Source organism: Bradyrhizobium sp. SZCCHNPS1003 (genome assembly GCF_032381555.1).
GTDB lineage: Bacteria > Pseudomonadota > Alphaproteobacteria > Rhizobiales > Xanthobacteraceae > Bradyrhizobium.
Window position 1 is genome coordinate 54,571 of record NZ_JAUHIU010000020.1, and the last position, 57,671, is coordinate 112,241.

44 protein-coding genes (1 of these 44 running past the window's edge) are annotated in these 57,671 nt (G+C 66.6%); 20 read left to right on the top strand and 24 right to left on the bottom strand.

Annotated elements, in window-relative coordinates; translation table 11 throughout:
- From QX126_RS27820 to QX126_RS27840, 5 genes are all read right to left on the bottom strand, one after another.
- Positions 1 to 940 carry the 5' portion of an acetyl-CoA hydrolase/transferase family protein gene (locus QX126_RS27820; RefSeq protein WP_315739854.1) on the bottom strand. 551 nt of this gene lie to the left of the window's left edge, so only the first 940 of its 1,491 coding nucleotides appear in the window; its start codon is at positions 938 to 940; its stop codon lies beyond the left edge, outside the window.
- A gap of 108 nt (positions 941 to 1,048) precedes the next feature.
- Positions 1,049 to 1,552 carry a CYTH domain-containing protein gene (locus tag QX126_RS27825; protein WP_315777559.1) on the bottom strand — a complete coding sequence of 168 codons (504 nt, stop codon included), beginning with the start codon at positions 1,550 to 1,552 and terminating at the stop codon, positions 1,049 to 1,051.
- Positions 1,553 to 1,671: 119 nt separating this feature from the next.
- The gene (locus QX126_RS27830) at positions 1,672 to 2,256 is read right to left on the bottom strand and encodes a DUF1254 domain-containing protein (protein ID WP_315739852.1); all 585 of its coding nucleotides are present in this window, start codon (positions 2,254 to 2,256) and stop codon (positions 1,672 to 1,674) included.
- Positions 2,253 to 2,834, bottom strand: a complete 582-nt coding sequence (locus tag QX126_RS27835; RefSeq protein WP_315777560.1) for a DUF1214 domain-containing protein — start codon at positions 2,832 to 2,834, stop codon at positions 2,253 to 2,255. The genes QX126_RS27830 and QX126_RS27835 overlap by 4 nt, the downstream gene beginning before the upstream one ends.
- 14 nt (positions 2,835 to 2,848) lie before the next feature.
- On the bottom strand, positions 2,849 to 5,131 hold the full coding sequence (locus tag QX126_RS27840; RefSeq protein WP_315756480.1) for a PBP1A family penicillin-binding protein: 2,283 nt from the start codon (positions 5,129 to 5,131) through the stop codon (positions 2,849 to 2,851).
- A 341-nt stretch (positions 5,132 to 5,472) separates the two neighbouring features.
- Here QX126_RS27840 and QX126_RS27845 point away from each other — a divergent pair, with 341 nt between their 5' ends.
- Both QX126_RS27845 and QX126_RS27850 read left to right on the top strand, forming a co-directional pair.
- Complete coding sequence (locus QX126_RS27845) at positions 5,473 to 5,985, top strand: YcgN family cysteine cluster protein (protein WP_315785148.1); 513 nt, start codon at positions 5,473 to 5,475, stop codon at positions 5,983 to 5,985.
- Between the two features lie 169 nt (positions 5,986 to 6,154).
- Complete coding sequence (locus tag QX126_RS27850; protein ID WP_315785151.1) at positions 6,155 to 7,738, top strand: MDR family MFS transporter; 1,584 nt, start codon at positions 6,155 to 6,157, stop codon at positions 7,736 to 7,738.
- Positions 7,739 to 7,926: 188 nt separating this feature from the next.
- Here QX126_RS27850 and QX126_RS27855 read toward each other — a convergent pair whose 3' ends face one another.
- From QX126_RS27855 to QX126_RS27870, 4 genes are all read right to left on the bottom strand, one after another.
- Positions 7,927 to 9,660, bottom strand: a complete 1,734-nt coding sequence (locus QX126_RS27855) for a cell envelope biogenesis protein TolA (RefSeq protein WP_315785154.1) — start codon at positions 9,658 to 9,660, stop codon at positions 7,927 to 7,929.
- A 12-nt stretch (positions 9,661 to 9,672) separates the two neighbouring features.
- On the bottom strand, positions 9,673 to 11,790 hold the full coding sequence (locus QX126_RS27860) for an OmpA family protein (protein WP_315785156.1): 2,118 nt from the start codon (positions 11,788 to 11,790) through the stop codon (positions 9,673 to 9,675).
- Between the two features lie 258 nt (positions 11,791 to 12,048).
- Positions 12,049 to 13,641, bottom strand: coding sequence for an MBL fold metallo-hydrolase (locus QX126_RS27865; protein WP_315739845.1), 1,593 nt, complete (start codon positions 13,639 to 13,641; stop codon positions 12,049 to 12,051).
- A gap of 46 nt (positions 13,642 to 13,687) precedes the next feature.
- Complete coding sequence (locus QX126_RS27870) at positions 13,688 to 15,220, bottom strand: thymidine phosphorylase family protein (RefSeq protein WP_315770449.1); 1,533 nt, start codon at positions 15,218 to 15,220, stop codon at positions 13,688 to 13,690.
- 383 nt (positions 15,221 to 15,603) lie between these two features.
- Between QX126_RS27870 and QX126_RS27875 the strand changes: the two genes are divergently transcribed.
- Positions 15,604 to 15,768, top strand: coding sequence for a Flp family type IVb pilin (locus QX126_RS27875; RefSeq protein WP_315716136.1), 165 nt, complete (start codon positions 15,604 to 15,606; stop codon positions 15,766 to 15,768).
- A gap of 212 nt (positions 15,769 to 15,980) precedes the next feature.
- Here QX126_RS27875 and QX126_RS27880 read toward each other — a convergent pair whose 3' ends face one another.
- From QX126_RS27880 to QX126_RS27890, 3 genes are all read right to left on the bottom strand, one after another.
- A complete protein-coding gene (locus QX126_RS27880; RefSeq protein WP_315756474.1) occupies positions 15,981 to 17,477 on the bottom strand; it encodes a porin in 1,497 nt (498 codons plus the stop codon).
- A gap of 403 nt (positions 17,478 to 17,880) precedes the next feature.
- Positions 17,881 to 18,882: a LysR family transcriptional regulator gene (locus QX126_RS27885; protein WP_315785247.1), complete on the bottom strand. Its 1,002-nt coding sequence runs from the start codon at positions 18,880 to 18,882 to the stop codon at positions 17,881 to 17,883.
- 474 nt (positions 18,883 to 19,356) lie between these two features.
- The gene (locus tag QX126_RS27890; protein WP_315739842.1) at positions 19,357 to 20,331 is read right to left on the bottom strand and encodes a Ku protein; all 975 of its coding nucleotides are present in this window, start codon (positions 20,329 to 20,331) and stop codon (positions 19,357 to 19,359) included.
- Positions 20,332 to 20,588: 257 nt separating this feature from the next.
- Here QX126_RS27890 and QX126_RS27895 point away from each other — a divergent pair, with 257 nt between their 5' ends.
- The 14 genes from QX126_RS27895 to QX126_RS27960 all read left to right on the top strand — a co-directional run bounded on the left by QX126_RS27895 (position 20,589) and on the right by QX126_RS27960 (position 39,319).
- On the top strand, positions 20,589 to 20,741 hold the full coding sequence (locus QX126_RS27895) for a hypothetical protein (protein WP_315785160.1): 153 nt from the start codon (positions 20,589 to 20,591) through the stop codon (positions 20,739 to 20,741).
- A 291-nt stretch (positions 20,742 to 21,032) separates the two neighbouring features.
- Positions 21,033 to 21,707 carry a response regulator transcription factor gene (locus tag QX126_RS27900; protein WP_006614547.1) on the top strand — a complete coding sequence of 225 codons (675 nt, stop codon included), beginning with the start codon at positions 21,033 to 21,035 and terminating at the stop codon, positions 21,705 to 21,707.
- Between the two features lie 62 nt (positions 21,708 to 21,769).
- Positions 21,770 to 23,146 (top strand): sensor histidine kinase, encoded by a 1,377-nt coding sequence (locus QX126_RS27905; protein ID WP_315777569.1) that lies wholly within the window; start codon positions 21,770 to 21,772, stop codon positions 23,144 to 23,146.
- Between the two features lie 110 nt (positions 23,147 to 23,256).
- The gene (locus tag QX126_RS27910; protein ID WP_315785163.1) at positions 23,257 to 24,723 is read left to right on the top strand and encodes a hypothetical protein; all 1,467 of its coding nucleotides are present in this window, start codon (positions 23,257 to 23,259) and stop codon (positions 24,721 to 24,723) included.
- A gap of 107 nt (positions 24,724 to 24,830) precedes the next feature.
- Positions 24,831 to 25,100, top strand: a complete 270-nt coding sequence (locus QX126_RS27915; protein ID WP_315785165.1) for a hypothetical protein — start codon at positions 24,831 to 24,833, stop codon at positions 25,098 to 25,100.
- A gap of 138 nt (positions 25,101 to 25,238) precedes the next feature.
- Entirely contained in the window at positions 25,239 to 26,342 is a 1,104-nt protein-coding gene (gene ccmI / locus QX126_RS27920; RefSeq protein WP_315785168.1) for a c-type cytochrome biogenesis protein CcmI, read from the top strand.
- 31 nt (positions 26,343 to 26,373) lie between these two features.
- Positions 26,374 to 26,910 carry a cytochrome c maturation protein CcmE gene (ccmE, locus tag QX126_RS27925; RefSeq protein WP_315739836.1) on the top strand — a complete coding sequence of 179 codons (537 nt, stop codon included), beginning with the start codon at positions 26,374 to 26,376 and terminating at the stop codon, positions 26,908 to 26,910.
- On the top strand, positions 26,907 to 28,886 hold the full coding sequence (locus QX126_RS27930) for a heme lyase CcmF/NrfE family subunit (protein ID WP_315785171.1): 1,980 nt from the start codon (positions 26,907 to 26,909) through the stop codon (positions 28,884 to 28,886). Before ccmE ends, QX126_RS27930 begins: the two co-directional genes overlap by 4 nt.
- Before the next feature lie 5 nt (positions 28,887 to 28,891).
- Positions 28,892 to 29,380 (top strand): cytochrome c-type biogenesis protein, encoded by a 489-nt coding sequence (locus QX126_RS27935; protein WP_315785174.1) that lies wholly within the window; start codon positions 28,892 to 28,894, stop codon positions 29,378 to 29,380.
- Between the two features lie 326 nt (positions 29,381 to 29,706).
- Positions 29,707 to 31,050 (top strand): methyl-accepting chemotaxis protein, encoded by a 1,344-nt coding sequence (locus QX126_RS27940; protein WP_315785176.1) that lies wholly within the window; start codon positions 29,707 to 29,709, stop codon positions 31,048 to 31,050.
- A gap of 1,347 nt (positions 31,051 to 32,397) precedes the next feature.
- Positions 32,398 to 33,981, top strand: coding sequence for a Do family serine endopeptidase (locus QX126_RS27945; protein WP_315785178.1), 1,584 nt, complete (start codon positions 32,398 to 32,400; stop codon positions 33,979 to 33,981).
- Between the two features lie 259 nt (positions 33,982 to 34,240).
- The gene (locus QX126_RS27950; protein WP_315739932.1) at positions 34,241 to 34,921 is read left to right on the top strand and encodes a response regulator transcription factor; all 681 of its coding nucleotides are present in this window, start codon (positions 34,241 to 34,243) and stop codon (positions 34,919 to 34,921) included.
- A complete protein-coding gene (locus tag QX126_RS27955) occupies positions 34,905 to 36,365 on the top strand; it encodes a sensor histidine kinase (RefSeq protein WP_315716154.1) in 1,461 nt (486 codons plus the stop codon). Before QX126_RS27950 ends, QX126_RS27955 begins: the two co-directional genes overlap by 17 nt.
- Complete coding sequence (locus tag QX126_RS27960) at positions 36,362 to 39,319, top strand: bifunctional [glutamine synthetase] adenylyltransferase/[glutamine synthetase]-adenylyl-L-tyrosine phosphorylase (protein WP_315785180.1); 2,958 nt, start codon at positions 36,362 to 36,364, stop codon at positions 39,317 to 39,319. Before QX126_RS27955 ends, QX126_RS27960 begins: the two co-directional genes overlap by 4 nt.
- 33 nt (positions 39,320 to 39,352) lie before the next feature.
- Here the strand turns inward: QX126_RS27960 and QX126_RS27965 are convergent, their stop codons facing one another.
- From QX126_RS27965 to QX126_RS27985, 5 genes are read right to left on the bottom strand one after another with little or no spacing between them, the layout of a single operon-like run.
- On the bottom strand, positions 39,353 to 39,595 hold the full coding sequence (locus QX126_RS27965; RefSeq protein WP_315777578.1) for a formate dehydrogenase subunit delta: 243 nt from the start codon (positions 39,593 to 39,595) through the stop codon (positions 39,353 to 39,355).
- Positions 39,585 to 40,433, bottom strand: coding sequence for a formate dehydrogenase accessory sulfurtransferase FdhD (gene fdhD, locus QX126_RS27970; protein ID WP_315785182.1), 849 nt, complete (start codon positions 40,431 to 40,433; stop codon positions 39,585 to 39,587). Before fdhD ends, QX126_RS27965 begins: the two co-directional genes overlap by 11 nt.
- 1 nt (position 40,434) lies before the next feature.
- Entirely contained in the window at positions 40,435 to 43,314 is a 2,880-nt protein-coding gene (fdhF, locus tag QX126_RS27975) for a formate dehydrogenase subunit alpha (protein WP_315785184.1), read from the bottom strand.
- A gap of 23 nt (positions 43,315 to 43,337) precedes the next feature.
- A complete protein-coding gene (locus QX126_RS27980) occupies positions 43,338 to 44,894 on the bottom strand; it encodes an NADH-quinone oxidoreductase subunit NuoF (RefSeq protein WP_315785187.1) in 1,557 nt (518 codons plus the stop codon).
- Entirely contained in the window at positions 44,891 to 45,367 is a 477-nt protein-coding gene (locus tag QX126_RS27985) for a formate dehydrogenase subunit gamma (RefSeq protein ID WP_315739931.1), read from the bottom strand. Before QX126_RS27985 ends, QX126_RS27980 begins: the two co-directional genes overlap by 4 nt.
- Before the next feature lie 261 nt (positions 45,368 to 45,628).
- Between QX126_RS27985 and QX126_RS27990 the strand changes: the two genes are divergently transcribed.
- Positions 45,629 to 46,522, top strand: coding sequence for a LysR family transcriptional regulator (locus QX126_RS27990; RefSeq protein ID WP_315785190.1), 894 nt, complete (start codon positions 45,629 to 45,631; stop codon positions 46,520 to 46,522).
- Between the two features lie 173 nt (positions 46,523 to 46,695).
- Here the strand turns inward: QX126_RS27990 and QX126_RS27995 are convergent, their stop codons facing one another.
- Positions 46,696 to 47,019: an antibiotic biosynthesis monooxygenase gene (locus QX126_RS27995; protein WP_315720983.1), complete on the bottom strand. Its 324-nt coding sequence runs from the start codon at positions 47,017 to 47,019 to the stop codon at positions 46,696 to 46,698.
- A gap of 180 nt (positions 47,020 to 47,199) precedes the next feature.
- Here QX126_RS27995 and QX126_RS28000 point away from each other — a divergent pair, with 180 nt between their 5' ends.
- Complete coding sequence (locus QX126_RS28000) at positions 47,200 to 47,754, top strand: DUF4240 domain-containing protein (RefSeq protein ID WP_315785194.1); 555 nt, start codon at positions 47,200 to 47,202, stop codon at positions 47,752 to 47,754.
- Between the two features lie 1,136 nt (positions 47,755 to 48,890).
- Here the strand turns inward: QX126_RS28000 and QX126_RS28005 are convergent.
- A complete protein-coding gene (locus QX126_RS28005; RefSeq protein ID WP_315785197.1) occupies positions 48,891 to 51,215 on the bottom strand; it encodes a PAS domain-containing sensor histidine kinase in 2,325 nt (774 codons plus the stop codon).
- Positions 51,216 to 51,422: 207 nt separating this feature from the next.
- Positions 51,423 to 52,736, bottom strand: a complete 1,314-nt coding sequence (locus tag QX126_RS28010) for a cation diffusion facilitator family transporter (RefSeq protein WP_315785200.1) — start codon at positions 52,734 to 52,736, stop codon at positions 51,423 to 51,425.
- Between QX126_RS28010 and QX126_RS28015 the strand changes: the two genes are divergently transcribed.
- On the top strand, positions 52,717 to 52,845 hold the full coding sequence (locus tag QX126_RS28015) for a hypothetical protein (protein WP_315739817.1): 129 nt from the start codon (positions 52,717 to 52,719) through the stop codon (positions 52,843 to 52,845). The genes QX126_RS28010 and QX126_RS28015 overlap by 20 nt on opposite strands.
- A gap of 74 nt (positions 52,846 to 52,919) precedes the next feature.
- On the opposite strand, the gene QX126_RS28020 is transcribed toward QX126_RS28015, so the two are convergent.
- The 4 genes from QX126_RS28020 to oxlT (QX126_RS28035) all read right to left on the bottom strand — a co-directional run bounded on the left by QX126_RS28020 (position 52,920) and on the right by oxlT (QX126_RS28035) (position 57,510).
- Entirely contained in the window at positions 52,920 to 53,888 is a 969-nt protein-coding gene (locus tag QX126_RS28020; RefSeq protein ID WP_315785203.1) for a zinc-binding dehydrogenase, read from the bottom strand.
- Positions 53,889 to 54,026: 138 nt separating this feature from the next.
- Positions 54,027 to 54,446 carry a CBS domain-containing protein gene (locus QX126_RS28025; protein WP_172114347.1) on the bottom strand — a complete coding sequence of 140 codons (420 nt, stop codon included), beginning with the start codon at positions 54,444 to 54,446 and terminating at the stop codon, positions 54,027 to 54,029.
- A 221-nt stretch (positions 54,447 to 54,667) separates the two neighbouring features.
- On the bottom strand, positions 54,668 to 55,981 hold the full coding sequence (gene oxlT, locus QX126_RS28030; RefSeq protein WP_315739815.1) for an oxalate/formate MFS antiporter: 1,314 nt from the start codon (positions 55,979 to 55,981) through the stop codon (positions 54,668 to 54,670).
- Positions 55,982 to 56,223: 242 nt separating this feature from the next.
- Complete coding sequence (gene oxlT, locus QX126_RS28035; RefSeq protein ID WP_315739814.1) at positions 56,224 to 57,510, bottom strand: oxalate/formate MFS antiporter; 1,287 nt, start codon at positions 57,508 to 57,510, stop codon at positions 56,224 to 56,226.
- Between the last annotated feature and the right edge of the window lie 161 nt (positions 57,511 to 57,671).

The window sequence follows — 57,671 nt, forward strand, 5'->3', positions numbered from 1 at the left end:
CGGAAGCGAGATCCATCCGGCCCGAGCGGATCAAATTCAGCATGCCGTCCTGCAGCACCTCGGTGTAGGCGGTGAGATGCGGGAACGGCCCGTCGTCGAGCCCGGCCATGACGGCGTTCGCGACATTGCCGACGCCGGATTGCAGCGGCAGCAGATTGCGCGGGAGGCGGCCCTGCTTCACCTCGTGTGCGAAGAACTCCAGGATGTGCCCGGCGATCGCGCCGGAGACATCGTCGGGCGCGGCAAAGCTCGTGTTGCGGTCCGGCGCGTGGGTCTCGACGACCGCGATGACCTTGTCCGGATTGCAGCGATAGGTGGTCTCGCCGATGCGGTCGCCGGGCGCCACGATCGGGATCGGCTTGCGATGTGGCGGCAGGCGCGTGCCGTAATAGATGTCGTGCATGCCGAGCAGCGCCGGGTTCATCCACGAATTGACTTCGATGATGACGCGGTCCGCCAGATCGAGCCAGGTCTTGTTGTTGCCGATCGAGGTAGATGGGATCAGCCGCCCGTCTGGCAGGATGCCGGCGCATTCGATCACGGCGACGTCGAGATGGCCGAGAAAACCAAACCACACGAACTGTGCAACATGGCTGAGATGCAGATCGATATAGTCGATGCTGCCGGCGTTGATGCGCTGTCGTGTCGCCGGATCGGACTGATAGGGCAGGCGCAGGTCGATGCCATCAGCCCGGGCGAGCGCGCCGTCGAGCTCGGGCGCGGTGCTTGCCCCGGTCCACACGCCGATGCGGAACGGCTCGCCGCGCGCATGTGCGGCTTCGATCCGGCGCGCCAGCGCGAGCGGCACCGCTTTCGGGTAGCCCGACCCGGTGAAGCCGCTCATGCCGACATGGTTGCCGGGCTCGACCAGCGCGGCAGCCTCGTCCGCCGACATGATCTTGGCGCGCAGCGCCTGTGACATCACCTGCGATGAACTCATCGTGCAAACTCCATGCGCGATCGTCCAGACCGCCAAGTCCGCGCTGTTTAAGGTGGGCCCTCCACGGGTGATTTGACAGGGGTCAAGCCGCAACGGCCCGGGCGTGCATCACAGCCCTGCAAGGCGCGCGCGTCGCAGCTCCCGGACCTTCGCGGCGCGCGAGCGCTCCGTCAGCATGTTGGCCTTGCTGTAGCGCGGATCGCCGGTGACCTCGTCTCCGACCCAGTCCGGCAGGGTCACGACGGTCGTTTCGGTCGGCAGCTCGATCTCGGCGATCACGACGCCCTCGAGCGCGTCGTGGTAGACGTCGACCTCCCAGACGCCGCTTTCCGCGGGCACGTAGTGACGCGTCTTTTCGAGGATGCGCCCATTGCAATGCGCGAACAGCACCGCGGCGTGGTCCGCTGGAATATCGTACTCGAATTCATCTCGGGTCAGGCCGCGGCGGCCGCTCTTCACGCACAGCGTCGTCCGGTTGCCATAGCAGCGAACGCGGACCTTGAGGCCGTCCTGACGTGCGACGAGCCCGTCGCGCAGGCGTTCACTGTGCGTCGCCTGATCCCGCCAAGCATCGGACTTGACGAGAAACTTCCGTTCGATTTCGAGAGCCATGACCTGATGTTGAGCGAAGCGCCGCCGTCTTGATACGTCATAGCAGCGGCGCGCGACAACGACTATGCCACCAAGGATGAAGAGAGTGTTGTCGAATTCATCCAGGACGTCGTATTGACTTATCGTTTGCCGCGCGGCTTCTCGGCCTTGGCTGGTGCCTCGGTCTGTACGCCGCAGCTTGCCGCTGCAAGGGAGGCCTGCGCCTGCGGCATGAGACCCGGCTCGGCGGCAAGGGCCTTCAGCACGATCAACCCGGTCGTCGTCGGCGAATCGATGATCAGCCGGTCGGCGGCCGTGATCTCCTCGTCCTCGGGCAGGTCTTCATGCTGCGCCTCGGTCATCAGGTTGAGCTCGATCACGCGCTTGCCGGCGGAGCGGTCGTTGATGGCGTAGTAGGCGATCTCGTTGCGCGTATAGAACGACACCGACGTATAGGCCTGGCTCACCGGAACCGTGAGCTTCAGCGGTCCGTCGGACAGATCGTAGCGGCAGATCGCCATGGCGAAAGCCGGGTCCATGAACGGCATCGGCGAATTGCCGGGATCGGCGAGCGGCAAGGGCGTCACGGCGTTCAGCTTGGTCATCGGCGTCAGCCGGGAATAGGCGTCCTGGGTCGAGATCCGCGGCAACGCCAGCACGCTGACGAGATGGACCACGCCGCCGAGCAGCACGCCGACGACGACCGTGAACAGCAGCCGGATCATGATGGGCAGCCCACTGTCGTGATCGACGGCATCGGCGCGTCGCGCTGCGTGCGGGTTGCGACACCGACCGGCGTGTCGTAGAGCCGCAGCATCAGCGCGTAGCGCTCGATGCCGCCGGTCGGCAGCCAGTTGCCGGAGCGCGAGCGCGCGGCGACGCGAATCTCGAAGGAGCCATCGGCACCTCGCACCAGCTCCTGGCTGGTGAAGCCGTAGCGCTGCAGCGTGTTGGCGACGAGGTGGCCCTTGCGGTCGTAGAGCGTGAGCGTCCAGAAGCGGGCGGGGGGCGTGACGCCGCTGACGAGGATGTCGCAGCGACCGTCGAGCGGCTTCTTCTTGTCGTCTCTGGTGGCGGTGAAGGCCACGCCGTCGCCGGTGCCGATCGGCAGCTCGCCGTTGCGGGTGATGGTCGCGCGCGCATAGGGGTCGACATCGGCCGTGCCCGTCTTCGGACGCGCCGTCCACGCGCCGATCGTCAAGGTGCCGAATTCGGTGCCGCGGGTCGTCGTCATCCAGGTCGCGCCGATGCCGACGCCGGTGGCGATCAGGAGCGTAAGCAGGGTGATGAAGAGCAGCCGCACGGGGATCGCTGACGTCAGTTCTTGCGCAGGGCAGGAGTGGTCACGCCGTCGGCCGTTGCCGCGACGTAGTTTTCAGGAAAGGCCAGCGCGCTCGACGACACCGGCTTGGCGGGTTTGCGCGGATCGACGGGCGCCGCCTTCTCGGCCACGCGCGCGGCGTCGTCGAGCATCTTCTCGACCTGGACCAAGACGTCGGCGCCGCGACGGGTCAGGACCGGCGGTGGGCCGGGCTTGATCTCCAGCGTTTTCGGCTGGCCGGCCTGCGCCATCGCGGCGGACGCGGGCTGCGGTGGCAGCTTCTCGCCCATGCCGACTCCGGGCAGCTCCTTGACCTCGATGCCCTGATGCGCGGCGACCATGATGTCGTGCCACGTCTGTGCCGGCAGCGAGCCGCCGGTCATACGGTTGGTCGGCGAATAGTCGTCATTGCCGTACCAGACCGCGCAGGTGAAGTTGCCGGTGTAGCCGACGAACCAGGCGTCCCGATAGGCATTGGTGGTGCCGGTCTTGCCGGCGGTCGGAATGCCGTCGAGTGCGGCGCGGCGTGCGGTGCCTTCGCTGACGACGTGGCTCATCATGCCCGCCATGTCGGCAGCAACCGAGGCCGGGATCGCCTGCTTCGGCTTCGGGCCGTCGCGGTCCCAGCGCCAGACCAGGTCGCCGCCGCCGGTGCGGACCTCGAGCACGGAATGCGGCGTCACCGCCTTGCCCTTGTTCGGGAAGGTCGCATAGGCGACCGCGTGCTCGAGCACCGTGACCTCGTCGGAGCCGATCGGCATCGACGGCGTGTCGGGCAGCGGCGCCTTGAGGCCGAAGCGCCGGGCGACCTCGATGATCTTGGCGCGGCCGGCCTTTGGTCCCTCCCTGCCGCCAAGCGCGATCGACAGCTTCACAGGCACGACGTTGATCGAGCGCGTGATCGCCTGCGTCAGCGTCACCGAGCCGGAATAAGAATGGCCATAATTCTGCGGGCACCAATTGCCGATGCAGACCGGACCGTCGACCACGATCGACGTCGGCTTGAAGCCGTTCAGCAGTGCGGTGGTGTAGACATACGGCTTGAACGACGATCCCGGCTGCCGGTAGGCGTCCACGGCGCGATTGAACTGGCTGGCGCCGTAGTCGCGGCCGCCGACCATGGCGCGGATGCCGCCGTCGAGGTCGGAGACGACAGTTGCCGCCTGGGTTGCGTGATAGTCGCGGCCGAACTGGCGCAACTGGTTCTCGATCGCCTCGTCGGCCGCATGCTGCACGGTCATGTCGATCGAGGTCCGCACCACGAAGACGCGCTCGGTGTAGGATTTCGGGAACGTGTCGACCAGCTTGCGCATCTCGTCGAAGGCGTAGTCGAGGAAGTAGTTCGGCGAGCTCTCATCGCGGCGGTCGACCGCGAAGGCCGGGTTGCGGCGGGCGCCGAACACCTGGCCTTCGGTCATGAAGCCGGCGTCGACCAGATTGTCGAGCACGACGTTGGCGCGGGCGCGGGCGGCGGGCAGGTTGATGTGGGGGGCGAACTTGGTCGGCGCCTTGAACAGGCCGGCCAGCATCGCGGCTTCGGCGAGGTTGATGTCGCGCACCGACTTGTTGAAATAGAAGTGTGCCGCGCCGTCGACGCCGAAGGTGCCGCCGCCCATATAGGCGCGGTCGAGATAGAGCTTGAGGATCTCGTTCTTTGTCAGCCGGGTTTCCAGCCAGATCGCCAGGAACGCCTCGTTGACCTTGCGCTCGATGGTGCGCTCGTTGGACAGGAACAGGTTCTTGGCGAGCTGCTGGCTGATCGAGGAGCCGCCCTGGCGGACGCCGCCGGCCTGGGCGTTGGTGACGAGGGCGCGCGCCGTGCCGGCGATGTCGATGCCGAAATGATCGTAGAAGCGGCGGTCCTCGGTGGCGAGCGTCGCCTTGATCAGATTGTCCGGAAAGTCCTCCAGCGGGATCGAGTCGTTGTGCTTGATGCCGCGGCTGCCGATCGGGTTGCCGTAGCGGTCGAGGAAGGTGACGGCGAGGTCGGACTTCTTCAGCCAGTCCTCGTCGGCTGTTTCCCGGAAGGCGGGGATCGCGAGCGCCAGCATCAGCACCAGGCCGCCCAGCCCGATGGTGGCAGCCTCCGAGAACGGCTCGACGAACACCCAGCGCTTCCAGCCGCCGACATAGAAGCGGTCCATGAACGCCGAATAGCGTTCATACAGCTCGCGGGTGCCGCGCAGGGAGGAGAACAGCGCCGAATCGAAGCGGGCGTCGAGATCCAGGCGGAAATTGTTGATCCGCTTCTTCCAATCGTCTGGAATGATCTGCCGCACGGGAACCCTGGTCGTTTCGAAAGCGTGTCAGCTGGCTTCGAAAGCACTCAGCAAGTGGGGCTGGGGGCCATCGAAGGGTCTTGCGCGATTGTTGCGGCAAACCCATGGCACTGCACAGTCAGCCGCCCGAACCCGAGCACCTGACCCCAAGCCGCGTTGCCGGCGCCGCGCCGGAGTGACTTAACCATCTATCTAGCCGAGCGGAGGTCACAAACCAATGGTTCCGCTCACAATTTGATGCACAAAGCTAACGTGCCGCCGTAATCGGCAAAGCCCCTTGCGCGGCTCGGGGCCGAGCACCTAGATGGCGGCCACGCCACGCCCTCCTTGAGAATCGCCCGATGACCGCACCGCTCAAACGTCCCTCGGGCCAGGAGGGAATGTTCTGGAAAACCAAGATCTTGGAAGAGATGTCCGAGGCAGAATGGGAAAGCCTGTGCGATGGCTGCGGGCGCTGCTGTCTGGAGAAGCTGGAAGACGAGGATACCGGCGGCATCTACTTCACCCACATCTCGTGCAAGCTCTTGGATGCCGGGCTATGTGCCTGCAAGGACTACCCGAATCGTTCCGAACAGGTGTCGGATTGCGTTCGCCTGACGCCTGAGAACGTCCGCACCCTGACCTGGCTGCCACCGAGCTGCGGCTACCGCCTCGTGGCTGAGGGGCGCGATCTCTACTGGTGGCATCCCCTGATCTCGGGCGATCCTCAGACGGTGCATGAAGCCGGCGTCTCGGTGCGCGGCCGGGTCGAAGGGACCGAGGACGACGTTCCGGACGACCAGCTCGAGGACCACATCGTGCAATGGCCGGTGCTGCTGCCGAAGCGGGCCAAGCTGAAGCGACGGCCGAAATAGGCTCGATCACCTCGCGTTCGCAGCAAATCACGATGATGCGACCGTTCTCGTGCTGTCGGGATGCACCCATGCGCCCGGCCGGCTGCCGCGGGGGAAATTTATGCCTTAAGTAGTTCGCCAGTCAGCGAATCCGCGCGGCGTTGGTCGCGCCCGGCATAGCATTCATCCCATGAACAAGTTCGATCGGCAGAGCCTTTGTCCTGCCGCGTCCCAATCCCTGCCCGAAGAGATCGCCGCCGAGCTGCCGGCCATTCCGCCGCAGGTGCAGGCGATCGAGGATGCGCCGCCGCTCGCGCCGCCCGTGCCGCTGACCCAGGCCGAGGTGCGGACCATCCTGATGAGCCTGCTGCTGACGATGTTCCTGGCCGCGCTCGACCAGACCATCGTGGCGACCGCGCTGCCGACCATCGGCCGCGAGTTCCAGGACGTCACCAATCTCTCCTGGGTGATCACCGCCTACCTGCTGGCGTCGACCGCGGTGGCGCCGGTGTTCGGAACGCTCTGCGACATCTATGGCCGGCGCTCCATGATCATCACCGCGCTCAGCCTGTTCGTGGTCGGCTCGGTCGTCTGCGCGCTGGCGCCGAACATGCCGGTCCTGATCCTCGCCCGCAGCCTGCAGGGGCTCGGTGGCGGCGGCATCATGCCGGTGGTCCAGACCGTGATTTCCGACGTCGTCAGCCCGCGCGAGCGCGGCCAGTACCAGGCCTATTTCAGCGGCGTCTGGCTGTTGGCCGGCCTGCTCGGGCCGGTGATCGGCGGCTTCTTCGCCGACCATCTGCACTGGTCGATGATCTTCTGGATCAACGTCCCGCTCGCGATCGCGGCGCTCGCATTGCTGCTGCCCAAGATGGGCCGGCTGCCGGTCTATCACCGGCTGCGCAAGGTCGACTGGGCCGGCGGCCTGCTGCTGATGGCCTCGGCCGTCGTGTTCATGCTGGTGCTGACCTGGGGTGGCCACAAGCTGGCCTGGCTGTCGCCGACCTTGCTGGCGATGATCGGCAGCGCGGTGGCGCTGGGCTTGGCCTTCGTCTGGCACGCCAGACGGGCCGATGAGCCGTTCCTGCCGCTGTCGCTGATGGGCGGCACGGTGGTACCCTACGGCATGCTGGCAAGCGGCTGCGCACTTGGCGCGCTGATCGGGCTCACGGTCCATCTGCCGCTCTACTACGAGCTGGTCTATCATTTGACGCCGAGCCAGGCCGGCCTCGGCCTGATTCCGATCGCGGCGATCTCGACCTTCGGCGCCGCGATTGCCGGCCGCACCATGGCCCGGGTCAAGCACTACAAGCGCGTGGCCATCGTGGGCACGATCATCGGCACCATCGCCGCCGCGGTCATGACGGTGACGACGCCCTCGCTCTGGGTGCTGATGGCGCTGCTGTCGATCTACGGCATCGGGCTCGGCACCGCATTCCCGATCTCGGTGGTGTCGTTGCAGAACGCGGTGGACCGCTCCCAGATCGGCACCATCACCGGCGCCATGAACTTCTTCCGCTCGATGATGTCCTCGTTCACGGTCGCGGCCTTCAGCGCCATCCTGCTGATGGCGCTGGGCGCCGACATTTCGCTGGCGGAGGGCGCCCATGGCGCGGTCAGCGGCATCGCGGAAGCCGACATGATCCATGCCTTCCGCTTCGTCTATGCCGCGGCCACCGCGATGCTGGCCTGCGCCTCCGTCTGCATGATGCTGATGGAGGAGCGGCCGCTGGCCGGCCCGTCGCGCAACGAGGCGGTGGAGATGGCGGAGTAGGAAAGACAGGTAGGGTGGGCAAAGGCGCCGGGCACAGCCGTTGTTCCAAGGCACCCTGTCGCGCGCCGTGCCCACCGTCGTCAAGCACAGCCCGCGGCGAGATGGCGGGCACGGCGTCACCACGATGGGACGTGAGGAGAGAGCACAGCATCGCCTTTGCCCACCCTACGGTTCGTCAGTTGGGGCTGCTACTCGCGCGGCTGAGGGATCTCGATGTTGTCCTGCCCGCGCGAGCCGTCGTCGAGCGATGACTTCACCAGACCAGCCTCGACGCGTTTCGCAAATTCGGTCGATCGGCCGCTCGCCAGCTCCCTGGCTTGGCTGATCCATCGCTCGCGCTCGATCCGTCCTGCGAACGCCAGATACGAGCCGACCCATTTGGCGTGCTCGGCGGTCCAGGCTGCGATCTGCTCGAAATGCCAGATGCCGAGGCCGTGCAGCCGGGCCTCGTTCTGCTTGCCGATGCCCTTGATGAGCTTGAGATCGTCGGCTTGCCCGCCGCGCGGCGCCGCCAGCCCGAGCGGCCGGCTGCCGCCATGGGCGTCCTCGTTCTCGACGGGCGGCATCAGCGCCGGCAGGTGGGCCAGGAGGTAGCTGGCCTCGTCCTCGCTCAGCGGCGCGTCGGCCTGATCATCGATCGTGATCGCGCCGGACTTCACCGCAGTCGAATGCGCGGTGTCGAGGCCCGCGGCGAGCAGCTTGGCCTGCGCGATCCAATGCTCGCGCTCGATCCGGCCGGGGAAGGCCATGTGATGGCCGACCCAGCTCGCATGGTCAGGCGACCACGCCGCGATCTGGCTGAAATGGTGGATGCCGATGTCGTTGAGGACGCGCTCGTTCTTGGGTCCGATGCCCTTGATCAGCTTGAGATCATCGGCGGCACCGTTGGGTGCGGGCAGGGCCGGCGGCCTGCCGTCGGCCGAGGCCGGGATCTCCGGTGCCGATGATGCGGCAACCTCGGCTGCAAGCCGTTCCGCCTCGGCGTCTGCGGCGAGGTCATCGGCTTCCGCGCGTGCGGCCGCGTCGGCGGCCAGGCGATCGGCCTCGGCCTTGGCGGTCGCTTCGGCCGCGAGACGCTGAGCCTCCGCCTCGGCTTTCGCGACGGCCTCCGCCGCAAGACGGTCCGCTTCGGCTTTCGCCGCTGCCTCAGCGGCCAAGCGTTCAGCTTCGGCCTTTTCAGCCGCTTCTGCCGCAACACGATCGGCCTCTGCTTTCGCGGCTGCTTCCGCAGCGAGGCGGTCGGCTCCGGCTTTCGCGGCGGCCTCCGCAGCAAGGCGCTCGGACTCGGCGTTCGCCGCCGCCTCGGCAGCGAGACGTTCGGCTTCGGCCTTCGCCGCGGCCTCGGCCGCCAGACGATCAGCCTCGGCCTTTGCCGCGGCTTCCGCGGCGAGCCGCTCAGCCTCGGCCTTTGCGGCCGTTTCGGCGGCTAGACGCTCGGCCTCCGCCCTTGCAGCGGTTTCGGCCGCAACACGATCGGCTTCGGCTTTTGCGGCGGCTTCAGTGGCGAGGCGATCGGCCTCGACGCTGGCTGCGGCTTGCGCAGCCGGGGATGGGCTGTCCGCCCAAGGACTTGCCGCCGCCGTTGCGCCGGCGAACGCGACGCTGTGTCCAGGACCGCCCGGAGACATCGCACTGGTGTCACCCAGCCCGACATAGTCCTTGAGCTGTCCGCCGATCAGGCAGCCGAGCAGATAGGCGCCGACCATCAGCAGGCCGACCTCGAGCCACAGGCCGGCACGTCCGGGCAGCACGCTCAGCAGCGCCATCACGATCCCGATGACGAGGGCGAGCGTCGCCGGCAGCAGCCAGCTTCTCAGCCAATCCGGCCGCGGCGCGTCCGACCAGGTGCGCCAGCCGACAAAGCCGCCGATGCCGACGGCGAGGATGATCCAGAACGGAAATGTCGCAAGGTCGTACATCATGATGTCAGCGCCTCACTTGACGACGAATTCGATGCGGCGGTTCTGCGCGCGGCCTTCGGCCGTGTCGTTGGAGGCGACCGGCTTGGTCTGGCCGTAGCCTTCCGAGGTCATGCGCGAGGTGTCGATGCCGGCGTCGCCGATATAGCCGACCACCGCGGCCGCCCGGCGCTTGGAGAGGTCCATGTTGTTATCTTCGTCGCCGACATTGTCGGTGTGGCCTTCGATCGCGATCTCGGCATCCTTGCAGCGCTGCGCAACCTCGATCAGGTGATCGAGCAGCGCCAGCGACTCGCGGCTGAGCTCGGCGCTGCCGGTGCTGAAGCGGACGCGGCCCTTGGCGAGCAGCCCGTTGAACGCCGGCTGGCACTCCGTGACCGCGAGTGGCGGGCTTTCCGGCTTGAGGCCGATCTTGACGTCGTCGAGCTTGAAGCCGCTGCCGACCGCATCGGCGAGCTCCTTGCGGACCTGCTCTGCCGACTTGTCGTAGATGGCGAGCCCGTCGACCGTGATCGCCGCGTCCTTCGCCGTCAGCGCACCCGACCACAGCCGCGCCAGCGCCGGGAACGTCGCCTTCAGCGACTGCACGTAATCCTTTGGCGCGCCGTCGCCGATCTTCAGGCCGTCCTCGACCGTCTCGGTGATGAACGTCGACGTGGCGGCGTCGACGAGATCGCGGCGGGCGGCATCATCAGGCACATAGCCGCTCAGCCTGACGCGGCCGTCCTGCTTCTGCAGTCCGAACGCGTAAGGCGAGACCGGGCCGTCGCGGACGTCGATGGACGCGAGCGCAAACGGCGCGGGCAGGGCGCCGGCCAGTTGCTCGCGCACGGCTGCGCCGGTGACGTTGGCGAGTCCGACGCCCCTGAGCGAGACCTGGGTGTCGTTGATCTCGGCGCGCCCCTCCGACAGCCTGGCGAGCTGCTGCAGCAGGCTCGCGCTCGCTTTGGCAAGGTCGCCATCCGGGGCGCCGCGGGCGATGTCGATCTGGCTCTTGATCGGCTTGCCGTCGAACTGTCCGCTGGCGGAGCCCAGCATCGCATCGCGGGTCGCTCCGCTCGGCGCGAGACCTGTGAGGCTCAAGCCGGTGCCGTCGAACTCCGCCGACCAGCGATAGGGCTTGATCTCCGGCGGCAGAATGTCGGCCTTCGCCAAGGTCAGCCCGGTCGGCAGCTTGCCGACACCGGCCATCGATTCATCGTAGGCGGCGGTCGAGGGCGCCTCGCCCGAAATCGTGTAGGTGGCGTCGGAGATGACGACGCGGCCCGTGCTCAGCCTGGCGAGCTCCGTCAGCGCATAGGACGTGTAGGCACCAAAATCGCCAGCAGGCGCGCCACGCGCGATCTGCATGTGATGCATCACCGACGCGCCGGGCCAGGCCTTGATCGCGGCGGCCTCGAGCACGCGCCTGATGTCGTCATTCGGAACGACGCCGGACATCACCAGCGTGTTGCCCTCGCGAACCGCGCTCCAGATGAACGGTTTTGCCTCCGGCGGCAGGATCGCGACCTTGTCGAGCACGGCGCCGCCCGGCAACTGCCGCGTCGCGGCGATGGCGGCCTCATAGGCGTCCGACGATGCGGCGGCACCTGCGATCGAATAGGCCTTGTCCGCGAGCGCGAACGCGCCGCCGTTGAGCTTGGCGGCCTGGACCGATCCGTGGCTCGCGATGGCCGCGAAGTCGGCCGGAGCTCCCAGCGCATAGCCGAGGCGATCGACCACCTCACCGCCGGACGAACGGACGGCATTGAGCACGGCATTTCGAACGGCGGGCGTCGGCACCGCGCCTTCGAGCACGAGCTGGCCGCCGTTTCGCGTGGCGCGGAAGGCATACGGCTTCGGTGTCGGCAGCTTGTCGTAGGTGCCGTCGACGAGCCGAACGCCGTTGACCGACGCGGCGTCCTCCAGTTTCGTCGACTGATCGGGACTGAACTCCGGCCCTTCGATGCGAACGTCACGCCCCGCGACAGAGACCTTGAGAGCCGCGGCTGTGTCGGGGACGGCGGCGGCAACGGCGGCACGTGCCCGCGGTGCGATATCGTCCTCGACCCCCGCCGTCTTGAAGCTCATGGCCGCGAGCCACAGCACGGCAACAGCGATCAGTCCCGCCCACCATTTCGATGGTTGATGCATGTGAGAGCCCCTCGTTTCCCCACCTGCGCCCGGTTCACCCGGATCGTTCCGTTGTCATGAACCACGTGCCGAGCCTATCAGAACAGCTCTCGGAGACCAGCCGTCGGCACGTTGTGTGTTTCAATATGCACAAGCTGCGAGAGCGTCGCCGTCTGTGAGCTTCGCACCGCACCCGATCGTCCTCAAGGTGCGATCAAAGTGTGACCGTTCGACGACGAACATCGCAGGCGCGCAGCCTTCGCGGCTACGCCGCTCGCATCACTCCTCCAGCGCCCGGCGCAGGCGGCGGATGATGACGCCGCGGGCGCGATCGTCGGCGGCCTGCTCGATCCGCTCGTGGATGTCGAGCAGCAGACCCGACATGTCGTTGTGCCAGTCCAGCCGGGTGACCGCCTCCGGCGCCAGCCGCCGTCGGCGCGCGACGTCGAGCGGCGTCGGCACTGCGCTCGTCAGCTCATAGACGTCGTCGAGCAGGGGCGAGAACACTTTCGCCGCCGGCACGATCCGCTCGGCGACGCGCGTCGCCAGCGCCGCGATCGCAGCGTCCTCGCCGTGGGACAGGAAGAGGCCGCGCGCGATCGGGCGGCGGGCCGCGATCCAGCGCGCGATCTCGGCGCCGTCGGCGTGGCCGGAATAGTCGTCGATCATGCGGATGCGCGCCGCGACCTTGATCTCCTCGCCCTGGATGCGCACCGCCTTGACGCCGTCCTGCAGGAAGCGCCCAAGCGTGCCGTTGGCCTGGTAGCCGACCAGCAGCACGGTGGCGCGGCTGTTCCACAGCCAGCGCTTGAGATGATGGCGGATGCGACCGGCATCGCACATGCCGCTGGCGGCGATGATGATGTGGAAGCCGGTCAGCTTGGCGATCGCCTTGCTTTCATCGACGGTCTCGGTGAAGCGCAGATGCGACGACGACAACAGACGGCCGACATCGCTGCCGCCGTCGAGGCTCTCGGTGTGCGCGCGAAACACCTCGGTGGCGTGGATCGCCAGCGGCGAATCCAGGAACATCGGCGCGGCCGGAATCTCGCCACGCTCCATCAGGCCGACCAGATCGACGATCAGCTCCTGCGTCCGTTCCACCGCGAAGGCAGGGATCAATAGCGCGCCCTGGGCCGCCGCCGCGTCGCGCACCTCGCCGGCCAGACGGCCGCGGCGCAGCTCCGGCGTGGTCGGCTCACGGATGCGGTCGCCATAGGTCGCCTCCGAGATCACGTAGTCGAAGCCCTCGGGCGCTTTCGGGTCCGGCTGCAGCAGCTTGGCGTCGGGCCCGACATCGCCGGAGGCGAGCAGCCGCAGCGGTGCGCCGTCGGCGCCTTGTCCTGCGAATTCGATCTCGATCGAGGCCGAGCCCAGCAGATGCCCGGCATTCCAGTAGCGGGCGCGGACGCCGGGAATGATATCGGTCCAGGTCTCGTAGGGGACGGCTTGGAAGTATTGCAGCGCGGCGATGGCGTCGTCCTGGGTGTAGATCGGGCTGACCTCGCCGCGGCCGCGCGCGGTGTTGCGGCGGTTCAGCGCCAGCACCTCCTGCTCCTGGATGTTGCCGGCATCAGGCAGCATCCAGGAGCAGAGATCGATGGTGCCGCGCGTCGCGAAGATCTTGCCGTCGAAGCCCATGCGCACCAGTTTCGGCAGCAGGCCGCTATGGTCGATATGCGCATGCGTCAGCAGCACTGCGTCGATATCGGCGGGACGGAATGGGAAGTCGCCGTAATTGAGCTCCTTCAGCGTCTTCTGACCCTGGAACAGGCCGCAGTCGATCAGCATCTGTCCGTTGTCGGTCCGGACCAGATAGCAGGACCCGGTGACGGTGTGCGCGGCACCGCAGAATCGAACGGTCACACTCATGCGGCGGTCTCCCGAGGACGATGGATCGATGCTCGACGAGGGTTCATCACGAATGACCGTTCGCGCCGTCGGCGAAGCTATAGCCGTGGTTGGCTGCGGCTGCGGCTGCGGCCAGATCATGCTCCGATGGATCGCAGGTGAACACGCGATAGAGTGGCTCACCCCGGTCGACACGATCGCCGATCTTCCTGAACAGCATGATCCCGGAGCCCTTGTTCACGGGCGCGCCGGCGGTGCGCGCCAGGCGATTGAGCCGCAGGCAATCGATCGCGGACACGATACCGTCGTGTTCGGCCTTGACGTCGAAGGCGAGATCGCCGAGCTCGCTGCGGCATTCCGGTGGGCCCTGCGCATCGATGATCTTCAGCATCTGCTTGAGCGCCGCGCCGCTGTCGAGCAGCTCGCGCGCCCTGTTATAGCCGGCGCCGCCGCGCAGCTTCGGATCATATTCGAGCAGATGCGCCGCCAGCCGCAGCGATTTCTCGCGCAGGTCAGCCGGGGCCGACGGCTCGTTGCCCAGCACCGCCATCACGTCGCGCGCCTCCAGCACCGGCCCGATGCCGTTGCCGATCGGCTGGCGGCCGTCGGTGGTGATCACCTCGACCTTGAGACCGAACCTGTCGCCGACGAACTCGAACAGCTTGCGCAGGCGCATCGCCTCCGCTCCGCTGGTCAGCTTGGCGGTCGGGCCGACCGGCAGGTCGAGCAGCAGATGCGTCGAGCCGGCAGCGAGCTTCTTCGACATGATCGAGGCGACCATCTGCTCGCGGGTATCGAGGCTGAGCGGGCGCTCGACCGAGATCAGGATGTCATCGGCCGGCGACAGGTTGACGTGGCCGCCCCAGATCACGCAGCCATTGCAGGCGGCGACGATCGATTTCATCTCCTCCGCGCCGACATTGACCCGCGCCAGCACCTCCATCGTGTCGGCGGTGCCGGCCGGCGAGGTGATCGCACGCGAGGAGGTCTTCGGGATGGTCAGGCCGTGGGCGGCGACGATCGGCACCACCACCATCGAGGTGCGGTTGCCGGGGATGCCGCCGATGCAATGCTTGTCGACCACGACCGGGTCCGGCCATTTGAGCTGAGTGCCTGCATTGGCCATGGCGCGCGTCAGCGCCAGCAGCTCACCCGAGGTCATGAAGCTGGCCGACCCGATCAGGAAGGCTGCGATCTCCATGTCCGAATAGCGGTAGTGGGTGAGGTCCTCGATCACGGCAACGATCGCCTGGTCGCTCAAGGTCTCGCCCCGGATCTTGGCCCGGACCGCCTCCATGCTGTCGGGCGGCGTCGCGGGCGACACGGTCGCGAGCGTGCCGGCCGGCTCGGCAAAGCGCCGCAGCGCCGGCTCCGACAGGCCGATCTCGTCGGGCCCGATCAGTGCGTCGTCGTCGGTGATCAGGAGTGTGGCCAGCAGCGTCCGCGAGTTGCAGCGCAGCTCGACGCGGCTGAAGCCGCGGAAGACCTCGGGCCGCAGCGCCTTCGAGCGGCGGGAGATCACGACAACGTTCTCGCGGCCGGTGTCGAGCGCGACGCTGCGGATCTTGAGCTGGGGGCGGGCGGAATCTGTTGTGCTCATGGCGACCAGGATAACCTTTAAGGCGGTCCACGCCATCGCCGTTGACCCAGATCATGACGTGGCATCTGGCGGATAAGCCGAATTTTCTCTGAATGTGTCGGACGAGGATTCAGCGGCTCGGCTTTGCCGCCAACCGGCCAGGGGGCAGCGGACTGAGAATAAAGCGAAGCAAGTTCAGTTGCTTGCACTCCGGTTCGGATCTCGGAGGTCGGGCGAGGGCGGGCCTGCGATGGAATGCCGGCTCCGAATCTGGGCCGCGCAGGTACCTCATCGGGTTAACCGATTGTTCAAGCCGATGACGGAGGGTTTCCGGCGGGGCGTCCATCCCGGCCTCGGCGCGCCCTTCCGGCGCGTCAGATGATCGAGCCCGACCGGAGAGGTAGATGCGGCAGTTGATTGCGAGCTTCCTGAAGAATCAGGCTGGCGCGACCTCGATCGAATACGCCATCATTGCCGGCGGATTGAGCATCGTGATCCTGGCGGCCGTCAATGGCCTGGGCTCGGGGCTGAGCAGCAAGTTCACCGCGATCAACACCTCGATCAAGTAGCCCGGCGGTCAAATTGCCGCGCGATCAAGTCGGCGCGTGATCAACTCATTGGCCGATCAAGTCACAGGCGTCGTGATTGTGCACGACGCCTGCTGCATTGTGCCCCATCCCATTCTGTTGCATGCGACGCGCCGCCAGTCTCCACGAACGAAGCTTCCGGCGGGGGCATCGCCGGAAGCTCGTCGAGCAGTCAGAGGTTCAACAGCCCAGCTTCAAAAGTTGCGCTGGGCGCGCAGCAGCATGCTCACCGTGTCCTGGTCCTTGAGCTGGTAGATCGCGGCCGGCTTCGCCGTGCTCGTGACGGCCGGAGCAATCGCCGTGCCCGAATATTTCTGGTCGAGGTGGCTGTAGGTCACGTCGGCCGAGAAGGTCAGGCCCTTGACCGGCGTCCATCGGGTGATGAGGCCGATCTGTCCGAGATTGAAGTCGGGGTTGCAGGTCGAGCCCGCCGTCAGCATCGCGGTGGCGGCAATGCCGGCACAGATGAGGCTCGATCCCGTCTGGCCATAGCGCACCTGGGCATAGGCGCCGTACAGCGCCGTATTCCAGCGCGGATCCCAATTGTGGGTGAAGGCGCCGCGCATGCCCCAGGTCTGCACGGTCGACAGGCCCGTGCCGGTGCCGAACACCGCGTCGGCGACGCCGGCGAAGCCGATGCTCTGATAGGCGCCGGCTACGTTGGTGCCGCCGTACATCGCGTAGGTCGTATTGGCGAGGCTCTGGAAGTTGTAGCGGCTCGCGCCGTCGGTGTAGACCGCCTGCAGGTTGACGACGTCGCCCGGACCGGTCGGGATGTTCTTGATCGACAGCGCCAGTTGCGCGGCCCAGCCCCACTTGTCGGAGGGATGACCCGAGGTCTCGGTCGCGCCGTAATAGGCGGCATGATTGTCATGCGCGGCGAACGACGCCTGGAAGATGCCCCACGCCTGGTCGACGCGAACCATGCCGATGATGTCGGGAGACACCGTCCCGCCGAAGCTGCTCGAGCCATAATTGCCGCCGAGCACGCCGGCCGCGGTGATGCCCGACGTGTTCCAGATGTTGGTGGTGAAGAACTGCGTCTGGTCTTCCAGCGAGACCGCGGCGGTGATGCCCTGGCCGAAATCGGCGGTGTAGGTGAACTGGTTGACGCCGTTGTTGGAGCCGCTGCCGCCGACCAGGCCGTCGAAATTGTTGCCGGGATAGTTGGTCCAGGGCGCGTCGAAGGTCGACACCGCCTTGCCCATCGTGAAGCCGGCGAACTGAATGAAGGCGTAGTAGACGCCGACGATGCCGCCCGAGATGGCATCGCCGGTGTAGGAGGTGGCGCCGGCGCCCGCGCCGCCATAGGAGCCCGAAGTCCAGTTCAGCACGGTCTCGAAGTAGGTGCGCACCACGCCATATTCGGTCGCGGTGCGCGTATCGATGTTCAGATCCTGGCGCGAACGGGTCTGATAGCGGTTGCTCAGGCGGTTGTCTGCGCCGGCCTGGCCTGAATAGGCGCCACCGTAATTGCTGTTGGTCCACAGCGCGGTCTCGGCGCGCAGATAGCCGCCGAGCTTGATGCAGGTGTCGGTGCCGGGAATGTAGTAGAAGCCGGTGCCGTACAGCGAGCACACCTTCACATATTCGACGGCCTTGGCCTTCAGCGGAAGATCCGCGGCCTGCGCCGCCGCGGCGGACAGTATCACTGCTCCCGTTCCGAGTAGCAGGCCCCTCAACGTCTTCATTTCCGTTTCTCCGGTTGACGGCGATGCACACGGCCCCCCGCGTGTCGCCTCTGGCTTCGCCAGATTGCTGCTCTCACACATTTGATTCCGGCGACGGCTTGATCGGCGCGACTGGCGGAATGGTTGAATGCAGTGTGCATGAGCCAATTTCGATTTGATGAATGTGCTCTGCTTGTTCGAGGCACACTCGATCGTCGTTAACACGCTGCTCGCACGCACCAGCGTCGACGCAGTCACGCCGCGGTTTTGGCCTCGCTGTGTCAATTTGTTAATGGTGATAATCGTGAATAGGTTAGATGGGAATCCCGAACAATCCCGCTGCACATCGCAAACTGCGCGCATCATGGCGTTTCGCAGCGTCGCTGCCGACGCGCGAATGATCTCTCCGGCCTCGCACGTGATCTTAGCGGCGGTTGGGCTCGACGTGCATCGACGTTCGATGGGACGTCGCTGCTACCAACCCGTGTGCGCCGTAATCCGCCGCGCGCGACATCGCGTCCAGGGTGACGCCGCTGCGCCAGCGCTTGACGAAGTCGAGAAAGACCTGCAGCGGCATCGGCGGTTGCCGGCGGCTTGGATGGTACAGGAACAGTCCGGGCGTCGCGTAGCGCCAGCCGGGCAGCAGCCGCATTAGCCGTCCTTCGGCCAGATGCGGCTCGATCATCGGCTCGACGAGATAAGCGACGCCGATGCCGTCGAGTGCGGCATTCAGCGCGAGATCGAAGTCGTTGACGATGAGGGAGCCGTCCACAGCAATCTCGGTGCGCTCGCCGCCCTTTTCGAAGATCCAGGGCTGCAGCGTATCGTCGGCAGGGACCCGATGCCGGATGCAATTATGGGCCTGGAGATCGTCGGGAACGGCCGGCGCGGGATGCGCCGCGAGATAGCCGGGGGCGGCAACCGCAACGAAGCTGCACTCGTCGAAGACGCGGATGACCTTCATGTCGCGCTCCACCCGGTGTCCGGATCTGATGCCGGCATCAAAGCGATTGCGCACGATGTCACTGTTGGTGTCGTCGACAGCCAGTTCGATATGGATGTCCGGGTATTCGGCCAGGAATGACCTGATCAGGGGGCCGAGCCCCCTTACGGCGAACACGCGGGATACGGTCAGGCGCAGGGTGCCCATCGGCTTGTCGCGGAACGCGTTGATGCTCTCGATGGCCTGGTCGACCCGTTCGAGAATCGGCTGGATCTCCGCCAGCAGGCGCTCGCCGGCCTCCGTGAGGGCCACGCTGCGTGTCGTCCGGTTGAACAGCCTAACGTCCAGCCGCTCCTCGAGGCTCTTGATGGTCTGGCTGATGGTGGGCAAGGAGCAGCCGAGATAAGCGGCGGCCTTGGTGAAGCTCAACGAATCCGCGACGGCTGCGAAAGCGGAGAGCTCGGACAGCTGAACCCGTGCCATCGCTAGGCGTACTGCGCCCGGCGTTGGTCCGCATCGTGCTGAAACATCCATATCCCCCTGATACGCCGCGTCGCGCGGCTGGGACGACTTCGCCAGCGTCGTCCCGACCGACCAGGCACATCGATCTTCCATCAGGAAGCTGTACGCCCGGATCACCATCCCGCGCCGCAGAGCTAGGCGCGACGTGATCATTCCGCAAGCATCGAAGCGATGTCGAAACGATCACAAATCCGCGCCTGATCGCTGGATCACCGCCGCAGGATCAACTTACCTGACCAAGGCAGATGTTTCCGCCGTGAATGGGACGGCGGCGATCGATGCGGTGTCGTTGGTGGATGACAGACCCGTGGCCACGCGCGGTGTGGCGTGCCCGCTGCAACACCTGGAACTCGCGGCAGTCGCGGCCGAGCGACCGTTATGCAGAGGACCCGTACGACGTGCAGAGATCCGGAGGTCGCTCGCCGTATCGAAGCCTCAACTCGCTTTGCGTGAGCGTGCGGTGGTTCGCACGGGCTTCTCCGACTTCTTCGGCTCCTCGGCCTTCTTCGTCTCGTCCTTGGCCTTCTTGCCGCTGATCGGCAGCAGCATCTCGCGCTGGCCTTCGACGCGCTTCTTCGGCTTCTTGGCCTTGGCCTTCGGCGCGGGGGCGGCCGCGGCGGGCGCCTTGTCACCCTCGCTGGCAAGGCTGCGCTTCAGGGCGTCCATCAGGTTGATGACGTTGCCGCTCGACTTCGGCGCGGCCTTGGCGGCGATCGTCACGCCGCTGCGCTTCTTGTTGATGAGCTCGATCAGCGCGGCCTCGTAGTGATCCTCGAAGTTCTCCGGCTGGAAGTCGGCCGATTTCTTCTCGACGATGTGCTTGGCGAGATCCAGCATGTCGCTGGTGATCTTCACATCCTGGATGTCGTCGAAATATTCTTCCTCGTTGCGCACTTCGTAGGGGTAGCGCAGCAGCGTTCCCATCAGGCCCTTGCCGAGCGGCTCCAGCGCGATGATGTGCTCGCGGTTGGTGAGCACGACACGGCCGATCGCGACCTTGTCCATGCTGCGGATGGTCTCGCGAATGACCGCGAAGGCGTCATGGCCGACCTTGCCGTCAGGGACGAGGTAATAGGGGCGGATCAGATAGCGGCTGTCGATGTCGGTGCGCGGCACGAACTCGTCGATCTCGATGGTGTGCGTCGATTCCAGCGCGATGTCCTCGAGCTCGTCCTTGGTGACCTCGATGTAGGTGTCGGTGTCGACCTTGTAGCCCTTGACGATGTCGTCATTGGCGACTTCCTCGCCGGTCTCGGCATCGACCCTGCTGTATTTGATGCGGTGGCCGGTCTTGCGGTTGATCTGGTTGAAGGAGACCTTCTCGGACTCCGACGTCGCCGGATAGAGCGCGACCGGACAGGTCACGAGCGACAGGCGCAGAAAACCCTTCCAATTGGCGCGCGGGGCCATGACCTACTCCACTTAACTCCGAACTAACGGCTTGCTCCGAACCGGGCTGCTGCGGATGTCGTTCTCGCGGCAGCCGCGAGGATAACACCCGAGGCTGCGGATTCAACAAGCTGGCCGGCAGATTCTCGGATCGGCGTTAACCCGTCGCAGGGGGGGGCGCCGTACCGGAACATCACCTGGCTGCCGACGTTGCCAACGAGAGTGCGTGACAGAGCGCTTTACCGCTCGAACGCGGATAACAGTCAGCTGAGGGCACCATGGCAGCCAGACGACCGACGCAGATCGTCGAGACCCCCACCGAAGCGCGGCAGGGTGAGCCTGGACCGTCCGTCCTGGCGATGCTGGCCATCTCCACCGGACTGGCGCTGCTGGTCCTTGGCCTGGTCTGGTTCGTGTTCTTCCGCACCTGACACGAGGACCGTTCGACCCGCTCCGTTGCGTGGCTGGGGAGGGGACCGGGGGAGCAACGTCCGTCCGCGTCCCCGCAGGTCCGCGTTCGAGCCCCGCCATCGGTGCGGCGGGTCTTCACATGCCCATCCTCCAGAGCTTATATCCGCCCCAATTCTGTCGGCCCTTGCCGGCGGTCCCGATCGAGATGACCAAAAAGTAACTTGGTCGCTCGGGTTCCGTTCATGCACGGTTCACGGCCTTCCGGTTCATCTTGAGGGCGGAAATCGTGCAGTTCAGCTTTGGAGGCAAGCGTGCGTCTGCTCGTTGTCGAGGACGATCCGGATCTCAACCGTCAGCTCACCACGGCCCTGAGCGACGCCGGCTACGTTGTGGACCGTGCGTTCGATGGTGAGGAAGGGCACTATCTGGGAGACAGCGAGCCCTACGACGCTGTCGTGCTGGACATCGGCCTGCCCAAGATGGACGGCATCTCGGTGCTGGAAGCCTGGCGGCGCAATGGCCGGGCGATGCCCGTGCTGATCCTGACCGCGCGCGACCGCTGGAGCGACAAGGTCCAGGGCTTCGACGCCGGTGCCGACGACTATGTCGCCAAGCCGTTCCATCTCGAGGAAGTCCTGGCGCGCATCCGCGCGCTGCTGCGCCGCTCGGCCGGCCATGCCCAGAGCGAGCTGACCTGCGGGCCGGTCACCCTCGACACCCGCACCGGCAAGGTCAGCGTGTCAGGCAACCCCGTCAAGATGACCTCACACGAATACCGCCTGCTGTCCTATCTGATGCATCATTCCGGTCGCGTCGTCTCGCGCAGCGAGCTGGTCGAGCATCTCTACGACCAGGACTTCGACCGCGATTCGAACACGATCGAGGTGTTCGTCGGCCGCATCAGGAAGAAGCTCGACTGCGACGTCATCCAGACCGTGCGCGGCCTCGGCTACCTGCTGACCCCGCCGCCGGCCGCAGGCGCCTGATCCGTTTCCGGAGCATGCCATTCGAGGTGGCCGGGCGCCGGCCGTTTCGCTAGTTTGCGGTCATGCGCCAGAGTTCACTTGCCACCCGGTTGTTCCTGTCCGCGACCGCGTGGCTCGTGGTCATTCTCGCCATTACCGGCATCGTGCTGTCCTCGGTCTATCGCAACGCGACCGAGCGCGCCTTCGACCGACGGCTCAACCTCTATCTGCGCACCCTGATCGCCGAGGTCGCCACCCCCGATGATCCACCGGACCGCCAATTCCAGTCATTGGGCGAGCCGCTGTTCGAGCTGCCGCTGTCCGGCTGGTACTGGCAGATCACCCGTACCGACGCCGAGAAGCCGGAGGTACGGGCCTCGCGCTCGCTGTGGGACAAGAAGCTGCCCAAGCTGGAGGAGCAGGGGGTCGAGCTCACGGCGGCCGGGATCCGGATCGGCTATGTCGAGGGGCCGGAGAACCAGGACCTGCGCATGGTCGAGCGCCCGGTGGATCTCGGCTCCGACGGCAAATTCCTGGTCAGCGTCGCCGGCGATGCCTCGGAGATCTTCGACGAGACCCGCAGCTTCGACTATTACCTCGGCGGCACCTTCACGGCGCTCGGGATCGTGCTGCTGCTCACGACCATCTTCCAGGTCCGCTATGGCCTCGCGCCGCTGAAACGGATCTCCGAATCGATCGCCGACATCCGGTCCGGGCGCGCCGAGCGGCTGGAAGGGGAGTTTCCGGTCGAGATCGCGCCGCTGGCCCGCGAGACCAATGCGCTGATCGATGCCAATCGCGAGATCGTCGAGCGGGCGCGCACGCATGTCGGCAATCTCGCCCATGCCATCAAGACGCCGCTCTCCGTCATCGTGAATGAAGCGGCGACCCATGCGGCGGACCCCTTCGCGGCCAAGGTGATGGAGCAGGCGGACGTCATGCGCGACCAGGTCGCCCACCACCTCGAGCGGGCGCGGATCGCCGCGCGCGTCACCATCGTATCCACCGTGACCGAGGTGGCGCCGGCCATCGAGGCGCTGCGGCGCACCATGGAAAAGATCTACCGCAACCGCAGCATCGTGGTCGAGGCGACCGCCGATCCCGCCGCGAGGTTTCGCGGTGAGCGCCAGGATCTGGAGGAGATGGTCGGCAATCTGGTCGACAATGCCTGCAAATGGGCGGCTTCGCGGGTTTCGGTCGAGCTCACGGTGGAGCCGCCGGCCCAGTCCGGGGCGTCGCCGATGCTGCGGATCGTGGTCGACGACGATGGCCGCGGCCTCTCGGCCGCCGAGCGCGCCCAGGTGCTGCGGCGCGGCCAGCGGCTGGACGAATCCAAGCCGGGATCGGGGCTCGGGCTGTCGATCGTCACCGATCTGGCCGCGCTCTATGGCGGCCGCCTGACCCTGGGCGATGCCCCGACCGGGGGACTGCGGGCGGAGCTGAGATTGCCCGGCGTTTGACGGGGCGGCGAATTTCGCCATCCTAAAGGTGTTCTTAATACCGCGGACGCTATGGTTCGGGCAGGGGTGCGCGATGTGCGCTCTCGCCGTGGAAATTTGCACGCCGGCGCATGGGTCAGACAGCTCACGAGCGGTTAAGGGAATATCTCGGGCAGCTGCCGCCGAACGCGCAGTCGCTCCTGATGCGCGAATTCGAGCGCGCCATTGAGCGCGGCCAGGACGTCGCCGTGGCGACCCTGGTGCTCGAGCAACTGCGCAAGGTGGTGCGTCCCGTCGCGCCGGCGGCTCCCGCTCCATCTGCCGACCCGGCGCGGCCGCAACCCGCCATCGAGATCGCCCGTCCGCAGGCCCGCGAGGAGCGCCGCCAGAGCGGCGACGGCCCGCGTCGGCTGTTCCGGCCGCTCGACCCGTTCCTCACCGATTCCACCGGTCCTCTCCGTCCCGGCCAGATCCGCCGTGCCTCGCTGCTGCCGGTCTGGCAGTGGCTCGGTCGCGAAGGCGCGCCGGAGCGCTACGCCGAATTCGAGGCCGCGATGGCGGTCTCCAGCGACAGTTCGCGCGAGGTCGAGATGGCCGCGCGCAAGCTGCAGCGCGCCGCCGCCGACGCGCTGATGAACCTCGTCGGCCCCAATGCGACCGGCGACCGCCAGCGCGCGCTGGCCCGCATCGGCGCCCCCAGCGTGATCGAGGATCTGCTGCCGATCGGGCTGGTGCTGCAGAATCGCGAGGCGCTCGACGGCCTCAACGGCCGGTTGCCCGGCATCATCCGCGTGCTCGGCGATTCGCAGATTGCCTCCGTCACCGAAGCCATCAACGTGCCGTCGCTGCAGACGCCCTCGATGCTGCCGTTCGCATTGTCGCTGGTGATGCAGCGGCTCGCCGCGCCCTGGCAGATCATCCGGCTCGCCACCAAGATCGCCGCCTCCGATGACGAGATCAGGGTCGCGGCGACCCCGTTCGGCGTCGCCGTCACCATCGCGCTCAACGATCTCGCCGGGCTCGCCTCGGTGCTGCGCGCCGACATCCGGCGCGGTCATTTCTCCAATCTCGGCGATACGCTGAAGACGCTGCATGACGGCGTTCGCGGCCTGCGCACCGAGCTCGACCTGCGCTCGGAATCGAACTGGGGCAAGCAGCTCACCGCGATCCGCGCCGACATCTCCAATGCCCTGCAATCGGAGATCGACAGCGTGCCGGGCCGCGTCCGCCGCATCCTGCGCCAGCGCGCCGACAAGGACATTCCGGCCGGCGCCGGCGTCGACGGCAGCGAGGTCGAGGAGGTGGCGGCGCTGATCGAGTTCGTCGCCGTCTGCCGCAACTATGCCAGCGAGCTCGCGATCAACGAGGTGACGCTGCGGACCTATTCCGACCTGCAGCAATATGTCGAGAAGGCCACCGAAGCGCTGGTGCAGTCGCTGCGCTCGGGCGACGCGCGGGCGCGCGCCTATCGGCAGTCGCAGGTGTCGGCGGCGATCCGCTTCTGTCACGTCCTGTTCGGCAACGACTACGCCCAATTGATGAGCAGGGCGGCCGAGAACGCGATGAACGGCGAGCGAAAATCCTCGCGCGCCGGCTGAGATTTTCTGCTAATCTGTTTACGTTTTTGATTTTGCAATTTCAGGTTGACCCCGCCCCGGGGCCACGCATAGGTTCCCGCCCGGTTCCATCCTTTTTCATCAAGACCATGATTTCCGTCATCAACTTCGTCGAGGTCGAGAACCGCGTCGTTCGCGCGACCTATCGCAACCTCATGATCAAGGCGAAGGTCGTGCTCGTCGACAAGACGAGCGGGGCGCCACTCGCCGATCCCGTCATCACCATCGCCTCGCCGGTCCCGGTCGGGTCGCTGCGGATCAGGCTCACCGACCATGTCAGGCCGGGGACCTATTTCCTGGTGGCCCTGAACGGGCGCGGCAGCTATCTCGCCAAGAGCGCCGAGTTCGAGGTCCCCTAATTACGTAATCCTCCTGAGTTTTTCGGCGCGGACGGCTGGGCTACCACGGCGGCAAATGTGAATTGCCGCCGGGAACAGTGCTGGTTAAAAGCGGCGCGAGGCGCGCCTGCCGGTGGGCGCTGACTGGAACTCTGTCCGATGACTCTCTGGTTCGTGTTCGCCGTGATGACGGCCGCGGCGATCTTCGCCGTCCTGCTGCCGCTCGGCCTGGGCGCGCGGGCCTCGTCGGACGGTCGCGAGGTCGCCGTCTACAAGGACCAGCTGGCCGAGATCGAGCGCGACGTCGAAACCGGGCTGATCGGCAAGGTCGAAGCGGAGGCCGCGCGGGTCGAGATCGGCCGCCGCCTTTTGGCCGCTGCGGACCAGGAGGGCGAGGCCACGGTGAAGCCGAGCCTCGGCCTGCGCCGCGCGTCGGCCGTGCTGGCGCTGATCGGCGTGCCGATCGTGGCGCTCGCGGTCTACCTGCCGCTCGGCTCGCCGCAACTGCCGGATTTCCCGCTCACCGCGCGCGCGGCGCCGCCCACCGGGACGCAGCCGCTGGAAACGCTGGTGGCGCAGGTCGAGCAGCATCTGCAGAAGAATCCGACCGACGGCCGCGGCTGGACCGTGCTCGCCCCGGTGCTGGCACGGCTCGGCCGCACCGATGACGCGATTCGGGCCTATCGCAACATGATCACCTATGCCGGCGACGGCGCGGCCAAGCGCGCCGATCTCGGCGAGATGATCACGGCGGCCGCCGGCGGCGTCGTCACCGCCGAGGCGAAGGTGGAGTTCGAGCGGGCCCATGCGCTCGAGGCCGACGAGCCGAAGTCGAACTATTATCTCGGTCTCGCCGCCGAGCAGGACGGCCGCAAGGACGATGCGAGCGCGATCTGGCGGGCGATGCTGGGCAAGGCGCCGGCGGATGCGCCGTGGCGGCCGCTGGTGACGGCGGCGCTCGGCCGGGTCGGCGGCGGCGAGGTGCCGGCGCTGCCGAGCGAGGCGATGGCCGCGGCCAAGAGCATGAGCGACGGTGACCGCGAGACGATGATCCGCGGCATGGTCGACCGGCTGGCGGCGCGGCTGAAGCAGAACGGCGACGACGTCGAGGGCTGGCTGCGCCTGGTGCGCGCCTATGTCGTGATGGGTGATCTCGACAAGGCCAAGGGGGCGCTGTCGGATGCGCGGCAGGCGGTGTCCGGCAATGCCGAGCGGTTGCGGCAGCTCAACGAGGGCGTGAAGACTTTCGGCTTGGATGGATGAGCGGCGCTTCCGCCGCCAACGGGATGACGGGATGACACGCAAGCAGAGGCGTTTGACGATCATCGGCGGTGCGCTGTTCGTGCTCGCGGTCGCGGCAGGGCTGGTGCTCAACGCGCTGCGTGACTCCATCGTGTTCTTTTCGACCCCGACCATGGTGGCGGAGAAGCATATCGGCCCGGGCAAGCGCTTCCGGCTCGGTGGCCTGGTGCAGCCGGGCTCGCTGAAGCGCGGCGACGATCTCGACATCAGCTTCGAGGTCGCCGACGGCGGCGCCAAGCTGGCGGTCGCCTATAAGGGCATCCTGCCGGATCTGTTCCGCGAAGGGCAGGGCGTCGTCGCCGAGGGCGCGCTCGATGCCAACGGCGTGTTCAAGGCCGACACCGTGCTCGCCAAGCACGACGAGACCTACATGCCCAAGGAAGTCGCCGACAGCCTGAAGAAGCAGGGCCATTGGAAGGACGATTACGGCAAGCCGCAAGCCGGCGCCAAGCCAGCCGGCGCAGCCACACCAAGCCCGGTGTCGATGCGCGAGGGGGCTGACAAGAGCGCGGCAGGAGCGACGCAGTGATTGCAGAGAGCGGACATTATGCCCTGGTGCTGGCGCTCGCGCTGGCGCTGATCCAGTCGACCGTGCCGATGCTCGGCGCCGCCCAGCGCGACGTCGCGCTGATGAATGTCGGCCGCTCGGCGGCGCTGGCGCAATTGCTGTTCGCCGGCCTGTCCTTCATCGCGCTGATCACCCTGCACGTGACCTCGGATTTCTCCGTCGCCAACGTGTTCGAGAACTCGCACTCGATGAAGCCGCTGCTCTACAAGGTCACCGGCGTGTGGGGCAACCACGAAGGCTCGATGCTGCTGTGGGTGTCGATCCTGGCGCTGTTCGGCGCCATGGTCGCGGCCTTCGGCAACAACCTGCCGCTGTCGTTGCGCGCCCGCGTCCTCGCCGTGCAGGCCTGGGTGGCGACCGCGTTCTATCTGTTCATCCTCACCACCTCGAACCCGTTCACGCGCCTCGCCACCCCGCCGATCGAGGGCCGCGACCTCAACCCCGTCTTGCAGGATATCGGGCTCGCCGTGCATCCGCCGATGCTCTATCTCGGCTATGTCGGCTTCTCGATCTCGTTCTCGTTCGCCATCGCCGCGCTGATCGAGGGCCGCATCGATGCCGCCTGGGCGCGCTGGGTGCGGCCGTGGACCCTGATGGCCTGGATCTTCCTGACGCTCGGCATCGCCATGGGCTCGTACTGGGCCTATTACGAACTCGGCTGGGGCGGCTGGTGGTTCTGGGACCCGGTCGAGAACGCCTCGCTGATGCCCTGGCTCGCCGGCACCGCGCTGCTGCACTCCGCCGTCGTCATGGAGAAGCGCAACGCGCTCAAGGTCTGGACCATCCTGCTGTCGATCCTGACCTTCTCGCTGTCGCTGCTCGGCACCTTCCTGGTGCGCTCCGGCGTCATCACCTCGGTGCACGCCTTCGCCAGCGATCCCACGCGCGGCGTCTTCATCCTCGGCATCCTCGTGCTGTTCATCGGCGGCAGCCTGACGCTGTTCGCCGGCCGCGCCACCGCGCTGAAGCAGGGCGGCCTGTTCGCGCCGATCTCGCGCGAGGGCGCGCTGGTCTTGAACAATCTGCTGCTCACCGTGTCCTGTGCCACCGTGCTGTTCGGCACGCTCTATCCGGTGATCATGGAGGCGCTCGACTTCAAGCTCTCGGTCGGCGCGCCCTTCTACAACATCACCTTCGGCCCCTTGTTCGCGCTGCTCTTGCTGATGGTGCCGTTCGGCCCGATGCTGGCCTGGAAGCGCGGCGATCTCGTCGCCGCGATGCAGCGGCTGCTCGCGGCCGGCATCACCGCGCTGGTGGCGATCGCAATCGTCTGGGCGTGGGCGCGCGGCGGCAGCGCGCTGGCGCCTGTTGGCATCGGCCTCGGTGTGTTCGTGATCACCGGCTCCGTCGTTGATCTGGTCGAGCGCAGCGGCGTGGCCCGCTTGCCGTTCAGGACCGCGCTGCACCGGACCCGCGGCCTGCCGCGCTCGGTGTGGGGCACGGCGTTCGCGCATGCCGGGCTCGGCGTCGCGCTGCTCGGCATCGTCTGCGAGACCACCTGGAACAGCGAGCTGATCAGCACGCTCCGTCCTGGCGACGTCCGCAATCTCGCCGGCTACCAGATCAAGTTCGACGGCATGACCCAGCGCCAGGGCCCGAACTTCAGCGAGGTCGTCAGCACCTTCGTCATCAGCGAGGACGGCAGGCAGCTCAGCGTCCTGACGCCGAGCAAGCGCAGCTTCACGACGCGCGGCATGTCGACGACGGAGGCGGCGCTGATGACGCGCGGCGTCAGCCAGCTCTACGTCTCGCTCGGCGATGCCACCGCCGACGGCGGCCTCGCCGTGCGCATCTATCACAAGCCGCTGGTGCTGCTGATCTGGTTCGGTCCGGTGCTGATGGCGTTCGGCGGCCTGCTGTCGCTGTCCGACCGGCGCCTGCGCGTCGGCGCGCCGCGGCCGGCGCGTGCCGCGCACGCGCTGCAGCCGGCGGAGTAGGGCGGATGCGACGCATTCTCGGTCTCGCGGCGCTCGCGCTGCTGCTGGTCGCGGCGCCGGTGGCGCATGCGGTGCAGCCCGACGAGGTCATGGCCGACACGGCCAAGGAGCAGCGCGCCCGCGCGCTGTCGCGCGAGCTGCGCTGCATGGTCTGCCAGAACCAGTCGATCGACGATTCCGATGCGCCGCTGGCGCGCGACCTGCGCCTCCTGGTGCGCGAGCGTCTCGCCGCCGGTGATAGTGACAATCAAGTGCTGGATTTCCTGGTCGCGCGCTACGGCCAGTTCGTGCTGCTGAAGCCGCGCTTCGAGCGCCAGACCCTGTTGCTGTGGCTGCTGCCGCCGGTGCTGCTGCTCGGCGGCGGGCTTGCGCTGTGGCTGCAGGTGCGCCGCCGCGGCCAGCGCGGCCCGGAGGCCACGCCGAAGCTGACGGCGGAGGAGGAGGCGCGGCTCGCCGCGCTGATGGCCGCCGAGCAGCCGCCGCCGGCGACATGAAGTGCGCGACTTATGGTCGATGCGCCGCGCCGGTTTCGGAGCTCACCCTCATGGTGAGGAGGCGCGCAGCGCCGTCTCGAACCATGAGGCCACAGCGCGGGCCTCGCCCTTCGAGACGCCCGCCTGCGGCGGGCTCCTCAGGGTGAGGAGCGGAAGGCAGAACGTGGCCGGAATGGTCAGCGTCCAGCACGCCTTCGATGCTCCATCTTGCTTCGGCCGGTAGCCCGCAAAACCCCGTGCTCGCCCCGCCCCCGTGCTTTCATCTTATTTTACCTTTGTCTGGAAGTGTGCGTTGACATTCCGTCTGACGTACCCGGGCAAAGCCGATGTTCTCCAACAGTAATCTGACGATCCGCTTCCTCGTGGGGGGCGTCGTGGCCTCTCTCCTCATGCTGTTGGCGATCGGCGGCGGCACCGGCTTCATCGCGGTGCTCTATCTCAACAATCAGATCACCAGCCTGTCGTCGGATTTCGCCAGTCTCAGCGGCCCCGCGCGTGATCATGCGATGCTGACCTATCAGCAGGCGCAGTCGGCGTTCTCCTACTTCCTCATGGCCTGCGTCGCCATTGCCGTGTTCGCCAGCGCCGTCTGCCTGATGACCTACGCCGCCGTGCAGAACGGCGTCCTGCGCCCGCTCGCCGCGATGGTCAGCGCCATGCGCGACGTCGCCGACCAGAAATTCGACACGCGCATTCCCGGCCTTGGCCTCAGCAACGAGATCGGCCAGCTCGCCGGCGCGCTGGAGGTGTTCAAAACCAACGGCATCGAGCGCCAGCGCCTCACGGAGCGCGAGCTGCAGGAGGCGCAGCGCCAGGGCGAGCGTTCGCGCTTTCTCGACGGCCGCATCCATTCCTTCAACGAGCTCGTCGCCAGCGTCGTCGGCAGCGTGGCGTCCTCGGCGGTCCGGCTGAAGAGCAATGCCGAGACCCTGTCGCGCGCCGCCAACGACACTTCTGCTAAAGCCAATGCGGTCGAGGCCGCCGCCAACCACGCCAATCGCAGCGTCCAGACGGTGGCCGGCTCGGCCGAGGAGATGTCGAGCTCGATCGGCACCATCAGCCGCCGCGTCTCCGACGCCACCCAGCGCGCCGAGGGCGCGGCGTCGCAGGCCGAGAAGAGCAAGAACACCATCCATTCGCTGTCGGACGCCGCCGAGAAGATCGGCGCCGTCGTCCAGCTGGTACAGGCGATCGCCTCGCAGACCAATTTGCTGGCGCTGAACGCCACCATCGAGGCCGCCCGCGCCGGCGAGGCCGGCAGGGGCTTCTCGGTCGTGGCGTCGGAGGTGAAGAACCTCGCCAACCAGACCAGCAAGGCGACCGACGAGATCTCGGCCCATGTCGCCAGCATCCAGGGCATCACCGCCGAGACTCGCGGCGCCATCGACGGCATCTCGACCACGCTCTCCGAGATCAGCGCCATCATGTCCGGCATCGAGGTCGACACCTCGCAGCAGCGCAACGCCACCCAGGACATCTCCAAGAGCGTCCAGGAAGCCGCCCGCGGCACCCTCGACGTCTCCAACCACATCGCCCAGATCACCTCCACCTCGGCCGAAACCGGCCGCCTCGCCACCGACGCCCGCGACGCCGCCGGCGAACTGTCGCAACAGGCCGAGACGCTGAAGCGCGAGGTGGATGCGTTCATCGTGAGCGTGAAGGCGAGCTGAGGCGGCGATGCCGTAGCCCGGATGAGCGATAGCGACATCCGGGTTCTCACGCGCTGCCGAGGTGAACCCGGACATCGCCGCGCTCATCCGGGCGACGCGTTCGGTCGAGTAGGGCGGATTAGCGCAGCGTAATCCGCCACTGCAGACCGAGCTTGGATCGTGGCGGCTTACGCCTGCGGCTAAGCCGCCCTACGCACCGCCGATGGGGCGGTCCGTCCGCGTAACCCGCATGAGTGCAGCTACATCCGGGATCGCACCAGATTTAGAGATGACTCCGGATATCGCTGCGCTCATCCGGCCCACGCTCGCTTGGTTGTCGTCCGAGTATTGGATAGGGCAGTACTAACTTCATCCCTTGCCCGTAGCCCAAATCACCTCTTCTTCTGAAAAACAGTCGATAAATTCAGAAAATCAAAAATCCTCTTGCGCTCCACCCCAAATCACCCTTATCCTCCGCGCGTTCCGTTCCGCTGAGGGAGCGTATCGCGATCGTCACGGACGCGGGTTTCGGAATGCGATGGACGCGGGCTGCCGCAGCGGGGCTTTGGCCTCGCCGACGAACGGTGGAACGCGGACGGGAAATCGTGTGGTCCTGGCCTCCCGGTGCTGAGGCCAAGCCGGTGGTGATGATCCGCCGGTGACGGGGGCAAGACAGCCGGTCCCCGGGGAGATCACGTATAATCGTTAACACCATCGCACAGGGAGGGCCGGGCGTGTTCGGCCAGACCTGTGGTACCTGCCGCCTGCATTTTTTCCGCAGGCGGGCCACGGGCGCGGCCAGCGCCCGGCCTTCCCTGTGCCCTCGATGCGAGGGTGCGAGTTCAAGGGCATAGCTCGGGCGCGGGATGCGTCGCGAGGATGTGGAGGCTCGACTCGCGGTTAGTTTTCTCCACATGCTGTTTGATAGTGTGGATCAGGATAGTTGCTCCGGGCGTCATTGCGAGCGCACCGGACGGGTAGGGCGGATTAGCGAAAGCGCAATCCGCCGGGGGCTGGCTCCGGTGCGGGCGGATGTGCGGCGGCTGGATCGGGGGCTGTTGGGAAGGCGGCGGGTTACGCCTGCGGCTAACCCGCCCTACGGGGTTACGACTTTGGTCGGACCGGCCAAAATGATGGCCGCTACGGGGCGGCCGGGACGCTGGCAAACCCCTGGTCTCGCAAGGCTTTTCCGTCGCGCTCCACCATCTGCGCCATTCCGCCGCAGTGTTCGTGTCCGTCCATTACAGAAGTTTAACGCCGCAGCCAGCACGCCGTAAGGCGGCGGCCCCCATCTTCACTGGCGAACGGGGCGCACAGCCCGGGACCCCAGTTTAGACCTTGACCAAAATCGCTTGCGGAGAAAACCGTATGACTGACCGTCCGACCGACCTGTCCTCGCTTCCGTCCTATCGCCAGCCCCGGCGCGGGCTGTTCTCGGCGCGCAAGTTCGCGCTGATGGCCTCCGTGGTCGCGGGCCTCGGCGTCGCCGCCTATGGCCTGTCGCCGCAGGGGGCGCCGGTCGATCTGTTCTCGACCTCGGCGCACGCGCAGGTCGCCAACGAGGTCAGCAAGGTCGCGCGCCCCGTCGGCTTTGCCGACATCGTGGAGCGGGTGAAGCCGTCGGTGATTTCGGTCAAGGTCAACATCGCGGAGAAGGTCGCCAAGGACGACAGCGACGACGATACGCCGTTCCAGCCGGGCTCGCCGATGGAGCGCTTCTTCCGCCGCTTCGGCGGTGAGAACGGCATTCCCGGCATGCCGGGCCGCGGCGGCCGTGGTGGCGGCCGCGCCGTGACCGGGCAGGGCTCCGGCTTCTTCATCTCCGCCGACGGCTATGCCGTGACCAACAACCACGTGGTCGACGGCGCCAACAAGGTCGAGGTGACGACCGACGACGGCAAGACCTACAGCGCCAAGGTGATCGGCACCGACCAGCGCACGGATCTCGCGCTGATCAAGGTGGAGGGCAGCTCGAACTTCCCGTTCGCCAAGCTCGCCGACGGCAAGCCGCGCATCGGCGACTGGGTACTGGCGGTCGGCAATCCGTTCGGCCTCGGCGGCACGGTGACGGCCGGCATCGTCTCGGCGGTGGGCCGCGACATCGGCAACGGCCCCTATGACGATTTCATCCAGATCGACGCGCCCGTGAACAAGGGCAACTCCGGCGGTCCGGCGTTCGATGTCGACGGCAATGTGGTCGGCGTCAACACCGCGATCTATTCGCCGTCCGGCGGCAGCGTCGGCATCGCGTTCTCGATTCCCGCCTCCACGGTCAAGAGCGTGATCGCGCAGCTCAAGGACAGCGGCTCGGTCAGCCGCGGCTGGATCGGCGTGCAGATCCAGCCGGTGACGCAGGACATCGCCGACAGCCTCGGCATGAAGAAGGCCGAGGGCGCGCTGGTCGCCGAGCCCCAGGCCAATGGTCCGGCGGCGAAGGCCGGCATCCAGTCCGGCGACGTCATCACCGCGGTCAATGGCGAGCCGGTGAAGGACGCGCGTGAGCTCGCCCGCACCATCGGCGGCATTGCGCCGGGCGCCTCCGTCAAGCTCAACGTCCTGCAGAAGGGCCAGGAGAAGACCATCAACCTGACGCTCGGCAAGCTGCCGAACACGATCGAGGCCAAGGCCGACACCGGCGGCGACAATGCGAGCCCGACCCGCGGCGCCGACGTGCCGAAGCTCGGCATGACCGTCGCGCCCGCTTCGAGCGTTGCCGGCGCCGGCAAGGACGGCGTCGTCGTCACCGAGGTCGATCCGAAGAGCGCGGCCGCCGATCGCGGCTTCAAGGAAGGCGACGTCATCCTGGAGGTCGCGGGCAAGTCGGTGACCTCTGCCGGTGACGTCCGCGAGGCCATCAACGCCGCGAAGGCCGACAACAAGAACAGCGTGCTGATGCGTGTGAAGAGCGGCGGCCAGTCGCGCTTCGTCGCGGTGCCGCTGGCCAAGGGCTAAGAGCCCTTACGAGATGGGAGGCCGCCGGCAAGTGCCCCCGCGTCGGCGGCTCTTCCTGGGGCGGGCTTAAAGTTCCGCTCCCACAGACCTTCCGTTGGACAACGCCCCCCTCCGTCGGAAGGAACTCGGGCGGTGAGGTCCCCCAACCTCACCGCCCACTTTGCTGCCGATCAACCCCGGGCCCACGCCGCCTTGCACGGAAACCGCGGCCGGTCCATGTAGATGGACACCAACCGTGACCACCGCCCCCGTTTCCGCAATGCGCCTCCTGATCATCGAAGACGACCGCGAGTCCGCCGACTATCTGGTCAAGGCGTTCCGCGAGGTCGGACATGTCGCAGACCTCGCCAGCGACGGCGAGGAGGGGCTCGCCATGGCCGAAAGCGGGGATTACGACGTGCTGGTGGTCGACCGCATGCTGCCCAAGCGCGACGGCCTGTCCCTGATCGGCGCGCTGCGCGACGAGGGCAACCGGACGCCGGTGCTCATTCTGTCGGCGCTCGGCCAGGTCGATGACCGCATCAAGGGCCTGCGCGCCGGCGGCGACGACTATCTGCCGAAGCCCTACGCCTTTGCCGAGCTGCTCGCCCGCGTCGAGGTGCTGTCGCGCCGCCACGGCGGCCCGGCCGAGGAGACGACCTACAAGGTCGGCGATCTCGAGCTCGACCGTCTTTCTCACAGGGTTGCGCGCGGCAAGGACGAGCTGACCCTGCAGCCGCGCGAGTTCCGCCTGCTCGAATATCTGATGAAGCACGCGGGGCAGGTGGTCACGCGCACCATGCTCCTGGAGAACGTCTGGGACTATCACTTCGATCCGCAGACCAACGTGATCGACGTCCACATCTCGCGGCTGCGCTCCAAGATCGACAAGGGGTTTGACCGCCCGCTGCTCCACACCATCCGCGGCGCGGGGTACATGATCCGTGACGGCCTTCGGTAAGCTGATCCGCACCACGGCGTTCCGGCTGACGCTGGTCTATCTGCTGTTGTTTGCGTTGTTCGCAGCCTCGCTGCTCGGCTATTTCGCCTGGAACACCCGCCGCCTCATCACCGAGCAGATCTCGACCACGGTCACCTCCGAGATCAGCGAGATGACCGACATCTTCGCCCGCTGGGGCCTGCGCGGAATCGTCGGCGCGATCGAGAGCCGCGCGCTGCGGCCCGGCGCCAATCTCTATCTCATCACCACGCCGACCGGGCAGGCCATCGCCGGCAATGTCGGCTCGCTGGCGCCGGGCGTGATGGGCTCGTCCGGCTGGTCGGAGACGTTCTACCGGCGGCTCGACGACAGCACCGAGCATAGCCACCGCGCGCTGGTCTATGTCACGCAGCTCTCCAGCGGTTTTCGGCTTTTGATCGGCCGCGATCTCGAGGAGCGCCGCCGCCTGTTCGGCATCGTCGCCAAGGCGGCGCAATGGTCGGTGCTGGTTGTGGTGGTGCTCGGCATCGGCGGCGGCATCTTCGTGGCGCGGCGCGTGCTGCACCGGATCGATGCCATGACCGGCACGACGCGGCGGATCATGGATGGCGATCTCTCCGGCCGTCTGCCGGTCGGGCGCAGCGGCGACGAGCTCGATCGCCTGGCCGAGAATCTCAATGCGATGCTGGAGCGCATCGAGGCGCTGATGACCGGCCTCAAGGAGGTCTCGGACAACATCGCGCATGATCTCAAGACGCCGCTGACGCGGCTGCGCAACCGCGCCGAGGAGGCGCTGGCGAAGTCGCGTTCCGAGGACGAATATCGCGCCGCGCTGGAGCGCACGATCGAGGAATCCGACGGCCTGATCCGGACGTTCAACGCGCTGCTGATGATCGCGCGGGCGGAGTCCGGGCAGGCGCGCGGCGACATGGTCGAGTTCGATGCGGCCGAGGTCGCCGGCGGCATCCACGAATTGTACGAGCCGCTGGCCGAGGACAATGAGATGACGTTGCGGGTCAAGGCCGCGGCCGCGCCGGTGCATGGCAATCGCGAGCTGATCAGCCAGGCGCTCGCCAATCTCGTCGAGAACGCGATCAAATACGGCAAGCCGGCGGCGCTGCCGCTCGATGCCGCCGCCGCCGCTGATAGCCGCGAGATCCTGATCGAGGCGCGGCGCGAGGGCGGACAGGTGCTGCTCAGCGTCACCGATCATGGCGAGGGCATTCCCGAGGCCGAGCGCAAGCGCGCCGTCGAGCGTTTCGTGCGGCTGGAGGCGAGCCGCACCTTGCCGGGGTCCGGCCTCGGTCTCAGCTTGGCGTCCGCCGTCGCGACCCTGCATGGCGGCGAGCTCCGGCTCGCCGATGCCAGGCCGGGGCTGATCGCGACGCTGGTGCTGCCGGCCGGTGCCGGCGTGCCCGCGAAGCTTGCGGCGCCGGCGCAGGATGTGCCACAGAAGGCCGCATGACCTCATCCGCGCCGGGAAACGCGGACGGGCAGACGCTGGCCGAACGTTTCGTTGCCGGCCCGCATGTCCGTGCGCCCGACAAAGCCGAACACCGCCTCCACGAGTGGCTCGCCGAGCTCGAGCCGTCCTTGGCCGTCTCGCTCCGCGCGCTGCTCGCCGGCGGCTGGCCGCGAACCATCCTGCTCGGGATTGCCGAGTGCTCGCCCTATCTGTTCGATCTCGTCCGCGCCGACGGCCATCGTCTGGACCGTCTTCTGCGCTGCGACCCGCAGGCGCACCTTTCCGAGCTGATCGCCCGCACCGGCCGCGAGGTGTTCGCCGCCTCCAGCGAAGCCGAGGTGATGAGCCTGCTGCGGCGGCTGAAATCCGAAGCGGCGCTGCTGATCGCGCTGTGCGACATCGGCGGCGTGTGGCCGGTGATGCAGGTGACGGCGGGGCTGACCGACGTCGCGGTGTCCTCGGTGCAGATGGCGCTGCGGTATCTGCTGCGTCTCGAGACGGTGCGCGGCCGGCTTGCGCCCGTTGATGCCGACGATCCGGAGCAGGGCAGCGGCCTGTTCGTGCTCGCGATGGGCAAGATGGGCGCGGGCGAGCTCAACTATTCGAGCGACATCGACCTGATCGTGTTTTTCGATCCCGAGATCAATTCGCTGGCGCGCGACATCGAGCCGCAGCCGTTCTTCGTCCGTGTGACGCAAGCGATGGCGCGGCTGCTGCAGAGCCGCACCGCGGACGGCTATGTGTTCCGAGTCGATCTCCGGCTGCGGCCGGATCCGGCCTCGACGCAGGTGGCGATGTCGACCGAGGCGGCGCTGCATTACTACGAGCGCGAGGGCCGCACCTGGGAGCGGGCCGCGATGATCAAGGCGCGGGTCTGCGCCGGCGACGTCGTCGCGGGCGAGGCGATGCTGGCCGAGCTGTCGCCCTTCGTGTGGCGCAAGCATCTCGACTTCCAGGCGCTGACCGACGTCCACGACATGAAGCGGCAGATGCAGGTCTATCGCGGCCACAGCGAGATCGCGGTCGAGGGCCACAACGTCAAGGTCGGGCGCGGCGGCATTCGCGAGATCGAGTTCTTCGCCCAGACCCAGCAACTGATCGCCGGTGGAAGACACCCCGAGCTGCGGGTGCGTCCGACCCTGCAGGCGCTCGACGTGCTCACCGCCAGCAATTGGATCACGGAGCAGGCGCGTGACGAGCTCACCACGGCCTATGAGTTCCTGCGCCGGGTCGAGCACCGGCTGCAGATGATGGCGGACGAGCAGATCCACAGCCTGCCCGACGATGTCGAGGGCGTGAGCCGCTTCGCATGCTTCTTCGGCTACGACAGCCGCGAGCGGTTCGCGACCGATCTGCTGTTCCATCTCGACGTGGTGCAGGGACACTACGCCCGGCTGTTCGAGGGCGATCCCACCGGCACCGTCAGCCTGCCGGCGGTGAACTACGGCGCCGGTCCCGACGAACCGCGCCTGATGGAGCATCTTGCCGCATTGGGCTTCCGCGATCCCGTGATGGTCGCCAAGACCCTGCAGCAATGGCTCGCGGGCGAGTACCGCGTGTTCCGCACCGATGCGACGCGCACCGCGTTCACCGATTTCCTGCCTGCGCTGATCGATGGGCTCGCCCATGCCGACGAGCCGGATCGCGCGGTCGTCGCGTTCGACCGTTTCCTGCAGGCACTGCAGCTCGGCGGCCGCCTGATCACCCTGCTCGGGCAGAACCGCGATCTCGTCGCGCTCGTCGCGCTCGTGCTCGGGGCGGCGCCTCGGCTCGGCGACATGCTGGCGCGGCAGCCGCGGCTGATGGACGGCCTGATCGATCCGCGCTTCTTCGGCGCCATCCCGGACCGGCGCGAATTGTCGGAGCGGCTGGCGTCGACGCTGCAGGATGCCGGGACCTATGAGGAGTTTCTCGATCGTCTCCGGCTGTTCGGCCAGGAGAGCTTGTTCCTGATCGGCACGCGCATCCTCTCCGGGACGGTGTCGGCGCAGCAGGCCGGCACCGCGTTCGCCGACGTCGCCGAGGGCATCGTGCACACCGTGCATGATCTCGTGACCGACCGCTTTGCCGCCCAGCATGGCCGCATCAAGGGCCAGGAGACCGCGATCGTCGCGATGGGGCGGCTCGGCGCGCGCGAGATGACGGCCTCGTCCGATCTCGACCTGATTTTGCTGTATGATTTCGATGCCGACGTGCCGGATTCCGACGGCGAGCGCTCGCTGCAGGGCGCGCATTATTTTGCGCGCTTCACCCAGCGGCTGATTTCGGCCTTCACCTCGCGCACCAATTACGGCGTGCTCTACGACATCGACATGCGGCTGCGGCCGTCGGGCCGCGCCGGTCCGCTGGCCTCGCACATCAATTCCTTCGCGCATTATCAGGAGCAGGAGGCGTGGACCTGGGAGCACATGGCGCTGACGCGCGCGCGGGTGATCTCGGCGTCGCCGGCGTTTCGGGCGCGCATCGAGGAGATCATCCAGGCGGCGCTGCGCCGGCCGCGCGACAGGAGTGCGATCGCGCGCGACGTCGCCGACATGCGCCGCGCGATCGCCGCCGAGAAGGGCGAGGCCGATCTGTGGGATCTCAAGCACGCCGCCGGCGGCATGGTCGACATCGACTTCGTCGCGCAATATCTGCAGCTCGTCCATGCCGCGACGACGCCGGAGATTCTCGATGTCAGCACGCTTGCGGTGCTCGACAATGCCGAGCGGCTCGGCGTGCTACCGCGTGCTGAAGCCGTGATCCTGCGTCAGGCTGCGCGGCTCTATCACGATCTGACGCAGATCGTGCGGCTGTGCGTCAGCGACAAGTTCAAGCCGGATCAGGCCGGCGAGGACCTGCTGCGGGTGATGACCCGGGCGGGCGACGCGCCGGATTTCTCGGCGCTCGAGGCGAGGCTGCGCGAAACGCAGACCGAGGTGCGGCGCGTGTTCACCGCACTCGTGGAGGGATGACCGGACCAGGCGCGCGGTAGGACAGCCGGCCGCCTATGCCTTTTCCTTGGCGACCGCCGCCTGCTTCAGCCGGCCGATCGCTTCCTTGACCGCCGGGTCGAGGCCGGCGCCGCCGGCGTCGTGGTGCGCATAGATCGTCTTGAGCATCCGCGGGTCCCAGAACTTCTTGATGTGCTCGGCGACGCCGGCGACCTCCTTCTCCTGGCCCTGGCTCTGGAAGAACTTGCCGATCTGGTTGGCCATGTAGACGAGGCGCTCGGAGGGGTTATGCGACATGGGTGTTGTCCGTCTGTGTTGATCGCGCGCCGGTCTCGGCGCTCGCGACGATCCGGTCGGGATGGGTGAAGATTTCGAAGCCGTCGTTGCGGGCCACCGCAATCAGTGTGATCCCCGCGGACTCGGCCATGCGGATGGCGAGCGCGGTCGGTGCTGACACTGCGACCAGAACGGGGGCGCCCATAGCCGCGGCCTTCTGCACCAGCTCGACGGAGACGCGGCTCGTCATGAGCACGATGCCTTCGGTCGCAACGCTTCGCGCCTGCGCGAGGTGGCCGGCGAGCTTGTCGAGCGCATTGTGGCGGCCGACATCCTCGCGGAGCGCAACGATGCCGCGCGCCGGCGTCCAGAACGCCGCGGCGTGCACGGCGCGGGTCTCGCGATTGAGCTTCTGCAGCGGCTCGATCGCGGCGAGCGCGGTCATGACGTCGCGCGGCGCGAAGCGCCGGCCCGCGGGCACGCGCGCCACCGGCCGCACCGCTTCCGCGATGGAGTCGATGCCGCATAGTCCGCAGCCGGTGGGACCGGCGAGGCTGCGCCGGCGCTCTGCCATGCGCGCAGCAAGCTCCGGCGGCAGCCACATCCTGAGCTCGATGCCGTCGGTGAGCTCGACGACATCGAGCGAGATGATGTCGTCGCGGCTGGCGATGATGCCCTCGTTGAGGCTGAAGCCGATGGCGAAGTCGGTGAGATCCTGCGGGGTCGCCATCATGACGGCCTGGGTGCCGCCATTATAGGTCAGCGCGACCGCGGTCTCCTCCGGCACGCGGCGGTGGCCCTCGGTGAGGGCTCCGTCGCGCCAGACCAGACGATCCGCGATGCGCACTGCATCGGTCATGCTACTCCGCCGCCTCCACGATCGGGGCGATGCGACGCGAGTTGCGGGCCTGCTCGTCATAGGCCTTCTGCCAGTCCGACGGGCCGTTGGACTGCGACACCTGCACCGCCGTGACCTTGTACTCCGGACAGTTGGTCGCCCAGTCCGAATAGTCTGTCGTGATGACGTTGGCCTGGGTCAGCGGGTGGTGGAAGGTGGTGTAGACCACCCCCGGCGCCACGCGCTCGGAGATCAGCGCATGCAGCGTGGTCTCGCCGGCGCGGCTGGTCAGCCGCACCCAGTCGCCGTCGCGGATGCCGCGCTGCTCGGCGTCGTGCGGATGGATCTCCAGTACGTCCTCGCCATGCCACACCACGTTGTCGGTGCGCCTTGTCTGGGCGCCGACATTGTACTGCGACAGGATGCGGCCGGTGGTCAGCAGCAGCGGGAAGCGCGGGCCGGTGCGCTCGTCGGTCGCGACATACTCGGTGACCACGAACTTGCCCTTGCCGCGGACGAAGCCGTCGACATGCATGATCGGCGAGCCCTCGGGGAACTTCTCGTTGCAGGGCCACTGCACCGAGCCCATCTCCTCGAGCTTCTGGTAGGAAACGCCGGCAAAGGTCGGCGTCAGCGCCGCGATCTCGTCCATGATCTCGGACGGATGGTTGTACTTCATCTCGAAGCCCATCGCCTTGGCGAGACCGATCGTGACCTCCCAATCGGCGAGGCCGTTGCGCGGGCTCATCACCTTGCGCACGCGCTGGATGCGGCGCTCGGCGTTGGTGAAGGTGCCGTCCTTCTCCAGGAAGGTCGAGCCGGGCAGGAACACGTGGGCGTAGTTGGCGGTCTCGTTCAGGAACAGGTCCTGGACGATGACGCATTCCATCGACGACAGCGCCTGCACCACATGCGTGGTGTTGGGATCCGACTGCAGGATGTCCTCGCCCTGCACGTAGAGGCCCATGAAGGTGCCTTCGATCGCGGAGTCGAACATGTTCGGGATGCGCAGGCCCGGCTCAGGGTTGAGCTTGACGTTCCACATCGCCTCAAACTGGTCGCGCACGGCGTCGCCCGAGATGTGCCGGTAGCCCGGCAGCTCGTGCGGGAACGAGCCCATGTCGCACGAGCCCTGCACGTTGTTCTGGCCACGCAGCGGGTTCACACCGACGCCGCGGCGGCCGATATTGCCGGTCGCCATCGCGAGGTTGGCGATCGCGATCACCGTGGTCGAGCCCTGGCTGTGCTCGGTCACGCCGAGGCCGTAATAGATCGCGCCGTTGCCGCCCTTGGCGTAGAGCCGGGCCGCGCCGCGGATGGTCTCGGCATCGACGCCGGTGATCCCGGCGACCGCCTCCGGGCTGTTCTTCTCGAGCGCGACGAACTCGGCCCAGTCCTGGAACTCGCTCCAGTCGCAGCGCTCGCGCACGAAGGTCTCGTTGACGAGGCCTTCGGTGACGATGACATGCGCCAGCGCGGTCAGGATGGCGACGTTGGTGCCGGGCAGCAGCGGCAGATGATAGTCCGCCTTGATGTGCGCTGACTTCACGAGGTCGATCTTGCGCGGATCGACGACGATCAGCTTGGCGCCCTGGCGCAGCCGCTTCTTCATGCGCGAGCCGAACACCGGATGCGCATCGGTCGGGTTGGCGCCGATCACCATGATGACGTCGCTGTCCTCGACCGAGTCGAAGTCCTGCGTGCCGGCGGAGGTGCCGAAGGTGGTGGCAAGGCCGTAGCCGGTCGGCGAGTGGCAGACGCGGGCGCAGGTGTCGACATTGTTGTTGCCGAAGCCCGCGCGGATCAGCTTTTGCACCAGATAGGTCTCTTCGTTGGTGCAGCGGGACGAGGTGATGCCGCCGATCGAGTCGCGGCCATGCTTCGCCTGGATGCCGCGCAGCTTGTCGGCTGCGAACTTGAAGGCCTCGTCGTAGGAGACCTCGCGCCAGGGCTGGTCGATGGTCTCGCGGATCATCGGCTTGAGGATGCGCTCCTTGTGGGTCGCATAGCCATAGGCGAAGCGGCCCTTGACGCAGGAATGGCCGCGATTGGCCTTGCCGTCCTTGTAGGGCATCATGCGCACGACTTCTTCGCCGCGCATCTCGGCCTTGAAGGTGCAGCCGACGCCGCAATAGGCGCAGGTGGTGACGGCGGAATGCTCGGGCTGGCCGATCTCGATCACGCTCTTCTCGGTCAGGGTCGCGGTCGGGCAGGCCTGCACGCAGGCGCCGCAGGACACGCATTCCGAGCCGAGGAAGCTCTCGCTCATGCCCGGCGACACCCGGCTGTCGAAGCCGCGGCCGGAGATGGTCAGCGCGAACGTGCCTTGCACTTCCTCGCAGGCGCGGACGCAGCGCGAGCAGACGATGCACTTGGAGGGATCGTAGGTGAAATAGGGGTTCGACTCGTCCTTCGGCAGCCAGGCCGGATTGGCCTCGCCGCAGGCGTCGGCGAACACGTGGTTCTCACCCTGGTTGCCGTAACGGACGTCGCGCAGGCCGACCGCGCCGGCCATGTCCTGCAGCTCGCAATCGCCATTCGCGGCGCAGGTCAGACAGTCGAGCGGATGGTCGGAGATGTAGAGCTCCATCACGCCCTTGCGCAGCTTCTTCAGCCGCTCGGTCTGGGTGTGGACGACGAGGCCCGCGGCCACCGGTGTGGTGCAGGAGGCCGGGGTGCCGGCACGGCCTTCGACCTCGACGAGGCAGAGGCGGCAGGAGCCGAACGCATCGACCATGTCGGTCGCGCACAGCTTCGGGATCTGCGTGCCGGCCTCCATGGCCGCGCGCATGATCGAGGTGCCTTCGGGAACGGTGATGCTCTGACCGTCGATGGTGAGCGTGACCATCGTCTCGGACTTGGAGCGGGGCGTGCCGTAATCGGTTTCGTGGATGAGCGACATGGTCGGTGTCCTTTCCCGATAGCCTATTCCGCGGCCTGCAGGCGCGGCTGCTGGGGTCCGAAATCTTCGCGGAAGTGCCTGAGCGCTGATAGCACAGGGTAGGGCGTGAAGCCGCCAAGTGCGCACAGCGAGCCGAGCTTCATAGTGCCGCAGAGGTCCTCGACCAGAGCGATATTCTCGGCGACGCGCTCGCCGCGGCGGATCTTGTCGATGGTCTCGGCGCCGCGGGTCGAGCCGATGCGGCACGGCGTGCACTTGCCGCAGGATTCGATGGCGCAGAACTCCATCGCGAAGCGTGCCTGCTTCGACATGTCGACGGTGTCGTCGAACACGACGATGCCGCCATGGCCGATCAGGCCGTCCTTGGCCGCGAACGCCTCGTAGTCGAACGGCGTGTCGAACAGCGCACGCGGGAAGTAGGCGCCGAGCGGCCCGCCGACCTGCACCGCGCGGACAGGGCGGCCAGTGAGGGTGCCGCCGCCGACGTCGTCGACGAGTTCGCCCAGCGTGATGCCGAACGCGGTCTCGAACAGCCCGCCGAACTTGACGTTGCCGGCGATCTGGATCGGCATCGTGCCGCGCGAGCGCCCCATGCCGAAATCGGCATAGGCCTTGGCGCCTTCATTGAGGATGAAGGGGATCGCGGCGAACGATAGCAGGTTGTTGACCACGGTCGGCTTGCCGAACAGCCCATGATGGGCGGGCAGCGGCGGCTTGGCGCGAACCAGTCCGCGCTTGCCTTCGAGGCTTTCCATCAGCGCGGTCTCTTCGCCGCAAACATAGGCGCCGGCGCCGGTGCGCACCTCGAGATCAAAGGTGTGGTTGGAGCCGGCGATCTTGTCGCCGAGCAGGCCGGCCTTCCGGGCGATGTCGATCGCCTTGGTCATGGTGGCGATCGCGTGCGGATATTCCGAGCGCGTGTAGATGTAGCCCTTGGTGGCGCCCACCGCGATGCCGCAGATGGTCATGCCTTCGATCAGCACGAAGGGATCGCCTTCCATCAGCATGCGGTCGGCGAAGGTGCCGCTGTCGCCCTCGTCGGCGTTGCAGATGACGTATTTGCGGTCGGCCGCCGTCTGCGCCACCGTCTTCCACTTGATGCCGGTCGGGAAGCCGGCGCCGCCGCGGCCGCGCAGGCCCGACGTCGTGACCTCGGCGATCACCGCATCCGGCGACAGCGTCAGCGCGCGCGTGAGACCCTTGTAGCCGCCATGGGCGCGGTAGTCCTCGAGTGACAGCGGGTCGACGATGCCGCAGCGGGCGAAGGTGAGGCGGGTCTGCCGCTTCAGCCACGGGATCTCCTCGGTCAGGCCGAGCGAAAGCTTGTGCGACTTGTCGGCGATGATCGCATCCAGCAGCGACGGCACGTCCTCAGCGGTCACGGGACCAAAGCCGAAGCGGCCCTGCGCCGTCTCCAGTTCGACCAGCGGCTCCAGCCAATACAACCCACGCGAGCCGTTGCGGACGATCTCGATGTCGACATTGCGCTCCAGCGCCGCCTTGTGCAGCGCCTGCGCGACCTCATCGGCGCCGACAGCGAGCGCGCCGGCATCACACGGGACAAAAAGACGCACGCTCATCGTTGGGCCTCCGAGACGAGAGCATCGATCCGGGCTTCGTCGAGCCGGCCGACCAGGCGTCCATCGAGCATGGCCGACGGCGCGGTTGCGCACAGCCCGAGACAGTAGATCGGCTCGAGCGTGACGCGCTCGTCAGCCGTGGTGTTGCCGAGGGCGACGCCGAGCTTGGCCTCGGCGCGCGCCGCGAGCGCATCACCGCCGGCGGCCTGGCAGGCTTCGGCGCGGCACAGCTTCAGCACGTGACGACCGGCCTTCTTGGCGCGGAAATCATGGTAGAACGTGAACACGCCGTAAACCTCGGCGCGCGACAGGTTCAGGGCGGACGCGATCATCGGAATGGCATCCTCCGGCACGTAGCCGAACGTCTCCTGCAACGCATGGAGGATGGGCAAGGTTGCGCCCTCCATGCTGCTATGTTCGGCGATGATCTCGGCGCCGCGCGCCGCGTCCCAACTTTCGTACACCGGCGTCATCCTGATCCCGATTCTGCGTTGCAAGCGTTTCGCACATCCAAATTGGAATTGCTCGAGATATCAATAAAGCAGTCCCGTGCTGCGATAGCGAAACGCAATCGAGAGATAGCTAGAAGTTGACGAAAAACAGGCGTTCGCGCGACAGGGCTGCGGCGTGTTTTACCATGTCGGCGCCCCCCTCGTCGTGATAGGGTTTCACCATGGCTGGCAACGCCGAAAACGTGCGGAACCGGGCCGTTCAACCGCTGGAAGGCCGACCTCTTGATCGACAAGCTCGAACTGCTGCTGGCGTTGGCCAAGGAGCGTCATTTTGGCCGGGCGGCGGAGGCGTGCGGCGTCACCCAGCCGACCATGTCGACCAGTATCAAGCAGCTGGAGGAGATCCTCGGCGTCATGCTGGTGCAGCGGGGATCGCGGTTCCAGGGGTTCACGCCCGAAGGCGAGCGAACGCTGGATTGGGCGCGCCGGATCGTCGGCGACTTCCGGGCGATGCGCCAGGAGATCAACGGCCTCAAGGACAAGCTGTCGGGCGAGATCCGCATCGCAGCGGTGCCGACCGTGCTCGGCATGGTGGCCTCGCTGACGACGCCGTTCCGCGCCAAGCATCCGGAGGTCCGGTTCCGCATCATGTCGTGCACGTCGGCCGACGTGCTCGGCCTCTTGGAGAATCTCGAGGTCGATGCCGGCCTGACCTACATCGAGAACGAGCCGATCGGCCGTGTCAGAACCATCCCGCTCTACAACGAAAGCTACCGCCTGCTGACCGCGCCCGACGCGATGTTCGGCGATCGCGAGCAGGTGACTTGGCAGGAGGTCGGGCAGGTGCCGCTGTGCCTGCTGACGCCGGACATGCAGAACCGCCGCATCATCGATCGCGCGCTGCGCGCCGCCGGTAACGACGTCACGCCAACGCTCACCTCGAACTCGCTGCTCGTGCTCTACACCCATGTGAAGACCGGCCGCTGGGCCAGTGTCATGCCGGCCAAGCTTGCCGAGACGCTCGGCCTCGCCGACAAGGTGCGCTCGATCCCGATCATCGATCCCGTAATCAACTACCAGATCGGTCTCGTCATCCCGCAGCGTGACCCGATGACGCCGCTGATCGCAGCCCTGGTGCAGATCGCCCGCGAGGTCGCGCCGAGCCTGCAGGCGTAGGAATTGACTTCGTTTTAGGGTAGGCAAAGGCGCGGCCACGCGGCCAGCCGCAGCATCTTGCTCTCGCACGCGCCGCGCCTACCATCGGCGTTCGTCTGTGCCGAGATAGGGTGAGCACACGCCGCCTGCGGCGCCGCTTTGCCTAGCCATCGCTTTTGCGTGCCGTTGCGGGCTCAGCCTGCCGTCGTCGATGGCACCCGGACGACGTAATGTGCAGACTGCGCGTCATAACGACTGAGCAGCGCCTGCGCTGCTGCCGGCACGACGGCCTGCTCATGTGCGGCTCCTGCGAAGCGCTTGACGGCGTCCTCGTCGGTGAACGTCATGATCGTCATGAACTCCACCTCGGTCTCCAGCGGCCGGCGCAGCAGCTCGATGCCGGTGAACCCGGGAATGGCGCGGTCCTTGATCCCGGGGAAGATCGTCGAGCGCAGCAACGCCTCATAGGCATCGGCGTTCGCCGGGCTGGTCCAGCCGCGCCAGATTCGTTTCAGCATCTGATTGTCCTCCGCGATGATAGGCATCGGCCATCGCATGCGTCCGCAACGCGCGCTTGGCGAAAGTTGCTGTTCGCGTGACCTGGGCACGGAGCAGGCCGCCGTCTTGGAAACTTCAAGCTTGTTGGCTTAGAACAACGGATGGCACGACCCTATCTGGGTCGTGGAGAGGGGGAGCCCATGACTGCGCAAGTGATGCCAGCCGATCAGTTCTGGTCGATGATCGGACGGACAGGTGCCGCATCAGTTGCTGACCCTGCCGCGCAGAGCGAAGCGCTCGCTGCGGCGCTCCGCGAGTTGCCGCTGGATCAGATCATCGGCTTCGAGGTCGCGTTTCGCCGCTACCTCAATCAAGCCTATGGCTGGGATCTCTGGGGCGCCGCCTACGTCATCCATGGCGGCTGCTCGGATGACGGCTTCGAGTATTTTCGCCGCTGGCTCGTGACGCGCGGGCAGGAGGTCTATGAGGGCGCCATGACGGATCCCGACAGTCTGGCACAGTTCGATGGCGCTTCGGGACCTGACGACACATGGGAATTCGAAGAGATCTACTATGTCGCCAACAGGGTTTTTCGCGACAAGGGCGGGGAGGGTGACGTCCGCGACCATTCCGAGCCGGAGGCCGGGTTAGGTGGACCTGGACCGGCCGGCGATCCCTTCGAAGAGGACGAGGCGCATCTGGCCGCGCGCTATCCGAAACTCTGGCGCCGCTTCGGGGAGAGTCCGCTGGGCTGACGCCGCGGCGTGCAGACCTGCTCCGACCGGTACATGTGGGCATCACTGCCGCCAGATCCTCCGCCGTCATTCCGGGGCGGCGCGCGCAGCGCGGCGAGCCTGGAATCCATGTCGCCGCGCGGTCTGCCGCACGATGGATTCCGGGCTCGTGCTGCGCACGCCCCGGAATGACCGAGGAGGGAGTGTTGCGTCAAACCCGACCGGGACGAAGTTGGAAGTGTTCCGAAAAATAAAAATCTCTTGCCAATTTTCGGAAATCATGATTTCCTCTCGCCATCCCGCCTCAAGCAAAGGGGCGTTGCGCGCGATCGTCACGACACGCGAGGCGGGGAGGCGGTGGCCGCGAGGGCACGTAGCGTCTTCGGAAGGAGGCGCGGACGGACGGCGCTCTTGCGGACGTGAAATCGCAGCGGCCTGACACCCCGAAGCTGGTGTCTACCGCGCAATGCGCGAGCATTGTCGCGCGATGGTGGCCAACAAGCCGGCGCACCAGGGCGACTGCGTATAAGCGTGAAGACCATCGCGCAGGGAGGGCCGGGTTTGTCCGGCTGCACCTGTGGTACCTGCCGCCTGCATTTTTTTAGCAGGCGGGCCGCAGGCGTCAGCCGACGCCTGGCCTTCCCTGCGCCCTTTGCAATGCCGAGGGGCAGGCTGATTGAAAACCTCGGGCGTCATGGGCCGCGAGCCGCACGGTCATGTCTGGTGCCGTCTGGTACTAAGTCCGATTTCTGTTTGAGATGCGAGGCGCGAATGCCGGAGGCAAAGAATGGTGTCGTCCCGGGCAAGTCACGAGCACGCGCAGCGTGATCGTGGCATCGATTCCTGGACTAATAGCTGCGGCGGCTGTGGGCGCGATCCGACTATGAACATACTGTCCGCGGAGGTGCTGTCCAATACAGCGCCCTCGCCCCTTGTGGGAGAGGGCATGTGCGGCCTCTCCACGCGTTCGGTTGGGTGAGGGGTATGTCTCCGCGAGTTGCACCCGTGGAGAGAGACCCCTCACCCGACCGAACCCGCTGCACTTTCCTACATGCCCTCTCCCACAAGGGGCGAGGGCGCAGTCATCTGCACCGCGCTGGTTGTCAATGTTGAAGCGCCACGGGATCGGCTTTGGTCGCCTCAGCAGCGCACCCGCCTCACGCGGCGACCGAGATGCTCGCCGTGGCCTTGTAGGCGTCGCGGGGGAGGGTGACGCGGACGACGGTGCCGCATTCGATGCGGGAGCGCAACCGCATCGAGCCGCCGTGGAGCTGGGCCAGCGAGCGGGCGATCGCGAGGCCAAGGCCGGAGCCGTGATAGGTCTTGGTCATCTGGCTCTCGACCTGCTCGAACGGCCGGCCGAGCCGCGCCAACGACTGGGCGGGGATGCCGATGCCGGTGTCGGCGATGATGAGCACGACCTTGTCCTCGAACACGCGGCTGCGCATCGTGACCCGGCCGCCTTCGGGGGTGAACTTCACCGCGTTGGACAGCAGGTTGACCATGATCTGCTTGGTGGCGCGGCGGTCGGCGACGACGGGGATGCTGCCTCCGATGTCGGCGTCGAGCACGAGGCTCTTGTCCTGGGCGCGGCCGGAGACGACGCGCAGGGATTCGGCCAGCGTCTTGGCGAGGTCCAGCGGCTCCATGTCGAGCTTCATGCGGCCGGCCTCGATCTTCGACATGTCGAGGATGTCGTTGATTACTTCGAGCAGATACTGACCAGAGGTCAGGATGTCGTGGCAGTACTCCTGATACTTCTCTGAGCCGAGCGAGCCGAACATGCCGCTGCCCATGATCTCGGAGAAGCCGATGATGGCGTTGAGCGGCGTGCGCAGCTCGTGGCTCATGTTGGCGAGGAATTTCGACTTGGTCTGGTTGGCTTCCTCGGCGCGGGTCTTTTCCTGCGAGTACTTCTCGGCGAGGTCGGCGAGCTCGATCGCCTGGCGCTCCAGCGCGCTCTGCGAGCGCTGCAGGTCGATCACGGTGGCGCGCAGGCGCAGGTCGTTGTCGACGAGCTTCTGCTCGTGCTCCTTGATGCGGGTGATGTCGGTGCCGACCGAGACGTAGCCGCCGTCCTTGGTGCGGCGCTCGGAGATGTGCAGCCAGCTGCCGTCGTCGAGTTGGGCCTCGAAGGTGCGCCCGCCCGGCGCCTGCTGGCTGTGGTCGTGCAGCCGGGTGCGGATCTCCGGCATCTTGCCGACCTCGATGACGGTCTCGTAGGAGGTGCCGGGGATCACGGCGGAGTCCGGCAGCTTGTGCAGCTTCTGGAAATGCGAGTTGCACAGCACGAGCCGGTTGTTGGCGTCCCACAGTACGAAGGCTTCCGAGATCGTCTCGATCGCGTCCCGCAGGCGGAGGTCGGCCTCGACGGTCTTCTCGACCAGGCTCTTCTGCTCGGTGACGTCGACCGCGATGCCGATCAGGTGCAGGCCGGAGTCGGAGGTGCCTTGGCTGAGCTCGCAACGGACCCGGAGCCAGATCCAGTGGCCCTCGGTGTGGCGCATCCGGAAGCTCTGGTCGATCTGGTGGATGCCGCCGGCGACGAGCTGGTCGGCGATCGCGAACAGGTCGATGTCGTCCGAGTTCACCAGCGCGTTGACCTCACCGAAGGTGAGGAGGTCGGTGCGGTTTTCGAGGCCGAGCATCGCGAACATCGAGTTCGACCAGAAGATGCGCCCACGCGACAGGTCCCAGTCCCACAGCCCGCAGCGGCCGCGGTTGAGCGCGGTGTCGATGCGGCCACGCACCGCGTCGTTGATCAGGTCGCCCTCGCGGGCGCGCGTCGACTGCCAGTGGAAGGCGAAGCCCAGGATCAGAACGACAAAGCCCGTCGTCGCCGACAAGGTCACCGAGAGCGCGGCGTCCGAGCCCCAGATCGGCTCGAGCTTCTCCTGGATCACGACGACGCGGCCGGGCAGCGCCTTGATCAACTGCGACACCGCGAAGGCCGGACGGCCGTTCGGCAAGGTGATCTCGGTGACCGCGCCCTGCAGGCCGGGCGTGGCCAAGAGCTGCGCGGTCGAGATCAGATCGAGGATGCGGTCGTTCTCGCCGAGCGCTGCGTCGACCGGAACCCGGGCCAGGATGCGGTGGTCGGCGCCGGTGACGATCACGTGGCGTCCGGCCGCCGCTCCCCAGGCGGGGATCAGGTCGGGCAGCAGGCTCTGCAGATGCTCGATGTGGGCGATGCGGTCCGGGCGCATCGCCAGATGACCGATGCGGTCGGCGAGCAGGTCGGAGATCGCGGCCAGGTCGCGCTTGGTCGCGCCGCGCTTCTGACGGCTCTGGTCGAGCACCTGGACGAAGGCGCCGAGACAGATGGTGACGAGAAAGGCGATGATCAAAGTAGGGACAGCACGACGCAATACCGGCTCAGCAGTCAGCAGCCTTTGATAGGCCGGTTTCGCGATCGATTGCGCCAACCCTTTGATGGAATCAGAAGATTGGACGCACGCGTTCGCGGCATGCGCACGCGCCATGCTGAAGACCCCCGAAACTTCTTGGATACCCGAATTTCGAAAGAGCCCCAGCCGCTTCCGAATCAAGTTGATTTGAATCCAGATTTGTCGGGCTGTCGAGAGTCAACGATTTGGCAAAAGCTAATAAATCTTATCCAATGCGGAATTGCCATGGCGAAAAGCCGGCAGAGTGAGTCCGAAGCGGGAACGCAGCATGACTTTCATGCTTCAGCCGTGCGGCGGCTCGGCGTGACTGATGACGCGCTTGACGCTCGGGAAGGCGCGACGCACCCCGCGCTCGATGTGGTCGACATTGTCGTGCACCTTCAGCACGCTCATCGACGGTGCGGCGCGGCAGTGGAAGTTGACGATCTCGCCGGCCTCGGTGTTGCGGACGCGGACATTGTGCACGTCGTACATGTCGGTCTCGGCGGCGAGGCGCTGCAGGGCCTCGGCGATCTCGCCGATCCGCTGCGCCGGCGCATCGACGCCGAATGGCAGCTCGGGCTCGAGCGGCTCGATATGGGTGTCGACCTCGACGTCGGCGCCGAATTCGGCGCGGATGCTGCGTTCCAACTCGTGCGCGATCGCATGCGCTCCGAACAGGCTCATGTCGCCGTCGACCTCGAGGTCGATCGCGACGATCAGGCGGCCACCGACGTCATGGACGGTGACGTGATGGATCGCGAGGCCGGAATTGCGCGCGATCACCATGATGCGCTCGCGGACGCTCTCGTTGCTGAGCGCGACCGGCACCGTCGTGAAGGTGACGTCGGCGCCGGACAGGCTGGCATCGACTGCGGCCTGCGCATCGCGCTTGATCTCGTGCACGCGGTCGATCGGGTAGGTGCGCGGCACCTGCACCGTGGCGTCGACGAAATGCGTCGCGCCGACGAGCCGGACCCGTAGCCGCTCGACATCGACGACGCCATTGATCGAACGGATCGCGGCGCGCGCCTTCTCGGCCGCACCCTCTGGCGCGCGGTCGAGCAGTGTTTCTACGGTGGAGCGCGCCAGCCGCAGGCCGAGCACGGAGATCATCAGGGCGACCGCGACCGCGGCGGCGGAATCCCCCCACCAGAACCCGAGCGCGGTGAGGACGAGGCCGGCGATGACGGCGATCGAGCCGAGCACGTCGGAGGCGAAATGCAGCGCGTCGGCGGCGAGCGCCTGGCTGTGGGTCTCGTGCGCGGCGCGGTGCAGCGCGCGGGCGCGCCAGAAGTTGACGGCGATGTCGACCAGCAGCACCACGAACGGAATCGCCGACAGCGACGGCGGCGCCGCCGCCTCGCGCAGCCGGCTGACGGATTCCACCAGCACGCCGCCGGCCAGCACGTAGAGCAGGGCGATGACGCCGAGCGCCGACAGGCTCTCCAGCTTGCCGTGGCCGTAATGATGCTCGTCGTCGGCCGGCCGGTCCGATACCCGAACCACCATCCAGGTGATCACGGTGGCGACGACGTCGACGGCGCTGTGCAGTGCCTCGGAGACGAGCGCGAGACTGCCGATCAGGATGCCGACGATGAACTTCGCCGCGGCCATGCTGGCGCTCGCCGCGATCGAGATCGCGGCGACACGGGTTTTCCCGGAATCGATATGGGAGGCGGCGTCTCTCATGGCGGCGGATGTAGCAGCCGAGGCCGCACCATGAAAGCCAGGATCGCGCGGTCCATGGGCGTGGACCGCGCGCTGTTTCGAGTGCTTCTAAATCTCAGAAGCTTGCGTTCACAAGGTCACCACGATCTTGCCGAGATGCTTGTTCGCCTCCATGTGCGCGAACGCCGCGCCAATATCGTCGAAGGCGAAGACGCGGTCGATCGGCAGCCGCAGCGTGCGCTGCTCGACCGCACTCCAGATGTCCTTTTTCACTTCGTCGAAGATCGTACGGATCTCCTCGATCGAACGGGTGCGGAAGGTGACGCCGACATAGGTGATGCGGCGCGCCGCGTGGAGGTCGAAGTTGAAGTCGGCATGGGTGCCGCCGAGCCGGCCGACATTGACGATGCGGCCGAGGACCTTGGTCGCGGCAAGGTTCTGATTGGCGACCTTGCCCGACACCTGGTCGATGATCAGATCGACGCCCTCGCCGTTGGTCGCCTGTAGCACCTGATCGACCCAGGCGGGATCGCTGGAGTCGATGGCGAGATCGGCGCCGAACTCGTTGAGCCGTTGGCGGCGCATCGCATCGGTCGAGGAGCCCACCACCAGCGAGGCGCCCTTGAGCTTTGCGATCTGCATCGCCATCAGGCCGACGCCGGAGCTCGCGCCCTGCACCAGCACGCGCTGGCCCGGCTGCAAAGCGCCGTTGCTGACGACGGCGTTGTGCATCGTGGTCAGCGCGATCGGCAGCGTGGCGGCCTCGTGGAAGTTCATGTTCGACGGCGCGTGGAACAGGCGGCCATGGTCGGCAAGGGTGTATTCGGCGAACGCCGCGCTGCCCGAGCCCATGACCTTGTCGCCGATCTTCACGCCCCTGGCGTCGGGACCGAGCTCGGCGACCTCGCCGGCCCATTCCATGCCGAGCACGGTGCCGACGCCGCCGGCGGCGCCATGCACATGCCCCTTTGTCATGCCGAGGTCGGCGCGATTGAGGCCGCAGGCGCGCACGCGCACCAGGAACTGCGTGCCCTTCGGCGCGGGCTTGGCGATATCGGTGATCGCGGCGCCCTGGGCGCCGTAGACATAGGCTTTCATCGCGAGGAATCCTGTCGGGTCGGCATGAGCGGCGACCTTACTGTGCCGCTCCTCTCTGCGCACCGCCTAACAGGCGGCGCGCTGCTCCGACAAGACTCTCTCAGTCATGAACCGGTTCCGCTGACCGGGCTGGACGCGTCAGGCGGCGACCGGAGCTTCCGCTTCGTCGAAGGCGCTGGAGACGTCGCGCATGCTGATGACGCCGGCGAGCGCGAAGTCGACGATGACGGGGAGGTGGCGGATGTGGTGCACGTTCATCAGGTGCCGCACGTGCTCGAGCGTATCCTCGGTGCTGCAGGAGATCAGCCGCTGCGGCGAGATCAACTGCGAGACCTTCAGGTTGACGCCGGCGGCGCCATGCTCGGCGATGGCGCGTACGACGTCGCGTTCGGTGAACATGCCGGCCGCGGTGTTGCCTTCGGTGCGGACGACGTCCTTGACGACGAGGGCGCTGACATTGCTGGCGCGCATCAGCTGCGCCGCGACGCCGACGGTCTCGTTCATTCGCACCGTGATCACGCGCGCCGTCTTGTTGCGCAGGATGTCTCCGACTTTCATGGCACCCTCCCGTTTGTTGATAGTGAACGGAGGGAAGTCTGGTATACGTTATGCCAGAAGTCAATCGGGTTTGACGGCTTTTCGTGCGCTCGGCCACCGAAAAAACACGTCAGCGACACTGCCGGAGCTGCCGGATATGACGCGCCAGCGTCCTGCCCCGGCGCAAAAAAAGGAGGCGCACCGTGGTGCGCCTCCTGAAGTCGCGGGAAGAAACAGTGGCGTCACGCCATCCGGGCGTCCTGCGTCACCGGCTCGGTAACCGGCTCCTTGCCGAGGATGAAGGCGCGGCGCAGCGGCTTGATCACGAACAGCGCCATCAATGCGGCCGTCGCGTTCAGCCCGACGCCGATCACGAACACGGCCTGCCAGCCATATTTTGCGGAGACGAGGCTCGCGAGCGGGACCAGCAGCGAGGCGGTGCCCTTCGCGGTGTAGAGCATGCCGTTGTTGGTCGCGGCGTATTTGCTGCCGAACGTATCGCCCGAGGTCGCCGGAAACAGGCTGTAGATTTCGCCGAACACGCCGAAATAGACGGCGGTCGCGAGCACGAACACGATCGGGTTGTGCCCGTAGCTCGACAACGTCAGCAGCATCAAAGCGGCCGTGCCGAAGGCAATGAACATGGTGTGCTCGCGACCGATCGTGTCGGAGATCCAGCCGAACACAGGGCGGCCGAAGCCGTCGAAGATTCGATCGAGCGAGATCGCAAACGTCAGCGCCGCCATCTGGAAGCCGGCGAGCGTCACCGGCTCGTTGGCGATCTTGAAGTCGTGGGCGATCGGGGCGATCTGGGCGGCGGTCATCAGGCCGCCCGAGGCCACCATGACGAACACCAGATACATGATCCAGAAGATCGGCGTGCGCAGCACCTGCGGCGGCGTGTAGTCGATCTTGCTCTGCGGCAGATTGAGCTGCTTCTTGCGGGTCGGCGCCGCAACCGTCGGCGGCCGCAGGAAGATCGCGAGCACGAACACGACCAGCCCCTGGCCGATGCCGAAGGTGAAGAAGGCGCTCTGATAGCCGCTCGAGGCGATCATGCTGGCGATCGGCACCACGGTCAGCGCGGCACCGGCGCCGAAGCCCGCGGCGGTGGCACCCGCGGCGAGGCCGCGGCGGTCGGGAAACCATTTCAGCGCATTGCCGACGCAGGTGCCGTACACTGCGCCCGCGCCGATGCCGCCGATGACGGCGCCGGCGTAGAGCAGGGTGAGCGAGTCGGCGTAGGAGTTCAGCATCCAGGCTAGCGAGATCATGACGCCGCCGAACATGATGACGACGCGCGGACCGTATTTGTCGACGAACCAGGCCTCGACCGGCACGAGCCAGGTTTCGGTGACGACGAAGATCGTGAAGGCCAGCTGGATCGCCGTGCGACCCCAGTGAAACTTCGCGTCGATCGGATCGACGAACAGCGTCCAGCCATATTGCAGGTTGGCGATCATCGCCATGCAGACGATGCCCATTGCGAGCTGGATCCAGCGGAAGCCGCTGGACTGTGCCTGGACAGGCGGTGTTGCCTCTGTGCTGGAAACCATGTGTCCTCCCAAACGCGCTCTCTTGGAGGATGCCGCTGCAAGCGCGCTCCTCATCTGCGCACGGAATCATTCTGGTATAATATATTCCAGTCTGCAATATGGCCTGCGACACAGGGTGCGACATGTTGCTTTGCAGCGAGACCGAAATCGTCCGCCAAGCAAAAGAAAACGCTCGGCAAAATGCCGAGCGTCGTCAATCTGGACGCGTTTTTTATTTTTTTGTTGCAGCGCGAAGGGATGCGTCAGAGCGTCGATTTCTGCACCACGACCCTCCGCCAGGGCTTGAGCACCGCGATCGCGAGGATCGATGCCAGGATGTTGGCGCCGGCCGCGATGATGAAGACGCGATCCCAGTTGCCGCTCGATTGCTGCATGTAGTTCGCGATCGGCACCAGCAGCGCGGCCGTGCCCTTGGCGGTGTAGAGCAGGCCGGCATTGGTGGTGGCGAACTTGGTGCCGAACGTGTCGGTGCAGGTCGAGGGGAAGAGCGAATAGATCTCACCCCAGGCGAAGAACACGAAGCCGGAGAGGATCACGAACCACACCGGATCATGGCCCAGCATGTACAGCGCCCAGATGCCGATGCCTTCCATGCCGAAGGCGATGAACATCGTGTTCTCGCGGCCGATGTTGTCCGAGATCCAGCCGAAGAACGGACGCGTCAGGCCGTTCAGCACGCGGTCGATGGTGGCTGCGAAAGTCACCGCCGTCATGGTCATGCCGATCAGCGTCACCGGAATGTTGTCGACCTTCCAGTCGCCGGCGATCGGCTTGAGGTTGGCCGTCACCATCAGGCCGCCGGCGCCGACGATCACGAACATGAAGTACATCAGCCAGAAAATCGGCTGACGGATCACTTCGGTCGGGTTGTAGTTGCGACGGCTCTGCACCAGGTTCGTGTTCTGAGCAACGGCCGGCACCTGGCCTTCTTTGGGCGCGAACAGGAAGAAGGCGAGGATGACGATGATGATGCCCTGGCCGAGACCGAAATACAGGAAGGTGGTCTGAAAGCCGGAGTCGCGGATCATAGCCTGGATCGGCGCGACTGTCAGCGCCGAGCCGGCGCCGAAGCCGGCTGCCGTGATGCCTGCCGCGAGGCCGCGCTTGTCCGGAAACCACTTCAGCGCGTTGCCGACGCAGGTGCCGTAGACGCCGCCGGCGCCGATGCCCGCGATGATCATGCCGAGATAGTAGCCGTTGAGCGAGGTGGCGTAGGCGTTGATCATCCAGCCGATCGCGCAGAGCACGCCGCCGACGAGCACGACGATGCGCGGGCCGTATTTGTCGACGAACCAGCCCTCGACCGGCACGAGCCAGGTTTCGAACAGCACGAACAGGGTGAAGGCCCACTGGATCGAGGCGCGATCCCAGCCGAACGTCTTGGCGATATCCGGGACGAAGAAGGTCCAGCCATATTGATAGTTGGCGATCATCACCATCGCCAGGACGCCAACCGCGAGCTGCGTCCAGCGATAGGCGTCGCTTACTCTTGCAGATGCGGGCGCCCCCGCGTGAGCCAAGTCCGTCATGTTTCCTCCAGGGCTGTCTATTTTTGTCCTAACAGCTATGCGGAGTTTGGTATATGATATGCCAATAGACAAGCGGATTCATCGACCCCGTGCTCGCTGGTAGCCCAGCGATCGACGAAAAAAGCCTGTAGAAGCAAGGCAAATCGCTGCAGCGACAATAC

Coding starts and splice junctions, on each gene's coding strand:
- QX126_RS27825 (WP_315777559.1), bottom strand. CDS start 1,552: ATGGCTCTCGAAATCGAACGGAAGTTTCTCGTCAAGTCCGATGCTTGG.
- QX126_RS27830 (WP_315739852.1), bottom strand. CDS start 2,256: ATGATCCGGCTGCTGTTCACGGTCGTCGTCGGCGTGCTGCTCGGCGGC.
- QX126_RS27845 (WP_315785148.1), top strand. CDS start 5,473: ATGACCGCACCGCTCAAACGTCCCTCGGGCCAGGAGGGAATGTTCTGG.
- QX126_RS27850 (WP_315785151.1), top strand. CDS start 6,155: ATGAACAAGTTCGATCGGCAGAGCCTTTGTCCTGCCGCGTCCCAATCC.
- QX126_RS27855 (WP_315785154.1), bottom strand. CDS start 9,660: ATGATGTACGACCTTGCGACATTTCCGTTCTGGATCATCCTCGCCGTC.
- QX126_RS27860 (WP_315785156.1), bottom strand. CDS start 11,790: ATGCATCAACCATCGAAATGGTGGGCGGGACTGATCGCTGTTGCCGTG.
- QX126_RS27865 (WP_315739845.1), bottom strand. CDS start 13,641: ATGAGTGTGACCGTTCGATTCTGCGGTGCCGCGCACACCGTCACCGGG.
- QX126_RS27870 (WP_315770449.1), bottom strand. CDS start 15,220: ATGAGCACAACAGATTCCGCCCGCCCCCAGCTCAAGATCCGCAGCGTC.
- QX126_RS27875 (WP_315716136.1), top strand. CDS start 15,604: ATGCGGCAGTTGATTGCGAGCTTCCTGAAGAATCAGGCTGGCGCGACC.
- QX126_RS27880 (WP_315756474.1), bottom strand. CDS start 17,477: ATGAAGACGTTGAGGGGCCTGCTACTCGGAACGGGAGCAGTGATACTG.
- QX126_RS27885 (WP_315785247.1), bottom strand. CDS start 18,882: ATGGCACGGGTTCAGCTGTCCGAGCTCTCCGCTTTCGCAGCCGTCGCG.
- QX126_RS27890 (WP_315739842.1), bottom strand. CDS start 20,331: ATGGCCCCGCGCGCCAATTGGAAGGGTTTTCTGCGCCTGTCGCTCGTG.
- QX126_RS27895 (WP_315785160.1), top strand. CDS start 20,589: ATGGCAGCCAGACGACCGACGCAGATCGTCGAGACCCCCACCGAAGCG.
- QX126_RS27905 (WP_315777569.1), top strand. CDS start 21,770: ATGCGCCAGAGTTCACTTGCCACCCGGTTGTTCCTGTCCGCGACCGCG.
- QX126_RS27910 (WP_315785163.1), top strand. CDS start 23,257: ATGGGTCAGACAGCTCACGAGCGGTTAAGGGAATATCTCGGGCAGCTG.
- QX126_RS27915 (WP_315785165.1), top strand. CDS start 24,831: ATGATTTCCGTCATCAACTTCGTCGAGGTCGAGAACCGCGTCGTTCGC.
- ccmI (WP_315785168.1), top strand. CDS start 25,239: ATGACTCTCTGGTTCGTGTTCGCCGTGATGACGGCCGCGGCGATCTTC.
- ccmE (WP_315739836.1), top strand. CDS start 26,374: ATGACACGCAAGCAGAGGCGTTTGACGATCATCGGCGGTGCGCTGTTC.
- QX126_RS27935 (WP_315785174.1), top strand. CDS start 28,892: ATGCGACGCATTCTCGGTCTCGCGGCGCTCGCGCTGCTGCTGGTCGCG.
- QX126_RS27940 (WP_315785176.1), top strand. CDS start 29,707: ATGTTCTCCAACAGTAATCTGACGATCCGCTTCCTCGTGGGGGGCGTC.
- QX126_RS27945 (WP_315785178.1), top strand. CDS start 32,398: ATGACTGACCGTCCGACCGACCTGTCCTCGCTTCCGTCCTATCGCCAG.
- QX126_RS27950 (WP_315739932.1), top strand. CDS start 34,241: ATGCGCCTCCTGATCATCGAAGACGACCGCGAGTCCGCCGACTATCTG.
- QX126_RS27960 (WP_315785180.1), top strand. CDS start 36,362: ATGACCTCATCCGCGCCGGGAAACGCGGACGGGCAGACGCTGGCCGAA.
- QX126_RS27965 (WP_315777578.1), bottom strand. CDS start 39,595: ATGTCGCATAACCCCTCCGAGCGCCTCGTCTACATGGCCAACCAGATC.
- fdhD (WP_315785182.1), bottom strand. CDS start 40,433: ATGACCGATGCAGTGCGCATCGCGGATCGTCTGGTCTGGCGCGACGGA.
- fdhF (WP_315785184.1), bottom strand. CDS start 43,314: ATGTCGCTCATCCACGAAACCGATTACGGCACGCCCCGCTCCAAGTCC.
- QX126_RS27980 (WP_315785187.1), bottom strand. CDS start 44,894: ATGAGCGTGCGTCTTTTTGTCCCGTGTGATGCCGGCGCGCTCGCTGTC.
- QX126_RS27985 (WP_315739931.1), bottom strand. CDS start 45,367: ATGACGCCGGTGTACGAAAGTTGGGACGCGGCGCGCGGCGCCGAGATC.
- QX126_RS27995 (WP_315720983.1), bottom strand. CDS start 47,019: ATGCTGAAACGAATCTGGCGCGGCTGGACCAGCCCGGCGAACGCCGAT.
- QX126_RS28000 (WP_315785194.1), top strand. CDS start 47,200: ATGACTGCGCAAGTGATGCCAGCCGATCAGTTCTGGTCGATGATCGGA.
- QX126_RS28005 (WP_315785197.1), bottom strand. CDS start 51,215: ATGGCGCGTGCGCATGCCGCGAACGCGTGCGTCCAATCTTCTGATTCC.
- QX126_RS28015 (WP_315739817.1), top strand. CDS start 52,717: ATGAACTTCGCCGCGGCCATGCTGGCGCTCGCCGCGATCGAGATCGCG.
- QX126_RS28010 (WP_315785200.1), bottom strand. CDS start 52,736: ATGGCCGCGGCGAAGTTCATCGTCGGCATCCTGATCGGCAGTCTCGCG.
- QX126_RS28020 (WP_315785203.1), bottom strand. CDS start 53,888: ATGAAAGCCTATGTCTACGGCGCCCAGGGCGCCGCGATCACCGATATC.
- QX126_RS28025 (WP_172114347.1), bottom strand. CDS start 54,446: ATGAAAGTCGGAGACATCCTGCGCAACAAGACGGCGCGCGTGATCACG.
- oxlT (WP_315739815.1), bottom strand. CDS start 55,981: ATGGTTTCCAGCACAGAGGCAACACCGCCTGTCCAGGCACAGTCCAGC.
- oxlT (WP_315739814.1), bottom strand. CDS start 57,510: ATGACGGACTTGGCTCACGCGGGGGCGCCCGCATCTGCAAGAGTAAGC.